The sequence below is a fragment of the Paenibacillus sp. CR_12 genome (genome assembly GCF_041953985.1).
In the GTDB taxonomy this organism is placed as follows: Bacteria; Bacillota; Bacilli; order Paenibacillales; family Paenibacillaceae; genus Paenibacillus_AQ; species Paenibacillus_AQ lautus_A.
Genome location: NZ_JAVFHO010000001.1, coordinates 57248 through 114918, shown reverse-complemented (window position 1 = coordinate 114918; position 57671 = coordinate 57248). Strand labels below are relative to the sequence as shown.

The window sequence follows — 57671 nt, the reverse complement described above, 5'->3', positions numbered from 1 at the left end:
GGCGATGGACGCAAAGAAATCGAGGTTCCTCATGCAAACGCATACAGCGAACAAGGTGACCGGATAGCGGAAGCCGTTTTGTACGACAAGCCTCTCCGCTACACGACGGAGGATGCGGTTCGCAACATGAAAGTCATCGATGCCTGCCTGCAATCTGCCCACGAACGTACGAGAATCGTGCTGTAAATTCACTCAAGGAGGAGATGAACATGAAATATATATCAATCAAGGGATTAAACAAACCCGTCTCTGCGCTCATGAAAGGAACGGACTATTTCTATCATGATTCGTACGAGAAAGCTGCCGCCAATATGGATGCTTACCTTGCGATCGGCGGCAATTCCGTTGATACCGCACATATATACTGCGGCGGTCAGAGCGAAGAAGTCATCGGCAGATACATGCAGGAAAGGGGGAACCGGGATCAGCTCGTCATTCTGACAAAGGGTGCCCACCATGACCAAAACGGCCCTCGCGTCAGCAAAAAAGACATCAAAAACGACATCACGACAAGCTTCGAAAGACTACAGACGGATTTCATCGATCTGTACGCATTGCACCGTGACGACCCTGAGGTTCCGGCGGGGGAAGTCATCGAGGCTCTGAACGAATATATTGCGGACGGCAGTGTAGGCGCCATCGGGGTATCCAATTGGACCTGGGAACGCATTCGGGATGCCAATGCCTATGCTGACGCAAACGGCTTGGTCGGCTTTTCCTTCAGCAGCCCGAACCTCAGCCTGGCCAAGCCGAACGAACCCTTCTGGAAAGGCTGCGTCTCAGCCGATGCGGAGACGATGGCCTGGCATGAAGCTGAACAGTTTCCGCTGCTCTCCTGGTCTTCCCAAGCGCGAGGATTCTTCACTGGGCGATTCACTCCGGAGATTCGGGACAACGCGGATCTTGTACGGGTATTTTACAGCGATGCGAACTGGGAGCGGTTAGAGCGCGCCAAACAGCTTGCTGCTTCGAAGAATGTGACTGCCATACAGATCGCGCTCGCTTACGTACTGAACCAGCCCTTCCCTACTTGCGCGCTAATCGGCGCACAATCGGCCGAGGAATTGAAATCCTGCGACGAGGGTTCGAACATCCGCCTGACGAAGGAAGAATTAGACTGGTTAGACCTGACGATTGATCAACGATCTTAATTCCTTTTACGAGAAATACGCCTTGAGCCAGGATAACATCATCCGGCTCAAGGCGTCTTCTATTTTTAAATGACGTGTGTCTTCAAGTAACTCAGCTCAGGCATGGAGGCTTACTCTGAAATCAGTTGGTGATGAATGCGCGGTGCCGGGCCCCCCTACTCCTGCAAACTCCGCAGATATTCTTCATATTCTGCCGTAAATTCGAGCGCCTCGCTAAAGTCCGCCGACTTCAGTGAAAGGGCCGCAACGACGTCTTCCTTGCCTGTCTCATGCAAGGCTAGAATACGCGGCTGCCTTGGGACCCGAAACTGGGTATGGTCGTGGTATACGATCGTGACGATGGTACCTAGCGGCTCTTCCTCCGGCGACAAAACGGTGCTCCACATCCAGCGCTGCTGGTCGGTTCCTTCCTCGCTTCCCCATTCCCTTGAAATGTCGAAGTCGCCCGGGAATTTCGGTGCGGGACGTATTCCCATTTCCTTGAGCTGCCTGTGTACCGGCAAGAATAACAGGTTTAAATACGTCCCGTACGCCATATCCCCACCCTCGTTGTATGCCCTTCGCAGTTTTTCCCGGTTATCGGTAAGCACCTTTTCCCAGTTCTGTTCAATATGTTCGGAAATATAGCTTCCGATGGCTTCGATCGGTTTGTCCTGCTGTGCTTCCAAAAATGCTTGCAGCGGTTTCAATGGATTCATATTAACCCCTTTCCATTTCATGGATTTTTGGATGTACCTCTCCAGCTTACAACATTCATGCAAATTGTAAGATTTGCTGGATATATGGCCCATATTAGGGGTGAACCTTATCATATGCTTTAAACCTTTAAAGCCTGAATCCCTGCAGCATGCCGGCAATCACATGCATGGTTTCCTCGATGCCCTTATCCGTTTCCGGCATTTGTGCCACCAACAACGAGCATTCGTTTAAGGCTCCGGACAGGGCATGCGTCAAGGCATCAACCGGAGCGGCCTTCATCATTCCCTGATGCTGCATCAAGGCCAACTGTTCCCTCAGGTGGCTCATCGAATTCTGCTCGTCCATCTCGCGCCATGACTCCCAGCCTGCAACACTCGGGCCGTCAATAAGCATAATGCGCTTATTCCGCGGTTCGACCACGGTCGCAATAAAGGCCCGACATCCAAACAGCAGCTGATCCCAAGGATCCACGTAACGGTCGGCTTCCGCCTCCACGCGCTGCCCAATTTCCGTCTGCACTAATTCGAGTACGGCGAGAAACAGCCCTTGTTTATTCTTAAAATGATGATACAGCGCGCCGCGGGTAACATGAGCTTCGTCGGCAATCTCTTCTAAAGCCGCATGGGCATAGCCTTTTTCCGCAAACTGTGCCCTGGCCACCTTTAGCAGCAGCTGTATGGTTTCGTTCGCTTCGCTTTTGGTTCTTCTCATGATTGCGTTATTCTCTCCTATGCATCATTCGGATGCTGTTCTCAAGGACGACGGAAGCCCCAGCATTTCCTGGTCTTACACCCTTCGCCATGGAGCTTAGCGAATGCTGACGGATCCATGGACGGTATTATCAGATGATTCCGGATGTAAAAGTCAGCGGCTTGCGGCTTTTAATAAATGCCCCCGAGGAAGCTCCGGTACATGCGGCTTACCTCAATCTGACAGAAAATCCGCAAGCTCTCTTACCGAAGTAATCCTTCTGCGCGAAAGGCTGTACTCATTCGCCGGTGCCGTCATCCTTCGTGGACCACACCTCTTCATTATACTGCTCCATAAAGGCTTGGGAAGGTGGAATGATCTTAATCATATCGATCAGCACCCCATTCGGGTCACTGATAATAAAATGCCGCTGGCCGAACTCCTCATCACGAATGTCCAGATGAAGCGGCAGCTTTTCATGGATGACCAGCCTTTCGTACTCGGCATCCACATCCTCCACCTCAAAATTGAGTATCAGCCCCTGTACACGCTGCTGATAAGCAGAGGGAACCGTCGGGTGATCTTTGGACAGGATCGCCAGCTCGTAAGCGATGGGTCCCTCGATTCCCTTCTTCAAGCTTACATACCAATCCGCTTCAAAAACAACCTCAAAACCAAACAACCGTGTGTAAAAGTCTGCGCTTTCGGCAATCTGTTCTGTCATGATGACGGGATAAAATCCTTGAAGTTTCATATGGAAAACATCTCCTTGTATATGGAATGATCCCAATTTAACATACATACAGCATGTATGTAAATAATATTTTTTGAAATTTTTCATAAAAAAAGAACCTGCGGACCGCAGGTTCTTCGTTGGCTACCACAACAAGCTGACTGCCAATAGATTGAACAATGCTAAAGGCAATACGACATTAGGATTGGGGCCGTACGGCACAAATGGAGGGTATCCCGGGTAGAAACCTCTGTTGCCTTGTTCTACAAGAATGTACACATTCTTTGCATCGACATTTATGACGATACCTTCAACGGCTTCATCATCCATCGTATGCACCCTTACCTTGCGATTCACCACGTTTTTCATGGCCGAATGGGCGCTTTCTCTATGTTTCTTCATGGAATGTACCAACTGGTGATCGCATTGAAACAGCATTTGCGGTTGAGTTGAATATTGGTTCATGTTGCTCCTCCTTCATTCTCTTCTACCCGCATTGTATGCAATTCCCCTCTCAAGGGTGTTCGCCTATCCGCAATCCGTTTAATGCACCGCCGATACGGGTATAGTACAACCAGATGAAGGAGGTTAGACATCAATGGACAAACGAAATATACAAACGGGGCCAAGCAGCTTTTACATTGAGGACAACGGCAAAAAAGTAGCCGAAATTTCCTACTCCCCACAAGGAAACGGAGTGATCAGCATCGATCATACCTATATTTCTCCAGGGCTACGGGGTCAAGGCATTGCCGATGAGCTCGTACGAAAAGTGATCGGATTCGCCAGGGAAGAAAACTTGAAAATCATCCCCGCTTGCTCCTATGCCGGGCATTATTTTGATAAAAACCTCGACGATCGCGTACTTCTGCACAAATAAATATGCTATTAAAAAAACCTTGGCAAACATGCAATCAAAAATGAAGCATCTGTTAGTTTGAACTTGGCCAGCCATAAGAATGCTCCCCTTATCGGTTGGCTTTCGCGCGCCCGGATTTTCAGTCAGTATTTAACTTTGGTATTTTCTATTGCGATAGAGCGATCCTATCCTCTATGATCAAATGGTATAGCTTAGCTTAGGGAGGCAATTATTAACATGATGCAAACAGCGGAGAATTGGGTCTGGGAACAGATGTTTGACAAATTGCCTTTTGGGGCGATCCTGATTTCTGCGGTTGACGAGCCTGTTGCGATGGTGAACGACCGATTCTGCGAAATAACGGAATCCAAGCGTTCTGACCTGCTACAGCTCAAACCTTCCGAAATCCAAGTTCTATCCAACCTATCTTTTCAACAAATATTGCAATCATTGATATATGGCCCAACGTCCACTCTCTCAAGAGAATCTTATTTTATTCGCCAGGACGGGCGCCAAGTGCATGTCGCCGTGAGTATCTCCCTGCTGGAGCCCCCCTCACAAGACAGGACACCGTGGATCATGTGCTGCCTGGAACCCGGGACCGTGCAGGAGGGGACTGCTTTGCCGCCGATCATCAAGAATGACGAGCTGCTGGCACTGATTTCAAAAAGCGGACAAGACCTCATATCCATCAGCAGCGCCGACGGCATCATCGAATACATCTCACCTTCTGCCACTGACATACTGGGATACACCCAAGAGGAAATGTTGGGCCAACACCGCGGTAAATACTACCATCAAGTCGATTCCGAGCAAATGAAGGAACCAGGCAAACTATTTTCGGAGAAAGATAGTTTTGTTCGACGCATTCGCCATAAGGAAGGACATTATTTATGGTTTGAAACGTCGTTTCAGCTCATTCGGGGTGCTCAAGGTGAAATTGACAAGGTACTGGCCATAGGACGAAACATAACCAAACGTAAAACGGATGAGGATACGCTGGCCCATGCGCAGCGGATTGCCAAGATCGGTTCCTGGCGCTGGGACTTGATCACGCATACGCTTACCTACAGCGATGAAATGAGGCGAATTTACGGGTATCAGATCAATGCCATCGAGCCGAATCATGACGCGCTGATGTCCCTGGTCATTCCGGAGGATCGCGAACGGCTGGAACAGGTTGTGCGCACGGCCGTACAGGGTAAAGCAGACGAAATCATATACCGGATCCAGCTTAAAGACGGACAAATCCGAACCATCAGAGCCCAGTGGGATGTCACCGTTACGAACGAAGGAAGACCTATGGAGATGGTCGGCATGGCACAGGATATTACCGAACAGGTGATGATCGAGCAGCAGTCGCTGGAGAATGAGAATAAGTACAAGCTCATCACCGAAAATTCGCTCGATTTCATATCGCGAAGCACCATTGACTGCTTTACGTTTCTTTACTGCTCCCCTTCCTGCTACTCCCTGCTCGGGTATCGCCCCGAAGAGATGGTCGGCACCAGTACTTTTGACTACGTATACGCTGAGGATATTGCGCCGCTACAGGACTATTTAGAGAATTGCCTGGAAGGCAAAATGCTTACACCGATCACCTTCCGCTATATACATAAGGATGGCAGGCACATCTGGTTTGAGGTCAATTGCAAATATATCAGCACGCAGGGTGATCAGAAGAATGAAATTATTTCGATTGCCCGCGACATTTCCGAACGAAAATTAATGGAATTTAAGCTGAAGGAAAGCGAGCAGCGCTACCGCTCTCTGTTCGAGTACAATCCATCCGCCGTATACTCCATGAATTTGGACGGTGATTATATAACGGCCAACCAGAATCTGCAGGAGCTGACGGGATATACGTTAGACGAGCTCATCGGAATGTATTTCGGGCCGATTGTAGCGGAAAAAGACATGGCTCGCACGCTGTTTCATTTTAATCAAGCGAAGGAAGGCATACCCCAAAGCTATGATCTGACCATCATTCATAAGGATGGACGCCCCATCGAAATCAATACCATCAACATTCCGATTTTCGTGGATGACGAAGTCGTCGGCGTTTATGGCATTACCCGGGACATCACCGAACGCATTCGGACGATGGAAGAGATCAAGAAGCTCAGCCGGGAGCTCACCCTGTTGCTGAATACGGTATCGGAGGGCATCATCGGTCTGGACATTCACGGACAAGTCGCTTTCATCAATCCGGCCGGGGCAGCCATGCTTGATTACGAGCCTGCAACGACCATTGGAAGACCGTGCGACCAGATCATCAAGGAAATTCGCCATGACGGTACTTTCTATCGCGGGGAAGATTCTCCTCTCGTTCAGGCAGTCAAACAAGGCGTACCGCTGTCCAGAGCCGAAATCGTACTCTGGCGAGGAGACGGTACCAGCTTTTTAGCCGATTATCAGGTTAATCCGATTTGGGATCAAGGAGAGCGCAAAGGCGCCGTCATGGTATTCCGCGATATTACGGACGAGAAAGAGATCATCCGCGCAAAGGAGAACGCCGAACGGGCGGATCAAGCAAAGACGGAATTTCTCACCATGATGAGCCACGAGCTCCGGACGCCGATGAACGGCATTATCGGGATGATCGAGCTGTTAAGCACGACAGAGCTAGACGAAGACCAACAGAATTACATCCATATTCTCATGGAGAGCAGCGGCTCGCTGCTGCACATCCTGAACGAGATCCTCGATTTCAGTAAAATCGAGACCGGCAATATGACCCTTAATCATGAACCGATTGATTTGCGCTCCTTGCTCGAAGTCGTCGTTGATTTATTCTCGGCGAAAGCCAAGGAAAAAGGGTTGTCCTTATCGTTCAACATCAACAGCGCCAATGTCCCCGACGTGATTATCGGCGATGCCCTGCGGCTGCGGCAGGTGCTTGTGAATCTCATCAGCAATGCCATCAAGTTCACGCATGAAGGCAGCATAACGTTGAACGTGGAAGGACTTCGCAGGACGGGCACCCAAGAGTTCACGCTTGCTTTTCAAGTAAAGGATACGGGAATCGGCATAGCGCCCGAGCTCCAGCATCAGCTGTTCACTTCCTTCTCGCAGCTGCATCCATCCTTGAACCGTAAATACGGCGGTACCGGATTAGGGCTTGCGATCAGTAAAAAGCTGGTTGAGCTGATGGGCGGCGTCATTGGCGTCGAGAGCCGTGAAAATGTCGGTTCTTCCTTCTATTTTACGATTCCGACCCATACGCTGCAGGATGTTCACACGAACCCGTAACATTCGGTCACTTTTCGTTCTCAATTGATCTGCGTCAAAAAAAGGTGATCCACGGCTTCTTATGCTGTGGACCACCTTTTTTCTCGTTTTCGCACCGAGTGATCGGTTTCGTTCTATTGGTACAGGGATTCCAGTTCGTCTACCAGTTTGCCTACATAAGCCACCGCTTTGGAAATCGGCTCCGACGTGGACATATCGACGCCCGCCATAGCCATCAATTCCAGCGGGCTCTTGCTGCCGCCGGCCTTGAGCACTTGAAGCCATCGGTCCACGGCCGGTTGGCCCTCCTCGCGGATCAGCTGCGCCGCAGCTGTTGAAGCGGTCAAGCCTGCCGCATAGGTGTAAGGGTATAGTCCCATATAGTAATGCGGTTGCCGCATCCAGGTAAGCTTCGCGCCTTCGTCCAGTTCCACGGCGTCTCCCCAAAAATCGGAAAGCACTGCGCCCTTAAGCTCGGACAGCTTGTCTGCCGTAATCGGTTCATCGGCCATCGCATGGCGGTATACCCTTCTCTGCATTTCCGCTTCCAGAAGGTGCGTCACGTAATTGTGATAATAGGTGCTCAGCAGTTGGAGAATGATCCAGCGCCGCATCCGCTTATCCTCGGATTGACTCAGCAAGTGATCCGCCAAGAGAAGCTCGTTCATCGTTGACGGCGCTTCGATAAAATACATGGACGGACGGGTATTGGTGATGCGCTGATAGCGTGCAGCGAGCATCAAATGGCCCGCATGCCCTACCTCGTGTGCTAACGTGAAGGCATTGCGCATATTGTCCGCCCATGCCATCAGGATATAGGAATGCACTCCGTAAACCGATGAACAGAACGCTCCTGTAGATTTGCCGATATTATCGGCATAGTCCACCCAGCGCTTGGAGAACGCGGATTCAACGATCTCGCCGTATTCGGGACCAAGAATCGACAAGGCGCTGGAGATGGTGGCACAAGCTTCTTCATAGGTTACGCTTGGATTGAAATCCGGATCCATCGGCGCTTTCAAATCGCAGAACAGCATCTGATCCAGACCAAGCTCGCGTTTCTTCAGCTTCATCAGCCTGCGCATATGCGGAGCAAGCTCTTTCAGAATCGTATCGTGGATATGAGTGTACATATCCATTGTCACTTGCTGGGGCTTGAGCAGCATATCCGTAACGGAGTCATACCCGCGAAGCCGGGACAGCACCACCTGCTTCTTCACTTCCGTGGCGTACGCCTCGGCAAAAGTGTGACACGCCCCCTGCAGCGACTTCGTAAAAGACGCATAGGCTTCGCGCCGAAGCTCCGTATTCTCGGACATTTCGTAGGAATTCTCGTACAGACGGAACGAGACCGGCTTGGTTTCATCATTCACTTGAATGTCATCAAAGGTCATATCCGACAGCTTGCTGCGCAAATAGATGCGGTAAGGAGAACCGAGCACCTCGCCCAGCGATGCAAGCACGCTCTCCGTCTCAGGACTCAAGCGGTGAGGCTTGGACTCCAGCAGCAGCGTCAAGCTTCGGGCATAAGGCACCAGCCCTTCTTCCTTCGTTATGTAATGCTCGATGGTTCCGTCCTGGAGGTCCAGCAGCTCCGATTCAATAAAAGTTAAGGAGGACTGGATGCGGGACAACACATCGCCCGTTTTGGCCGAATTCGCCAGGTTGGAAGGGTTGGTTCCGTCTTCCGACTGACGCAGTCTGGCATATGCCCCGACACGCCGATGCTCTCCATCAACGCTTCCTGTTCATTTAGGCATTCGAGAAGTACAGATGCACCATCGCCTAGCCTGCCCTTAAACCGCGTCAATTGAGCAGCTTGCGATTCAAGCGCTTTGAGACCCGCTTCAAATTCTTCTTGCGAGACAAACAAATCATCCAGATTCCAGGTAGCCTCGATTGGAACCTCACTTCGTGTCAGCAATTTCCCCATGGATACAGCTCCTCTCCTGTCTTAAGCGATCACTGGCTGCTGCACGGCTTAAGGATTAGCAGCAGCGTCACCCTTCCATCTTATCACAGTTTTTTACGGGAAACGCCTCCTCATTTAAGCCTTGACTTCCGACCGTGTTTATGGATATAGTTAATCCATACTCTTATCTAAAGGAGAGATTTTGATGTCGGTGGTCGTTCTTAACTAACCCAATTTCATATGGATCGAAATGTAAAATTATGGGCATTTCCTTTTTTGGGATATGTTTATTTTTTGATGGATTCTCATTTCGTCCGTTGAATTAGTTAAGAACTGCGGATATCAATTGAAGCCCCTTTAGGGTTTATTTCGATATGATATGGTCATCCGTGCTGAGTTCAGCACGGATTTTTTGGGTCTCCCCTCTTTACTCAGCGGGGTTATTTGGAGCTGTCCCACGCCATATCCATCGGAATAACGGTCTTTGGGCGGAAAGCGAACCTGAGTAGTTCGCTTTCTGCCTTTTTTGCGTTGTATTACCTTCCACCATTTTAGTCTAAAGGAGAATGTAACCCATGAAGCCATTGGCATTAAACAAATTGGAGTATGAGAAAATACGCACCGAACTCGAACGCTTTGCCGTATCCTATCTGGGCATTGCGCACATTCAGAAGATGGCCCCCCTCACCCAGATGAAGGCCATCCGTAATAAGCTCAATGAAACGGAGGAAGCCAAAACCCTGCTGCAAAGCGGGGCTAGCGTGCCTATTCCCTCACTGGAGGGCGTTGAGTTGATCCTGGATTTGCTCGGCACCGGATATGTCCTGTCCGAGCGCGATTTCGGCCATTTGGTCCAGTATCTCAGAAGCTGCCGTCAGCTCATTCAATATATGGCCGCCAAGAGCAGCATTGCTCCGACGATCAGTTCCTACGCCTCTTCCATGCATGAACTGCGCCCGCTCCTGTCCGAAATCGAACGCAGCATTCATGCCGGCCGCGTTGTGGATGGCGCCAGCAAAGACCTGGCGAAAATCCGCAAGAAAATCATCGTAACCGAGGAACGGATCAAGCGTAAGCTCGACAGCCTGATGAGCCGTTACAAAGGGATCATGCAAGAGCATGTCGTCAGCAAACGCGGAGGACGTTACGTGCTGCCCATCAAGAAGGAACACCGAAAAGCCGTGAGTGGCTCGATTCTGGATGAATCGGCCAGCGGGCAGACGGTATTCATCGAACCAGCCGATATGCAGGGGCTTCAGATGGAACTGAACCACCTGCAAGCCGATGAGGTCCGGGAAGAAACCAAAGTGCTGAGCGATTTGACGGCACTCGTCGAGCAGTATCAATACGAACTGAGAACCAACGCCGATACCGTCGGAATCTACGACTACATCATAGCCAGGGGCAAATACGCGATTTCCATCGGAGGGCGCAATGTGGATCTGAACCAGGAGGGATTCATCCATCTCAAATCCGCGGTTCACCCTTTAATCGGCTCCTCCATGGTACCGCTGGACTTCACCATCGGGAAACGATATAAAACCTTAATCATAACGGGTCCAAATACCGGCGGCAAAACTTCAGCGCTGAAGACGGTTGGGCTGATCACCATTATGGTTCAGTCCGGTTTGCTGGTTCCCGTAGCGGAGGGCAGCCATTGCGCCGTCTTTGACGAGGTGTCCGTCGACATCGGGGACGGGCAGAGTTTGGAGCATGCCCTGAGCACATTCTCGGCCCATATCCGCAACATCCGCGACATTTTGCAGACGGCCGGCAGGTCCACGCTGGTATTGCTCGATGAAATGGCTTCCGGAACGGACCCGGGTGAAGGCGTAGGGTTGTCCATCGCCATTCTGGAAGAGCTGTTTCAACGTCAAGCAACGGTCGTGGTCACTACCCATTTCACCGAAATCAAAAATTTTGCCGATCGCACGGCAGGCTTTGAGAATGCCCGCATGGAATTTGATGCCGACACCCTCGAGCCGCTCTACCGCCTGCGGATTGGTGAAGCCGGTCACAGTTATGCTTTTGTCATCGCTGCTAAGCTGGGGATTCCGGAAGCGATCATAGCCAGATCGCGGGAAATCACGGAGGCGGGGACGACAAGAGATATTGCGGCCTACAGTCACGAGGATAGCTCGGACACCGAAGAACGGGCCGGAGAACCAACCCCGGGTGAATACGATTCCTTCCCTATCGAGGGTCCGGATCAACCCGTAGACGACAAGAATAAAGAAGACGAAGCCCCCGCCTCTTCCCTTTATCAGCTAGGAGATCGGGTCTATGTGCCATATTTGAAACGAAGCGGCACCGTTTATGAAACCATGGACGCTAGAGGTCATATCGGTGTCATGATTCAACAGGAGCGTTTGAAAATCAACCATAAACGGTTGAAGCCCTATATTGCGGCTAAGGATCTCTACCCGGAGGATTATGATCTGGATATCGTCTTTGAAAGCAAAGAGAACCGGAAGAAGCGCAATTTGATGAAGCGCAAGCATGTTGAAGGATTGCAAATTGAAACGAAGCCGGAGTAACGATGCCTGGATCGATAAGTCGGCCGAATGCACGAACACGAATAACGAAATAAAGAAACATGAACCATATATTGAAGGAGAGATAACGATGAACATACGAACCGAAACCAAGAAGGATTATGAGCAGGTCAACGAGCTGCTCATCCAGGCTTTTTCCGGTCAGGAAGAAGCGATCCTGGTACAACGATTGCGGGAAGACGGAGCTTTTGAAAGGGAATTGTCCATGGTTGCCGAAGAGGACGGGATCATCAAGGGGCATATTATGTTTAGCCGGGGGAGCCTTCTTGACGGCGATCATACCCATCGGGTAGCTGCGCTAGGGCCGCTGTGTGTGCTTCCGAAGTATCAACGGCAGGGGATCGGCGGGCAACTGATTGAAGAGGGGAAACGGAGGTGTCTCTCGCATGGCTATCCGCTTGTGTTCCTGTTCGGCCATCCTTCGTATTATCCGCGTTACGGTTTTGTCCAGGCCCGAAACCATGGAATCGATGTATCCCAATTCGCCGTTTCCGATGAGGCGTTCATGGTCGCCGAGCTTCAGCAAGGCGCACTTCATGACCTTCATGGCGAATTCCGTTTTCATTCCGCATTCGAAAATTTGGGGTAAGCCGAACTTCATAGACCATGTCATCCGAGTGGTAGGGTTGAGGCAAGCAATCCTTGGTGGCATTCAGCTTTCAATATGTTGTACAATAAAGTCTAAATGACTATTTGAAGGATGGTTTTCAACATGTATGTAGCTCAAGGTTGGCAAGATTACGAGGTCATCGACACCGGTGGCGGTGAGAAGCTGGAGCGCTGGGGCGATGTCATTCTAAGGCGTCCGGATCCGCAGATCATTTGGCCGATTGAACGTGAAGACGGACAATGGCGCAATGTACACGGACATTATCACCGCAGCTCGTCCGGCGGCGGGCAATGGGACATGAAAAAGCAGCTGCCGGATCGATGGACCATCTCGTACGACCAATTGAAATTTCATATCCGACCGACCAATTTTAAACATACCGGCTTGTTCCCGGAGCAGGCTGCGAACTGGCGCTGGATGATGGACAAAATCGCTTCCGCCGGTCGTCCGATCAGCGTGCTGAACCTGTTCGCCTATACGGGCGGAGCTACCGTCGCTGCGGCCTCTGCCGGTGCTCAGGTCGTCCACGTGGATGCTGCGAAGGGGATGGTTCAATGGGCCAAGGAAAACGCGGCATTGTCCGGCCTGGCTGACCGCCCTATACGTTATATTACGGATGACGTGTTTAAATTCGTGCAGCGGGAACAGCGTCGGGGAAACAAATACGATGCGATCATTATGGATCCTCCCTCTTATGGGCGCGGACCAAGCGGAGAAACGTGGAAGCTGGAACAGAGCCTGTATCCATTCCTCGAAAGCTGCATGAGCATCGTATCGGATAACCCGCTGTTCATGCTGATTAACTCCTACACGACCGGCATCTCCCCGACCGTTCTGAACAACATGCTCACCATGACCATGAAACCGAAGTACGGCGGATTGATCAGCGCAGGCGAAATCGGATTGCCGATTACCCGCTCCGGCATGAACCTGCCATGCGGCATCCTGGGCCGATGGGAGTCCTGATTCGATGAGCAGACGGGGACCAGCAACGTATCCGGCCGTGCCGATTCTTTTCGAGGATAATCATGTGTTGGGCGTAACCAAGCCGGTCAACATCCCCTCGCAGGAGGACGCTACCGGTGATCCCGACATGCTGACCATACTGAAACAGGACATCAAGGAGCGTTATGACAAGCCGGGGAACGTTTTTTTGGGATTGGTGCACCGCCTTGACCGTCCCGTGGGCGGAGCGATGGTATTCGCTAAGACGTCCAAAGCCGCCTCCCGATTATCGGAGGCCGTCCGGAGCCGCAGCTTCCGTAAGCAGTATGTAGCGGTCGTTCACGGTGTTCCAGCGAAAACTTCAGGCCGGCTCGTGAACATGCTGTACAAGGATGCGAAAACCAACACCGTCCACGTTACCTCCAAAGGGACGGACGGAGCCAAGGAAGCCATTCTGGATTATACTGTGCTACAAGCAGCGGAAGGCGTAAGTCTTGTCCTGATCGAGCTGCACACGGGCAGACCGCACCAAATACGTGTTCAGCTCAGCCATGCGGGTCATCCGCTGTTCGGCGATCAGAAGTATGGAAGCAAGGTGAACAAGGCCGGCCAACAGATTGCCTTATGGTCCGTGTTGGTCGGGTTCCCTCACCCTGTTACCAAAGAGGACATCTCCATTCGTTCCTTGCCGCCTTCCGTTTATCCTTGGAGTATCTTCAATATGGACCAGCTGGGATCGACATGACGAACCTATCAATGAGTGTAAAAAAACGAAATCCATCATTGGATTTCGTTTTTTTGTATGTCTACGCCTAATGCTATGACTATGTAATTAATTACATATAATGTAATATTTTATCCCTCTATCATAATATATTATCCCTTTACTTTTAACAAAGAATGGAAAAGAATAGTAACCAGAATAGTTTAACATTTTTTAGTTGATTTGTACAATCATGGTATGAACCTCATCTTGGGGTTTATATAGATCACGGTTGCCGAGGAGGAGGATGATCAAGGATAATCCATGAAGGGAGTCGCTAGCCGGTTCGGTCCTGTTTAGTGCAGAGCAAGTAAACCCGCAGCATAAGGAGGTTTGATCAGCAGCAGGAGTCCGCTGAATTTCAAATTCAATATTCAAGGAGGTATTTGTTATGGATCAGGCTCAGTGTCAAACAAATCACCGCTTGCATTTGAAACCGCTGTGGATTTTTTTAGGAAGCACGCTGTTGTTTTTCACCATTATGATCATTACGGCAAGCAGCGTTTCCGCTCATGGTTATATCGAATCACCGGCCAGTCGTGGTTATAAGTGCAAGCTCGGCGAGAACGTCAACTGCGGCAGAATCATCTATGAACCGCATTCCCTGGAAGGGAAAGGGAACTTTCCGATCGGCGGACCGGCGGACGGCCAAATCACCGGTGCCGGAATCTTTACCGAACTGTATGAACAGACGCCAACCCGCTGGAGCAAGGTAAACATGAACGGCGGGCCGAACACGTTTAAGTGGGTGCTGACCGCAGCCCATGCTACATCCGATTGGAAATATTATATTACGAAAAAAGGCTGGGATTCCAGCAAACCCCTCGCACGCGCAGATCTCGAATTGTTCTGCTCCTTCAATGACGGCGGCAAACAACCGCTGAACACCGTAACCCATACTTGTAACGTACCTACCGACCGCACCGGCTACTATCTCATCCTCGCCGTATGGGAAATCGCCGATACGGGAAATGCCTTCTATAACGTGATCGACGTGAACCTGAATAACGGCAGCGGCAATCAGGACACGCAGGCACCGACCGTGCCGGCGAATCTGAGAACCACAGGGGTTACAAGCAGCAGCATTTCGCTCGCCTGGAACGCCTCTACGGATAACGTAGGAGTCACAGGCTATGAAATCTATCGAGGCTCCAATCTAGTGGCAACGGTATCCGGATCCACCCTGAGCCACACCGTTACCGGCCTGCAAGCAGGCACCTCCTATACCTTTACGGTAAAAGCCCGTGACGGAGCAGGCAACGTATCACAGGCGAGCAGCCCGCTAACCGCCAGCACATCAAATCCCGTTCCGGACACCCAAGCTCCGACGGCTCCTGCCAATTTACGATCTGCGGGATCGACGTCCACAAGCGTATCATTAGCCTGGAACGCTTCCACGGATAACGTCGGAGTAAGCGGCTACGCGGTATATCGGGGCACCACGCTGGTTACGACGGTGTCCGGCAGCACGCTATCCTATACAGTTGGCGGATTATCGCCAAACACGACCTATAGCTTTACCGTAAAAGCACGCGATGCGGCAGGCAACGTATCCCCAGCCAGCAATGAGCTGCAAGTCACCACGGCGGACGGCTCTGTACCGGAAACTCCGGCCTGGGCTCCGAACACTTCATACCAGCAGGGAGCTTTGGTCACGTATGGAGGCAAAACCTATGAGTGCCGCCAAGCCCATACGTCCCTGCCTGGATGGGAACCCGCTAACGTGCCGGCTTTATGGCTGCTTAAGTCTTAACTTCATCAAAATCTGCCAAGGTTCATATTTGATCACGTGACTAGAAAGCAATATTAGCAAAACAATGAAACCGCCCCCAAAGTCGGAGCTGCCGCAGGCAGCCAGACACGGGGGCTTCTGTGCATTCCATGTAGGGTGCTGGGTCAAAAATGCCTACGCCTCGATCAGAACCTCCTGCGGAGCCGTGCTGATCTTTCCCAATAGATAGACAAGCAGCTGTTGATTATGCGAGGATATGCGGTTCAAGATCCGGGAAAGGTACTCCTCCCTAACCTGTAATCCGCGCGTATATTCCTCGCGTCCTTTATAGGATATCGTCACCCAGACGATCCGTCTGTCATTTGCGTCCCGTTCCCGTTTGATCAATTCGTTCTTCTCCATCCGGTCCAATAGCATCGTTACGGCAGCCGGACTTGTAGCCAGGTAAGGAATGAAATCGGAAGGTTTCATCCGCTTCTGCTCAGCGAGCACTTCCAGCACCATGAGTTGCGACTCCGTCAATGTCGGGGCCAATCCGGCTTCCATATGGAGTTTATAATCCTTGGCCAGCTTGGACCACACCTTGGCGAATTCGGCAGTATGCATGTTTATCCCGTCCCTTCCGTTATGTCTGTCATGATCAAACATCGAAATACCATCTGAGTTTGCGGAACTGTACTCCGATGAATGAACTTCCGTTTGAGCCAGCGTCATGATTTTCATAATAGTTTATAGGATTAACTTTTCGCTGGACGCCAGCCAATATCCTTCTTTTTTCGTTAAAAAATATAATTTCCAATCAAGCGACAAAACCCGTCATGCCTTGTGTGACGGCGTTTCTCAACATTCAGCTTACTTCGACAGCGCCAGACATATGTCAAATAGTATAAATTTAAATATGCGTCATCCAACGCTAAATACAACAAAAGCACCCCGACAACCGTTCATCGAAGGTGCTTTCGTCCATTCATCTCTATTCAAACCATATCCGAATTAAAGGAAAGGCTCGCTCTTGCCTAACCTTCTTTGCCTAACTCTGCATGCGGGAGACTGACCAAATCGACAATCTGCCCGTTCTTGCCGACATCGGCCAGTAGTTTACCAATCGATTTACGCTCCATAATCGGAACCTTCTCCGTGTGAATCGGGAAAGCTTGCCCGTCTTCGCTATAAGCGTTAATCTGCAGCGGCTCGCGACAATAGAACGCGCCGACGATGGCGCTGCCGTTAGGCTTCACCCGCTTGCCTTCCTTGAACTCAAACGTGGCCATGCCTTTTCCGCCGCGGCTTTGGGCCGGATAATCCAACAGCAAGCTTCGTTTGCCGTATCCAAGATCCGTGATGGTCAAAATCTCGCCTTCATCGTTCTCCACCCATAATGCCGCAACGACCTCGTCCCCGTCTCGAAGCTGGATTCCCCGAACCCCGCCGGAAACGCGTCCCATGGCATTGACTTCCTGTTCATTGAAGCGGATGCTCATCCCTTCTTTCGAGATCAGCACGATATCTTTATTGCTGTCACTCATAACGACCTGGATGATGCTGTCTTCCGCAGCTACCTTCGCTGCCGCAACCGCGCCAGACCGTTTGGTTACGTACTCCTTGAGATCTGTCCGCTTCACTTGCCCTTTGCGGCTCACGAAGACAAGCGATTTGCCCGCTTCGTCAAAGTTCGAAACCGGGATGACCGATACGATATGGTCCTCTTTCGGTACCTGGATCACGTTAACGATGGCCGTACCGGCATCTTTCCACTTGTACTCCGGAACCTGATGCACCGGCAATAAGAAATATTGCCCGCGGCTCGTGAAGATCAGCAGATTCTCCAGGGTATTGACTTCAAACAACCGCGTGATGTAATCCCCTTCCTTGACGCCTGAGCTTTCCAGCTCACCGCCGCTGCGGGTGAAGGATAACATGCTGGTACGCTTAATATAGCCTTCATTCGACAAGGTTACGAGCACATCCTCGGCGTTGACAAGCACTTCAAGATTCACCTTGATCTCTTCCACTTCTTCCTGGATAACCGAACGCCGGTCGATGCCGTACTTCTCCCGAATTTCGATCAACTCTTTGCGAATGACGCCAATCAGCTTCTTATCGCTGTCGAGAATCGCACGCAAGCCCTCGATTTTCTTCGTCAGCTCGTCCAGCTCTTTTTGCAGGGAATGAATTTCAAGGTTGGTAAGACGGTATAATTGCAGCGTCAGAATCGAGTCGGCTTGTCTCTCCGTGAAACCGAACATCCATTGCAGATTGTTCTGGGCATCCTGGCGATTCTTGGAAGCCTTAATAGCCGCAATCACTTCGTCCAGTATGTTGAGCGCCTTGACGAGGCCTTCCAATACATGTGCCCGATCCTCGGCTTTCTCCAGCTCGAACTGCGTCCGGTGGGTGACGACTTCACGCTGATGGTCGATATAGGCCGACAGCATCGCTTTAAGCCCCAGCTGCTGAGGGGTTTTGTTCACGATGGCAACCATATTGAAATTGTACGTAATCTGCAGGTCGGTTTTCTTGAACAAATAAGCCAGAATCCCGTTCGCGTCGGCATCCTTCTTCAGCTCCACGACGATGCGAAGCCCTTCCCGTCCGCTCTCGTCCCGTACCTCGGCGATGCCTTCGACTTTTTTCTCGAGACGAATGTTTTCCATCGCCGTAACCAGTCTGGACTTAACAACCTGATAAGGAATTTCCGTGATGACGATCTGCTGTTTACCACCACGGAGCGATTCGATGTCCGTCTTGGATCGCAGATAGACCCGGCCTTTGCCTGTCCGATAGGCATCCAAAATGCCTTCGCCGCCCATGATGATACCGCCGGTCGGGAAGTCCGGGCCTTTTATGAACGTCATGATCTCGTCCAGCTCGATCTCCGGCTTTTGCATGACGGCGATGCACGCATCGATCACTTCACGCAGATTGTGAGGCGGGATTTCGGTGGCGAAGCCCGCGGAAATGCCGCTAGCTCCGTTCACAAGCAGATTCGGGTACCGCGAAGGCAGCACAACCGGCTCCTTCGCCGTGTTATCAAAATTGTCCTTGAAGAGCACGGTACGCTTCTCGATATCGCGCAGCAGCTCCATGGCAATCGGCGACAGCCTAGCCTCGGTATAACGCATTGCTGCTGCCGGATCATCGTCCTGGGAACCCCAGTTTCCGTGACCGTCCACAAGCACATGTCCCATTTTCCATGGCTGGGCCATCCGAACCATGCCTTCATAAATCGATGAGTCCCCGTGCGGATGGTAGTTACCCATGACATCCCCGACGGTTTTCGCCGATTTGCGGTATGGTTTATCCGGTGTGTTACCCGAATCGTACATGGCGTACAGAATCCGACGCTGAACGGGCTTCAGGCCGTCACGAACGTCCGGGATCGCCCGGTCCTGAATTATATACTTGGAATACCGGCCAAATCGGTCACCTACAACCTCTTCCAGAAATGCCGGCAAAAATTGCTCCGATAAACTCATTCATTCACCTTCTATTCCTCAAACTCCGCGAAGTTGACATTTTCAACGATCCACCGCTTGCGGGGATCTACCTTATCTCCCATCAGCGTAGACACGCGCCGCTCCGCTTTGGCGGCATCTTCGATTTGAACCTGCAGCAAGGTGCGTGTTTCCGGGTTCATCGTCGTTTCCCATAACTGCTCCGGGTTCATCTCGCCCAGTCCCTTGTAGCGCTGCAGTTCAAAATTTTTGAATTCCTTCAAATAATTAGCCAGCTGCTCATCCGTCCAGGCATACCGCACGGTTTCCAGCTTGCCGGATTTGCTGGCGATTTTATACAACGGAGGCTGCGCGAGATAGACGCGGCCTTCATCAATCAACGGCTTCATGTATCTGTAGAAGAACGTGAGCAGCAGCACCTGAATGTGGGCTCCATCCGTATCCGCATCGGTCATGATGATGATTTTCGAATAATTGCTGTCCCCGGCGGTAAACTCCGTGCCGATCCCCGCGCCGATCGCGGATACGATCGCACGGTATTCGTCATTCTTCAGGATGTCGGCTAGCTTGGATTTTTCCGGGTTCATCGGCTTCCCTTTAAGCGGCAGGATCGCCTGGATCTTCGAATCCCGCCCCTGTTTCGCCGAGCCGCCAGCGGAGTCCCCTTCGACAATGAACAATTCGGTTCGCGAAAAATCCTTGGACTGGGCCGGTGTCAGCTTGCCCCCAAGATTGGAACTCTCGCTGCGCTTCTTGCCGCTGCGCATCTCATCCCTTGCCTTCCGGGCCGCTTCGCGCGCTTTGGAGGCCTGAATGGCCTTCTTCAGCAGCGTTTGGGCGACCTGCGGATTTTCCTCTAGGAAAATTTGCATCTTCTCGGTAACAATGCTGTCCACCGCGCTCCGCGCAGAGGCGCTTCCCAGCTGGTCCTTCGTCTGACCCACGAATTCGACCTCAGCCATCTTGACGCTGATTACGGTCATCATGCCTTCCCGGAGGTCATTCCCCTCCAGATTCTTGTCCTTTTCCTTCAGAAGATTGTTCTTTCGTGCATAATCGTTCATGACGCGGGTATACGCCGTCTTGAAGCCCGTCTCATGCGTACCGCCTCCGCGCGTCGGGATCGAGTTAACGAACGAGGCCAGCGTTTCGGTGTATCCTGCATTATATTGAAGGGCGATTTCGACTTCGATGTCATCCTTCTCGGCATAAAAATGGATCACATCGTGCAGCACGTCCTTGCCTTCATTCAAGAACTGCACGAACTGGCTTGCGCCGCCTTCATAAAAAAATTCTTCCCCATTCCCGCTCCGCTCGTCTTTCAAGACGATCCGGAGTCCTGAATTCAGGAAGGCGATCTCCTGTAAGCGCTCTGCAAGCGTGTCGTAGTTCAGATGCGTTCCCGCGGTAAACACGCGCGCGTCCGGTTTAAACGTGATTTTCGTCCCTGTTTTGTTCGTATTGCCCAGCACCTCAAGACCGGTTACCGGTTCTCCGACATGCTCTTTTCCTTTTTTGTCCTGCCAGTACTCGAAGCGTTGGCGGTGAATTTTACCTTCGCGGTATATCTCCACTTCCAGCCACTCGGACAGCGCATTGGTTACGGATGCGCCAACGCCGTGAAGGCCGCCGGACTTCTTGTATCCGGAACCGCCGAATTTGCCGCCGGCATGCAAAATCGTGAAGACCACCTGCGGCGTGGGAATGCCTGTCTTGTGCATCCCGGTCGGAATGCCGCGCCCGTTATCGTATACCGTCGCGGATCCGTCTTTATGCAAAGTAATTTCAATTCTCGAGCAGTACTTGGCCAAATGCTCGTCTACGGCGTTGTCCACAATTTCCCACACCAGATGATGCAGACCCGACGAGCTTGTGCTCCCTATGTACATGCCTGGCCGTTTGCGTACCGCAACAAGGCCTTCGAGCACTTGAATGTCGTCAGCATCGTATCCTGAACGGTTAGTACCGCCGTTCTTTGATGACTCTGCAAACATATCGATCTGTTCGACCATTCATGCTCCTCCTTCAATTTCACGTATCTCGTGTTTTCTATTTCTACATTCCAATATTTTAGAAGAACGCGGTTCTCTAAAAAATGCAAACAAATGTTTCATGCTTTGTCCATTTTAATTCAAGATATCCCTTCTCGTAAAGACACTGAATGCAACAATAACCGCACAAATCGCCCAGATGGCTAATACGGCAAGGGAAAAATTCAAGGTCATGCCCTCGATCGGCGGCAAATTGCCCGCTAAATAACTGGTCAAATTCAGGTTTACCATGAACAAATATTTCGCGCTGCTCCATGCCGACGCCATATTCGTCAGAATATTTCCGGCGATCAATGCCGCCATCATAATGACGATGCTGGCCGCCGTGCTTCGAACCAGGACGGATACCATAAAAGCCAGCATGCCGACGCATACGCCGACAAACCAGACCAAACCGCCCTGCATCAGCAAATACTTCCATTGGGGCACCGCATGAACGCCGGACATATCCACGTCTGACCCGACAATTTGGAAACCCGTGAATACCGGGATGTCAAACCCTTTGTAGCCGAAAGCGAGACCCGAGATCAGGTAAGCGATGACAAAGGTGGAAACGACAATGAGCGACGTGAACATAATCAAGGCTGCCAGTTTGCTCAGCAGCACTTTCCAGCGCTTTACCGGCCTTGTCAGGAGCATCTTAATGGTGCCGGTCGTCCGCTCTCCGGAAACGATATCCGAAGCAATGGCCATGATGAGCAGCGGGATAAACAAGGATATCGCATTGTTCAGAAATTCCCGCGTGAACGTTACCCCGTTTGGTTGATTAGGATTCACATCATGCTGCAAATAATACTGCATCTGCTGAATAAAGATTTGCCGATATCGTTTCCATTCATCCGGCACCCGGTCACTGCTAAGCGAATTCTCATTATCCGTGATCCGCTGCTGAAGCTCAAGCCGCCAGTCGCTGTTAAACTTCTCCCGGCTCCGTTCCGCGGACTTCATCTGGGCGTATGTAAACATGGGCACTAGGACGAGGAGAACCAGAAGAACCACATAAAACCGCTTACGCTTGATAATTTTGATGCATTCGTTCTTGATCAGGGGCAACAGGTTACTCAATGCTCTCACCCTCCGTCATCTGCAGGAACAGCTGCTCCAGCGTAGGATTGATCCGATGAACCTCCCGGACCTGCACGCCGGCGCCAACCAGCCTTTCCACAGCCCTTGATGCATGTGCAGCATGCATTCGGGTCACAACGGCATCCGGTGACATGCCTGCCAGTACATTATCGTCAAGCACATCCTCCGGGCGGTCCACGATCTCGCAATAATCCAGCTTCTGCAGAATTCGTTTGCCCTGCACGGCGGGATTCAGATCCCAGATGACATGATCGCTGCTGCCGGCAATCAATTCATCGACCTCGCCTACCGCAAGCACCCTTCCGCTGCTGATGATGGCTACCCGATCGCATAACAGCTGAATTTCGCTCAGCAGATGGCTGGAAACAAATACAGCCAAGCCATCCTCGGCCAACTGATGGATGAACTGCCGCATTTCTTTGATTCCCTTCGGGTCAAGACCGTTCGTCGGCTCGTCCAGAATGAGCAGCTTCGGCCTGCCGAGCAAGGCCTGGGCGATCCCCAAACGCTGCCGCATGCCAAGTGAATAAGTGCTGACCTTGTCATGGATTCTTCGATCAAGCCTGACCGTATCCACAACTTCCTGTATCCGCTGATCGTCAATACCGGGCTGCATTCTCGCAAAATGCTCGAGATTTTCCCAGCCGGTCAAATACGAATACATCTCCGGATTCTCCACGATGGAACCAATATAGCGCAGCGCCTGCTCCTGCTGGCGGTTCACATCGTAACCGCAGACCTCGATCCTGCCGGATGACGGCTTGATCAAATCCACAAGCATTCGGATCGTGGTTGTTTTTCCTGCTCCGTTCGGCCCCAGGAACCCGAATATTTCGCCCGCGCGCACATCGAACGACACATCATGTATAATCCATTTTCGACCGATTTTCTTTTTTACATGCTGGACGGATAGTACGATTTCCTGCGCTTGTTCATTCATCGATTTCCATCTCCCCACCTGACATCCTCTTCATGCTACAGCATACCTTCTACAATTCGATCCGCGATGGCCTGATATCCTGCCCCGTTCGGATGGAAATGGTCCGTGGACAGATACTCGCCGAGCTTATGCTGAAACAGATCGAATGTAGGGACAAGCGTCATATTGGGATCCCGGTTTACGAGCTCCATGACCGCATGATTCCATGCTGAGACCACGACATTGCCGGGTATCAGCAATTCTTCCAAATCGGAAAAGGGATGATACAAGCCGATATAAACAATGCGGGCATTCGGATTAATATCCCGAATCTTCTCAAGAATTGTCTGCAAGCGTTCGGAGGCCTGCGGCAATGCGCCCATCAGCATGGCTGGATCGAGCTCCAGCTCGCCGACATCCGCCGCCCCCTCCATCAGCCCGCTTCCTTGAAAGATATCATTGCCCCCGATAGACAGCATAATGACGTTGGCTTCCTTCAAGGCATACTGTATTCCCTTGTCGTCCAGCTTAGGGAGAAGTCCCTCGGTGGTCATTCCGTTTATCGCCAGATTGGCCAGCAGGCTGGCCGTTCGTCCATCGCCGTTCAATTGTTCGACGCTTCGGCGGACAAAACCGCCCCCGGTACTGTCCCCCGTTCCCTTGGCAAGCGAGTCTCCGATCGCCGTCACTTTCAGATCATTTGGCAGCACCGCTTCCGACGGAGCCCGTTCCGGCTTCGGCGGCGCAGTCTCTTGGCCTGGCTCGGCAGATTCGCCGCCGGTGAGCAAGGGCTGCCCTTGAGGATCATTAATATCCTTAAACGCATACACGAAACCGAATATAAGCACAATCGTTACGATAATCGACACGGAGGCCGTGATACGCCATATCCATGCAGATGACTTCATGACATTCCCCCTACAAAAATCCTCATGTACATTACCTTAAGACTTCTATAAAAAATTTGCAAATCAAAACACGCAAAGAAGACTGCCCCGGACGCAGTTTTCTGCGCGCCCGGGGCAGCCTATCATGTAAAACAACATCCGTGCTTATTGGCTGATGAATTCCTGAACCCAGTATCCGTTGTAATATCCCACACCGATCATGGTGAAATTAGGAGACAGGATATTTTCACGGTGACCTTGGCTGTTCATCCAAGAGTTCATGACTTCCTGCGGCGTGCGCTGCCCTTTAGCGATATTCTCGCCGGCATAGCCGTAAGAAATGCCGTAAGCCTTCATCATATCGAATGGAGAGCCGTGCGTCGGCGAAGTGTGGCTGAAATAATTGTTATTGCTCATGTCCTTCGCTTTGTCCAGTGCTACCGTTGTCAGCTTGGCATGTACCGTGAGCGGCTTCAGGCCAGCTTTCGAACGCTCTTGGTTCACCAAGTTGACAACTTCGGAAGCAAAATTCGATTGCTCCGTCGTGCCCGCAGATTCGGAAGGCTGGGACGGAGTCGTAGATGGCTTGCTCACAGGCTTGCTTGCTTCCGGTTTGCTTGCTTCTGGTTTGCTTGCTTCTGGTTTGCTTGCTTCCGGTTTGCTTGCTTCCGGTTTGCTGGTCTCAGGCTTGCTTGTTTGAGGCGTCTCTGCAGGCTTGTCCGCCTGAGGCTTTTCCGTTTGCGGTTGTTGGACGACCACCCATTTAAACTGCGACTCCAAGCCTTGGCTCTCCAGGAATTTCTGGATCTTCTGTTGCCAGTTTACATAATTATTGCTATCAGCAGGTGCAGCCGAAGCCGTTGTCGGCAGCATGATGCCAACAGCCAATACAGCCGCGATACTGCCGCCTGCGATTTTCTTTATCCAATGGTTGTTCATGAATACTCATCTCCTATGCTCATAGTTGTAGAGTTTGCTTGACCGCCGTTCTAAGATGTTGAACTAGTTGGGTGTGGGGCGGTCAGGCATTGGTTACATTTTTGTAATCAGGTACGAACACATTGTAACACATTTGATACCTTCGGCAATCCTACAATTGTTGGAAAGGAGTCCTTGAATTCCTACTTTATGCTCAGGGCCCCAGAAACCAATACCGGTCCTGATCGAATGACTTCCTTGTATCTGTGATAAGCAGTAAAAACTTCTAAACTTCCATAGAATCTAGGTCATAACAAGAAAAAACCCACCCCGAAAACGGGGTGGGTTAATGAAAAGGCCCAGGCTACAGCTTTTTGCTGAACTGGTAACCAGCCTTTTCAAATCCAATATGTTCATAAAATGCATGTGCGGGAGCAAGTTCTTCCCGGTTGCCGCTTGTGAGAAACAAGAGGTGGCTACCATGCTGTCTTCCCCATGTCTCTGCACCGCGAATCAGTCGTTTGCCAATTCCTTGGCCGCGGTAGCTTGAGGTTACAATAACCGAAGTAATTTGAGTGACCGGTTCGGTCATAGTGAAGGATTTGACTTGACGAAGCATGATCATGCCGACGACGTCTCCATCAACCTCGGCAACCAGGTTGCCGTATAACGGGTTGTCGTTCATGGACTCCATCCGTTCACGCATGACGTTGAGCGTGGTCGGATAATTCAGTTCTCGCATCAAGGATGTGACAGCTTCCAAATCATTCTTCTCAAAGTTTCGAATCAGCAGTGCAGGCGCAGAAATTACGCTTTCGATGCTCATTATACCCTCATGCTTCCCTTCTTCTATGAATTCTGAGTAAACTCTACTTCTATTTTGTAAGTTTATGAAGAAGATTGCAAGTATCAAGCGACATTTTTTTTTACATTTGTGTCCGTTTTGTTAAACCTTTGTTAAGCCGTTTTTACAAAAATCGGTATTGTGCTTCAATCAGCCCATGATATGTCCCCTGCTTCTGCATAAGCTGGTCGTGATTTCCTTCTTCGATGATCTTCCCGTGATCCAGCACAACGATATGATCGGCATGGCGGATCGTTGATAAACGGTGCGCCACGATGAAGGAGGTACGTCCCTGAAGCAGCACTTTAAGGGCACTCTGGATTTTTAATTCCGTCTCGGTATCGATACTTGCCGTTGCTTCATCCAGAATCAAAATCCGCGGGTCGGCAAGGAGCGCCCTCGCAAAGGATAGCAGCTGCCGCTGCCCCATGGACAGCATGTTACCGCGTTCCTCGACCTCGGTATCGTAGCCGCCCGGCATCTGGACTATAAACTCATGGGCGCCCACAGCCTTGGCCACGTCTTCAATCTCCTCATTGGTCGCATCCAGACGGCCAAAGCGGATATTATCCCGAATCGTACCCGAGAATATAAAGGTATCCTGCAGCACGATGCCGATCTGATTCCTGAGGCTTTCTACCGTCACCGATTGAATATCGTACCCGTCGATGGTTAACTTACCGTCCGTAATATCATAAAAGCGGCTGAGCAAATTAATGATGGTACTTTTGCCTGATCCGGTATGACCGACCAACGCAATCGACTGGCCTGCCTTCACGTCCAGATTGATGCCTTTTAGAGCCTGGCGTCCTTTTTCGTATTCAAACACCACATTCTCCAGCTTGATGTCCCCTTTAATGGTCGGCAATTTCTTCGCGCCAGGCTGATCATCGATGCTCGGCTTCTCGTCTATGAATTCAAAGATACGTTCGGACGATGCCATCGCGACAAGCAGCTGGTTATACATTTGGCCAAGCCGATTGATTGGCTCCCAGAAGTTCCCGACATATTGGGTAAAGGCAATCAACAGACCGATCGTGAGCTCGCCTTGCTGAATCAATACGGCACCAAGCCAGAACAAGATCAGGGAACCGAACCCCCCGGTAATCTCGATAAGAGGCCCAAACCCTTGGTTCATGGCCGACGCCCTATCCCAGGACTTTTTGCTGTCCAGGTTCATGTTATCAAAAAATTTCATATTTTCTTCTTCTTGCGTATAAGCTTGGGTAACGCGGATTCCCTGAATGGATTCGTTCAAGTGGGAGTTAATCCGCGAGTTCCGGATCCGTACTTCCTGCCATGCACGCCGGATGCGCACACGGAGTTTCGTAGAGATAAAGAACATGATCGGAACGGTAACGATAACAGCTAGACCAAGCTTCCAGTTAATTAATAGCAGGATGACTACGATACCGACAAGCTGCACGCAGTCGATGATCAGATTGACAACCCCGTTCGTAAACAAATCCTGCAGGGAGTTGACATCGTTCGTAACGCGAACCAGCACGGATCCCGCCGGACGCTTGTCAAAGAAATTAAAGGATAGGCGCTGTATATGCTGGAACAAATCTGCTCGAAGGTCATAGATAACCCGCTGACCAATGATATTCGTAAACTTGATCCGGAATATCCCGGCAACCCATTGAATGATATACATCGCCAGAACGGCGATCGTAATCTGATACAGCAGGGTCAGGCTCGGATTTCCTTCCTTCGGGTCAATGGCCTGGTCGATAGCCAAACTCGTCAGGAATGGAATGGCAAGCTTCGTAATCGTGCCGATAATCATCATGAGGCCGATCAACGGGAGAATCTGTTTGGCATATGGTTTCATATACGAGATCAGACGCGTCAGCTGCGTCCAGTTAAACGGCTTCTCGATCGCATCGTCGTCCTTGTATACAAAACGTTCATTGGTTTCTTCCGAAGGCTTCCGCGGCCTCGGAATCTTTTGCTTCTGATGCGGTTCAGTATTTACGTTGGCGTTCATGCTTGCACCTGCCCTGGCGTACCTCCTGCTTGAGCTTGCTTTGCAATCAGGTCCGCATATTGTATTTTGTACACATCCTGGTAAGGTCCCGGCACCGCAATCAAATCGTTATGCTTGCCGCGCTGCACGACTCTACCTTCATCCAGAACGAGAATTTCATCCGCATGACGCAAGGAAGAAATACGGTGAGCGATAATAAAGGTCGTTCTGCCGTTCATGACTTCCTGGAAACCGGATTGGATTTCATGCTCTGTTTCCATGTCCACTGCGCTGGTGGCATCATCTAGGATCAGGATTTTCGGGTCCTTCAGAAGGGCACGGGCAATCGCGATCCGCTGCTTCTGTCCGCCGGAAAGACCCATCCCCCGTTCACCGACAATGGTATCGTAGCCATCCTTCATTTCCATAATGAAGTCATGTGCCTTGGCCAGCTTGGCTACCCGAATGATTTCATCCATGCTAACGTCCTTCATCCCGTAAGAAATATTGTTGCGGATGCTGGACGAGAACAGGAAAGTCTCTTGGAAGACCGTTGCAATCTGGCTGCGCAGACTCCGGACCTTAATATCGTTGATGTTCACGCCGTCTAATTTGATGCTGCCCTGATTCACGTTATAGGCATGCATCAAGAGCTGGATAATGGTTGACTTCCCTGAACCTGTTCCCCCCAGCAAACCGATCACGGAGCCGGGACGAGCATCCAGATTGATATCTTTGACAGCAGCCATCTTGTTGCCGTAAGCAAAGGTGACATTGTCGAACACGACATGACCCTTCACCTGGCTTGGCACCAAATCTACCGCACGCTCACGGTCTTCGACATCAATGGGCTGATTCAACAGCTCCAGCACCCGTTCACCCGAAGCCTTCGACTGCGTATAGTTGTTAATGTGGAACCCGATCCCCCAAAGAGGTCCGATTATGTACCAAATTAAGGTGAAGAATGCTGCCAGCTCCCCTACCGTCATGGAACCTTGGATAACCATGGCGCCCCCGACGGCAAGCAAAATGACGACGCTGACATTCGCAAAGAGCTCCATCATCGGGAAATAACGGGCCCACAGGGAAGAGGCGAATATCTGATTGGTTTTGTAACGCTCATTCCGTTCGGAGAATTTCTCGACTTCGTGAGGCTCGCGAGCAAAGGATTTAACGGTACGAACACCCGTAATATTCTCCTGCACCGCGGTAGTCAGCGAGCTGAGCGCCAGGCGCATCTCCTGGAACGCCGGATGGATCTTGGACTCGAATTTCAGAGCTGCGAACACCAGAAATGGCATCGCTACCAAAGTAACCAGCGTCAATTTCCAGCTGATGGTGAACATCATGATGGAACCGAAAGTCACCATCAGTACGAGGTTGAGGAGTTGGGCAAAACCGAAGCCGATAAACATCCGGATTGCTTCCAAATCCCCCGTCAGCCGCGACATCAAATCCCCTGTCCGAGCCGTGTCGTAATAGCGGAACGATAGAAATTGCAACTTTTCATAGCAGGCGTTTCGCAACGAATAAGCCAGGTAATTCCCCAGCCTCCCTCCAAAGAATCCATGCAAAAACTGCATGAAAGCTTTAAGGATGACCACGCCCAGCACGGTGAGTGCCAGCTGCGGTACGATGCCGTAATTCTCCAGCTTGATTGCATCGTCAATCAGCACTTTTAACAGCTGCGGATAGACAAGACCTAAAGCGGTTGCAATCGCCAGACACAGAATGGAAAGAAAAAGATAACTTCGTTTCTCCCAAAAGAAGCCCTGCAGTTGCCTGAGAACATTCATGTTTATCCTCCTTTGGATTTTTTACGTTCAGGTTATGTAGCATTTATGAAGTTTATCATCGACCCGAACCCGCGGCAAAGAGAGAAAACCGTCATAAATGAGCCTAAAGGACCTAAAGGGGGCAAATAGTATAACTTATCATTGTTTCATGATGAAATCATCGGGAATTCTCATCATTACTAGGGGATATAATCACATTGTCAGTCCCTTCAACCGTTAGGCTTTATCCGCTATTTTCGACTTTTTTGAACATGCTTGAAAAAGGGTAATATCCTAAGCTGGTTTCATCCTATTCACGTTCGCTGCAGCGGATAAAAATATGCCATATCGTCCTAAGCCGCTTTCATCAGGAGAGCGGTCCATCGATAATAATAGGACGAAAGACGCCCCGCCACGGATGGCATATGGGACGTCTTTCGAGGGTTCAACATGTGATTAGCGTTCATTCATCCGGTAAAAGGGAACGAACCTTACCAGAAGTTCGCACCATGCTGCTATTCTATTGCAACTCTTGCTTCATGCTAGACGGGAATGTTCCGTCTTTACTGCGCTGACTTTATCATGGCTTCCAAATCATCCGCCAGCTGACGCCACATCAACGGAGACTGGCCGTCCTGCAGCGAACCCAGTATGGCAGCCATGGATTCCTTCAGCTGTTCCTCCAAAGCGGATACATGATGCTGCAGTGAACGTTCGCTCATTCGAACATAGTGGTCCGTCAGCTGCTCTTCCCGCAGGCCGACCACACCCGCCACGGCTTCCTTCACTTTCGGCTCAGCCGCTTCGCGCAGCTTGGAACTTCCGCCGCCCTCAAAGAAATGCTTGGGATTCTTAAAGGTCGACCAGAAGGTTAACCAATCCCCTTGGATTTGCAGCTCCGTTTCGTCCAGCTCCGGCGGTGCCCAGTCCGGATCCCGGCGTATGGCCAGTGACAGGCCCTCGGCCATGCCGTTGATATCGGCTGCGGCCTTAAATGCCGCGGCTTCGGTTAATTTGCGGCCGGCCGTCTCCAAACGAAGCGTGGTGGCCCATAGTTCCTGATCCAGCTCTACGGACATCGTTCGCATCAAATCACGTCCGCAAGCCGCAAATGCCGATTTCAAATGCCCTGCATCCTCCCGAAGCACGGAAGGATTAAACGACTCCTGGAAGAAACGGTTCATGGCATAATCCAGCCGCTGCCGCACGTGAAACAGCAGCTCGCTGCTTTCTTGACCGATGTCGCGTGCCATTTCCTGCTCCGCCAAAGCGTTAAGGCGGGCCATGGCTTGGTTTTGCACCTCTTCCAGCTCCCCGATTTTCCGCTTGCGCGTGGTCTCATCCTGAGCGGCCATTTCAGCCCACCCCCGGATACGGTCCCTCACAGAAGCGATCTCATCATAACCGGCACGCTGGGACAGCCTTGGCAGCTCTTCCACCGCAAATCGGCCCAGCGCTTCTTCGAAAACAGGGAATCCCGATGCCTGCAATTTCTCCTCGTCCCCTTGCCGCTTATTGTCCAGCGCAGCCAGACTGGAGACGGGGAAGATATGCGGGCTGCCTACGCCGCTGGCTGTAAGATTGGTGCGCACATGCTTCACCACCTCATTCAGCTCGTCTTCGGACTGAGCTAGATCAGCCGCATTGACGATAAAGAACATTTTATCCAAGGCAAAGCTGTCTTTGACCCGGCCCAGCTGGGACAAGAATTGCCGGTCCGCTTTGGAGAACGCATGGTTGTAATACGTTACGTAAACAATCGCATCCGCATTCTTAATATAGTTGAAGGTGACGCCGGTGTGCCGGGCATGCAGGGAATCCGCTCCCGGCGTATCCACCAGCACGATCCCTTGCTCCGTCATCGGACAGCTGTAATACAGATCGATCCCGTCGACAAAGCAGGATTTGGTTTCGTCCGCCACGTATCCCCGATATTCGGCCAATTCTACCGTTTCCGTGGTGCCGAGCCTGGACTCCATCTCATCCCAGCCGGAGGCGGCGGCCTTTAGGAACCCGTAATGCGGCAGGCCTGCCGGGTGAATTCCGGCCGGATTCAAACCTTCGGCCACGCTCCGCCAATTGGCCGGATTCGGTTCTTGGAGACCCAGCACGCCGAAGGAATACTTCAAATCGTCCCACCACATATCGCGGCTCTTCATACGCACGTCTGCGGTACCATGTGATCTTCCTTCGGCCGGTGCCAATATGCGGTTCACCGCCGCCGTTGTCGGATGCGGCGATACCGGCAGGACCGACTCGCCAAGCAGTGCATTGGCGAAGGAGGACTTTCCGGCGCTGAACGCTCCGAACAGCGCCAGGGTGAACGAGCCGCCCGCAAGCGCATCCGCGCGGGCGGTCAGATCCCGCGCGGCCGACGCCAGCGCGGGGTGCGGCGCCAGCAGCGCCGCCGCTGCGCGCAGCTCGGCTGCCGCGGCCTCAAGCCGCTGGCGCCGCTGCGGTGCCGCCTGCGAAGCGGCGGCCCGGGGCGCCGTGCGCCCTTGCCCCGGCTGCGCCGCCGGGGCGCCGCCCTGGGCAGCCGCATGCGCGGGCGGCCCCTCCGGCTCCCTCACCTCCGGCAGGAGGCCGGGGGTGAGGGAGGTGCGCGGCGGGAGCAGCTCGGCCAGCTCGGCCGCGCGGGCGGCTTCCGCCTGCTGCAGGGCTGCGTAGCTGGCGGAAGCCGCTGATTGCGCCAGGAGCTTGGCGCCCTGGCGCTTCAGCTCCTGCAGACGGACGGCCGCAGCGTCCGTCAATGCCGCCTTCAGCCGGTCGGCAAGCACCAACACGGCCATGCGGTAGCTGCCCTTGATTTCCTCGGCCAGCTCCCGGTTATAGTTCAATACATATTCGCCTGACACCGTGGCTTCCGGATTCACGGTTCGCGTAATCATATCCTCCCGCACGCCCGGAAGTTCGGCGTCCATTAAACGTTCCCATTCGGCATTCCATTCCACATGCTGCTCGACGCTATTGCGGAACAGCGAACGCAGATGCCAGTCGACCTGCGAAGAGGTCTGCTCCTCCAAACGATGATGGAAGGCCTTCAGACGGCGGCGGCGCTCTTCCTCCGTCTTGCCGCCCGAGAAGAGGAACCCGACCTTAAAGCCAGATTTCCGGCTCTCCAGGAAAGACAGGCTTAAATCCCGAACATCCGCCGGCGTCAGATTGGCATTGGCCAGCAGCTTATCGGCTTCCTTGCGGAGTTCTGCGCGAACCGTTTCCGGCAGCCCCGCTACGGTTCTTTTTTGTTCTTCCAGCTCCTGCAAGCGCGCTTGCAGCGCCGCTGCGGCCTCCTCGCCGCCCATTTCCTCCAGCAGCCGTTCCTTCTCCTCCTGATGACTGCGGGTATAGGCTTCTACATGCTGATCCGCAGCATGACGAATGGAGCAGGAAACGCTATGGCGCAGCAGCGGCTCCTTCCGGGATATCAGTTCGCCGATCAAAGACTTCAGCGTCTCCCATTGGTTATAAGGATGGTCCTGCACTTTTAGCGAGGTGCATAACAACCCTTTGTACGTGATCTTCCACTGGGCGAATGCCTTCTTGACGTCGTTCAGGTAAGAGGACAGCGTCAGCTCGTCATCACGATGCTTGTCGATCTGATTCACGATCAAATATAGCGGCTTCCCCCAATCCGACAGGCTCTTGGCAAACATCAGATTACTCTCCGACTGCACATGATTGTAATCCATGACGTAAAACACGATATCCGCCATATGCAGAGCGGAATGGGTCGCTAGCCGATGCCCGTCGTCGGTCGAGTCGACACCGGGGGTATCCATCAATACTCCGTCCGCGCCAAGCAGCGGCACGTCATCCCACACTTCAATCGCGGAATACTCCCGGCCCTCCTTGCAGTATTCCGCAAGTTCGTCGATCGTTACCTTGATAGGCTCCCCATGGTCCGCGACAGTCCGGTGAATCAATGCCCGGGGCTCGCCGCTTCGAATCGTGACCACATTGGCACTCGTCGGCACCGGACCCGAGGGCAGCACCTTTTTGCCGCAAAGCGCATTGATCATGCTTGACTTCCCAGCTGAAAAATGACCGCAGAAGGCAAGCGTGAGCTCGCCGCCAGTACCCTTGCGTATCAAATCCTCGGTCAATGCGGAGGAAGACTCGTCATTCCAGTCCAAAAAACGGTCCCGGACTCTATTTAGTTCCGTCATGCTGTATCCGATTTCATCAGTCATCAACTTCAATGTCATTTCTCGCTCCTGTCCATTGATCTCTCCATCTCTGACACCATCTGTTCACATCATTTTATTTTATCACCGCTTGCGCCGTAAAGGAATCATTTCATGATCCGCCGTTTGTCCCGCTCTATGCAAAATGGCAGGCCAAGGAAGAAACGCTTCCTTGCCTGCCATGGGTTCAACATCTCATTTTTTAAAACATCAAATTTGAAGAACTTAAGATACGACGGTGTTCTCTTCTGCCGGAATCAAAATTTCGAACACGTTTCCGTGCTGCAAAATGGTTAAACCGCGAGACTTATCGCGCATCACGACCACTTCCGGCTTCTGAGACATACGCTCCAAATAATGCTCGGGAGCATCCCCGGAGTGGCTGAACGTCACGCCTTCCACTTCCTGCTCTTCATTCTCGCTCAGTTGGTTCTGGCTCTCCACCACATGTTCAAAAATATCCGAGAACAATTCAAAATTGTCGGTGTAAACAGAGATGCATTTCATGTGTAATCCCATCCTCTTTTAAATTTAGCTCCTGCTGATCCGGGGTGCATTCCTTATTCACCTTGCGAATATCCGGCATTTCTATTCGGTCACAGTTGTTTCCAGATTTCCATTCGCCCATGCGGCCGAAATAGAAATCCGGAGACAAAGGCAAGCGCGCTGGCTTGCTTGCAATGATGCCCATTCGCCGGCTGTCAAAGTTCGGTGTTCTCCCGAATCAGATGAACTGTTTCTTTTTTTGTCTGTTTCTTGCTGGTGTTACGGTTGTTCCTTATTCTTCCTGACTGCTAAGGTTTTCATACGTTTCTTTCCTTCGCGGCAAACATCCAGCAGCGGGCATACCGGGCATTGCGGATTTTGAGCTTTACAGTGGTACCTTCCGAAAAAAATGATCCGATGATGCGTCATCGTCCATTCTTCACGCGGCACCCGCTTCATCAGCTTTTTCTCCACTTCCAGCACGGAATCTTTCCAAGCAGCCAGTCCAAGCCGTTTGGATACCCGCTCCACATGCGTATCCACCGCAATGGCAGGCACGCCAAAGGCGTTGGAAACGACGACATTGGCCGTCTTGCGTCCAACCCCGGGCAATTTGACCAGCTCGTCATGAGCCTCCGGTACTTCCCCGCCATACTGTTCGATCAGAATCCTGCACAAGTTCTGAATATGTTTGGCCTTGTTCCGGTATAACCCGATCCGTCTGATATCCTGCTCAAGCTCCTCGATCGGTACCGATACGTAATCCAAAGGCGTTTTGTATTTCTGAAACAGATCCTTTGTTACTTTATTTACCGTTTCATCCGTGCACTGGGCGGACAGCAGCACGGCGATGGTCAGCTCAAACGCATTGCTGTGATTCAGTTCGCAATGTGCATCCGGAAACATGCTCTCCATCGTGTCCAAAATATGCCGCACCGTTGCCGCATTCATATGATTTCCCTCCCGCAAAAAAAAATCTTGATGCGGAAATCCCCGCATCAAGACGGTGTTTCTCGAGCAATCCCAGGTCGATAATTTACTGTTTTACGATCTCAACAACGACACCGTTGTTTAAGTACAGTACAATATTATCATTTTCCTTAAGGGATTGCACGGACAAAGTCGTGTCACCTTGATGAACAAATACTTTATCGGATAACGTAAATCGGTAATTATCGTTAATCGATTTGCGTTTCACTTGAATTTCGGTGTTGTTCGCCTGCCAGAACGCACGCTCGATTTTCTCCAGGACTTGGATGATCGTTACGCCTTGAATGTCTTTTCGAATCTCTACGCGATCTCCCTGCGTCAACGCGCTTAAGTTCGAAGCCGTCGAACCATTCTTGACGACCTTGACGCCGCCGCTTACGCCTAGGGTCTGGCTGTTGCCCGAATGATCCTTCACGGTCAATACATTGCCCGAAGCATCCAAGCTGGTGACTTCGCCAAGCGTCAATTTGACTTCGGCAACCGAAACAGCAGTTAAGCCTTGAAGCGTAATATTAACGAGAGTTCCGGGACGCAGGTCTGCAAGCAGGATCGCTTGTCCGCTATCGCCGGTCAATGTTGCTTTGTCCGTGTAAATATCGCTTGTAGCGCCATTCGCTTTCACTCGAATGCGGTTTTTCGCCGGTTCGGTGAATACGACCTCGAACTGCGCGGATGTCTTGAGTTTCAGGCTCTGCAAGTAATCCTGGTTGGTCGACAGCTGCGCCGAAACCTCGTCGCCGACACGCACATCCGCCAGGGAAGCGTTCGATTTTCCGAAGATTTCTACAAGCAGCGTGCTGTTGTATGGAATTTCCTCCACTTTTCCGTTGGCGGCCACAATCGATATCACTTTCTTGGCTGTGTTAATACTGCTGATTTTACCTTCAACTTTATAAACCACTTCCAGTGAAAGCGCACGGGTGCCAATGAGCGATACGCTGACCTTGCGTCCTGCTCCGAGCAGCGGCTCCACTTTGTCCAGCGTTGTTCCGTTGCTCGATTCCAGCTTCGTCTTATCGTCCAGGATGATGACGCGAGGCTGATTGTTAGCATCCTTGACGGTCAGCCAGTGCGTCTTCGCATCGTAATTGACGATGGTGACGGCATCCAGCTGTTCCATTTGACGGCCCGTTACTTCGATCTTCGTGATTTTTTCCTCGCCATTGATGGTCAGCGTCACTTGATCGCCGGATACGGCGTCAGCGAGCAAATCGGACAAAACGGGCTTCGCCACGCCACTCATAATAATTTCCGGCTTCTCTGCCAGAAACTTCGTTTCGAGCTGCGTGCTTCCGCTGCGCTTATACGTGATGGTTTTTCCGTTCTCTTCAACAGAATACAGCATCGCCTGTATCGTGCGGTCGACGCTTTGCGTGACCTCCACCGATTGAAGAATGCTGTTTTTTACCGTGAAATTCACGGCATAACCATTCTTCAGCTCCGCCGGTGACAGAATTTGATTCTGATAGCGAATGACGGTAGCATCGTCCCACGTGTACGTGTCCTCATAACCGGTGCTGTCCTTAAGGGTTACTCTTTTGTTCGCCGTGTCCACGTTTTGGACGACGCCCGCTCCCGTCTTGTTCACCAAGCCGCTCTTCACGCGGATCGACACGATTTTTTTCTGCGGGCTGTAGGTTTCGCGCTCAATGGTAAGCAAGCTGCCTGCAGCAAGCGTCTTCGGATCGATTTGGTTACCGTTCTGGTCCAGGAAAACCGTGCTTGGCTCGTAACTCAGCTCTTCAAATGTACTGCCTGTATCAAGCCAAATCACGTTGTTCGGAGACAAACGGGCATAGGTGCGGTCAAACCGCTCCACCTGCTGGGTTGGATCCGTAATTTCCACGTAAGCAGCGGTTCCGTTATTCGCGACGACCACCGCTTGCGTGTATGGATTGATGTCCGAAAACTGCAATCTTTTCTCCGAATCGGACGCAAAATAAGCCGTGGAAGAATCCAGCTTGAATGAGTTCAGCTTGCCGTCGGCATACAGCTCCAGCTTGCCGTTCTCAATCGAAGCGATGGAGCCTTTGTACTGATTCTCGTAATTCGTGGTAATGTACGCTTGAGCCCGGCTGAAGAACGTTGCAAGCTGGGCACGGGTAACCGCCCCTTGCGGATCGAATTTGTTTCCGTTCACGCCTTTGGCAAGGCCCAGCTCAACCGCCACATTAACGTATCCCAAACGATCCGGGGATATCTTGGCGTTGTCCGCAAAGCCTGTCGCTTTATTTTTGGCGGCATTGGCCTCCGCGGTACGTCCAATGGAACGGACAAGCACTTCGGTTATCCATTCCCGGGATGCTTTCTGCGCGCCCCAGATGACTTTCTCGTCCGTGTATCCGGATTCTTTTTGCTTGTCGAGCAGGTTTTGCTGAAAAGCCAGTTCAACATACTTCGTAAAATAATCGTTCACTTTAACATTTGTCGGTAATGTCGCAGCGCCGCTGCTTAATTGATCCTGCATGCTTAAGAACCGGATCGCCATCGTCACAGCTTCCTGCTGCGTTACAGGATCGTTCGGACGAAACTTTCCGTTATTCCCGGTCACGATCCCCTGTGCTGCTAATTGATAAATGTACTTTTCTCCCCAATAACCGGCATTCACGTCGCTGAATACGTTAATGGCCGTTTGGGGTGCATTTGCCGTTGTCGCATTTGCTGCTTCCTCATCTGCCGAGACGATCGAAGCTCCGCCTCCGAATGCTATAAGTCCGGCCATGACGGCGGAGACCACTTTTTTGGAATGAACATGTTTGCTGTGTCTAAGTACCATTTTCTTTCCCCTCTCAATTACTACTGCTTCATCATATACTAATATTCGACAGCAGATCGTGATCTCCTTCAACCATCATTACCGAGTCATTGGATTTTCTAAATCGACATGCCCCATCAACGATTCGGTCTGCTGACCATCGACCAGAATTTGAAGTGATTTTACTTCGTCAAACTGGAAGAACGTTTTCTTGATGGCTTCGACGGCAAACGACTCGCCGCCAGCACCCAAGTTGGCTTCGTCAGGGACCGTCACGTCGAGCGTCAGAGCGCCGTTCTCGAATTTCAACGAATTCAGCTCGATTTTCTCCCATAGGGGAACCATGTCGGCCTTATCGCTCTTTTGCAATGCTTGATATGCGGCTTCGTATTTTTCCTGATCTTCCTTATACGAGATCTCTGCCGAGCCTTCAACCAGCTCCATCAAATCCGGGTCCGTATAGTAAGCTTTAATGCTCTCCGTTTTGGATTCCGGCGCTGTCGCTTCATTGCCGCCGTTCCCTGTTGACGTGCCCCCCGAACCGTTCGATGTTCCCCCATTGCTCTGTCCTGTCTGATCATCAGGTGCAGGTGTCACTTGCTCCGGCGTATCGTCCGGTGCTGCTCCGGGTTTCTGTCCGCAACCGGCACTAATCAGCATAACGGCTGCCAAAAGTCCGACTGCCCAAATTTTTCTATTCAAAATAGCCACCTCCTGCAATCACGATCACTGTCGTATCGTTAATCAACCTTCAAATAATTTTTGATGCCTCTGACAATTGCCTCGGCTACCCGATCCTGCGTTGCAGGATCAAACAGCTTGCTCTCATCGGTCTTGTTGCTCAGGAACCCGACTTCCAGCAGGGCGCCAGGCATCTTGGTCTCGCGAATAACATGGAAGTTGCCGTATCTCACTCCGCGGTCTTTTAAACCCATGGCCTTCACGATTTCTTTATGAAGGGCATTCGCCAGCGCTTTGTCAGATTCATTGTAATAATACGTTTCGGTTCCGCTTGCAGTGGATGGGCCGCTATTAGCATGTATCGATATGAAAACATCAGCCTTCAGATCATTCGCAATCTTCGCGCGATCCTTCAGCTCGAGGAAAGTATCGTTACTGCGAGTCAAAACGACTTCGATATTTTTTTCTTTGGCCAACAACTTCTCAACTTTCAGCGCCATCGCGAGGTTGAAATCCTTCTCCCTCTTCTTCGTTACCCCGATCGCTCCCGGATCATGATCTCCATGACCCGCATCAATGACCACGAGTTTCTTTCCGCCCGTACCGGGTTCCGGCGCAGGGTTAGAGGTCGTGTTCAGATCCACAATGAACAGGCCCGATCCGTTCTCAAGGCCTGATACGGTGTAGTTCTTGGCATAGTTCAGATCAATGACGATCCGCACGGTCATCGGGTTGCTGTTATACAAGGAGTAACGGACGGCTTTGACGTCCGGGTAACCCGACACCGTCATCTGGCCGCTCTTCGTCACGTCATCGAAATCGGCGTTGCTGCTGAACGTCTCGGAGAAATTCGTGTTCGCCATATCAATGACGATACGGTCCGGACTGCTGAGCTTCGATACCTTTGGCTTCGCATTGCCCGTAACGGCGACCATCAGCCTGTTTTCGCTGAAGCTGAGGCCGTCCACGGTCGACGTAGCGACGCCGGGTTCTTCGCCAGGGTTACTGCCATCGTAAGACGAGGTAAGATAGACTGCTTTCTGCGTGTTATCCCATCTTACTTGAAGGCCCATTTGCTCACTTACAAAGCGAATCGGAACGAGGGTCGTTCCGCCTCGAAGAACAGGCGCCTTCGTCATTAGAACACGCTGGCCGTTTATGTCGGCATACTGACTTCCAATCACCATCGTCACTTTTTGCCAGGCGTCTTCAACCGTTACCGTCCTCGCTGCCTTGTTCCAATTCACGTTAAAACCGAGATTTTCGGAAATGACGCGGATCGGGACCATGACGGTACCGTTGTTGTTCTCCACCTTCACGCCAGATGACAGATTGATTTGTTGACCATCCAGGTAAATCCTTGCGCTGTACGAACTCGCATCCGCCATTTTAGGAAACGCAATCATGATGACAACGAGAAACATTAAAAAACCGAACTTCTTCATCCTTCACCCCTACCATCCTATTATTTTGCCATAGATTGGCGTTTCTGCACTCGGCCTGTCCGACATTACCTGACAACCTATAGACGCTTAGACTCACTGAAAGTTGCGAAATTGTTCCCTATTTACCAAAAAAACACCTATTTCGACAAGCGAAATAGGTGTTTAGTCCTTCGTATGAAATTCAGAATTAGTTCCTTTGTTCTATTTTCGAGTCATAGGATGCTCCAGCTCAACATGCCCCATTAAACTCTCAATCTGATTACCGTCTACAAGCAATTCCAAGGACTTCACTTCATCGAACTGGAAGAACGTTTTTTGCAAGGCATCAATCGCAAACATTTCCCCTCCAGCTCCAAGATTCGCCTCTGCCGGCTTGGTGATATCCAGCGTCAATGCTCCGTTGTCGAACTTAAGTGATTTCAGCGTGATTTTATCCGACCATAATGGATTCAATTCGGCATCTCCGCTCTTTTGAAGACCTTCAAAAGCTTTCTTATATTTATCCTCTTCGCCCGAGTACGTGATCTCTTTGCTGGCTTCTTTCAAATCCATGATCTCCGGGTCCGTATAATAGAGTTTAATATTCGCTTTCTTCGCTTGATCCTCCGCAGCGTTCACGTCCTTCGTATCGACTGGCGTACCCGTACTTCCAGCGGATGTTTTCTCCGGCGGCGTGCTTGTTCCTTCGCTCGCGTTCACGGTAGTTGCTTCGGCTTCGCCCTGCTTCTGATCATCCGCCGCCTTGTCATCGCCCGGTTCGTCCTGCGGCGTCTGTACTTGTCCAGCTTCAGTATCCGGGCCCGTCTCGGCGGGGGCCGCAGTCGGCTTCTGTCCGCAGCCGGCACTAAATGCAAGCAGAAGCGCCAGCAATCCGGTCATCCAATATTTTTTGTTCATGGCTTGTGTCCCCCTCTAAGTTACATCAAATCTTGTACACATTATTGTACTTTAAGATATTCTTTAATACCCTCTACAATACCTTGTGCAACACGATTTTGGAAATCGTCTTTAAACAACTGGGCTTCGTCACCCTTGTTGCTCAAAAAGCCAATCTCGAGCAGGACAGCCGGCATCGTCGTTTCCCTCGTAACATGAAGGCTACCGTATTTAACTCCACGATCTTTGAGACCTGTCGCTTTTGCAAGATGTTTATGGATCACATCCGCCAATGACTTGCTGGAATCTCTCGTATAATACGTTTCCGTACCGCTGGGACTGCTGGACGCGTTGCTGTTTCCATGAATAGACACGAAAATATCTGCTTTTAAATTATTTGCGATTTTCACGCGATCGCTGAGCTCAAGATGTGAATCGTCGCTGCGAGTCATCACTACATTGATATTCTTTTCTTTTTTGAGCAGTGCTTCAACCTTAAGGGAAATATCCAAATTAAATGATTTCTCCGTTTTTCCCGTAAGGCTGATCGACCCCGGCTTGATACCACCGTGACCGGGATCAATGACAACCGTTTTCTTGCCATTCCCGGTAAGCGGCGGCACCGGCGGTACGAGAATTTCGCCCTCTGCGTTCAGATCAACGATGATGATGCCCGATTCCTGGGTCACCGCATAATTCTTAGGTCCAGTCAAATCCAATACGATACGCACGGTTGGCGGGTTGTCGCTGAACACGGCATATCGAATATTCGTAACGTCGGAATAATCCGCAGCTTCCATACTGCCGCCGTTCTGCGCGTTCACGGCATGTCCGCTTAGGAATGAAGCAGAGTAGACGGTGTCCGGAAGATCGATAACAATCCGGTCAGGCCCCGTCATGCTGAACACTTTCGGCGTCACGGCGCCTTCCGTTGCAATCATGAGACGGTTGTCGCTAAAGCTGAGCCCCGTCAATGAACCCTTATTTCCAGATTCCGCAGGCGGAGGCGTCTGACTGCCCGGATTGCTTCCTTCACCTGGATCAATCTCGGCTCCGGTGGTAGGCAGTGCGGCGCTTGAAAGGTACACGGCCTTCGATTGGTTGTCCCATTTCACGTCAAGCCCCATCTGCTCGCTTACAAAACGGAGGGGCACTAGCGTGGTCGGCCCATTCAAGACAGGCGCCAAATTCAGATCTACCTGGGCCCCGTTCAGCTCTGCCTGCTGGCTGCCGACCACCATGCGGACCGTCTTCTCGCTATTTTCAACCGTTACGGTTTGGCTGGCCTTCTCCCAGCCTACCTTGAAACCGAGATTCTCGGATACCACGCGTATCGGAATCATCACATTGCCCTTCATGTTGGCTACCTGGACGCCCGAAGACAAATTCAATGGTTCCCCGTCAAGAAATATGGTCGCACTTGAAGAACTGGCCTCGCCGCTCTTCGGAAACGCCAGCAAGAAGACTATCAACATCATAACAAACCCTAACTTCTTCATGAATCCACCTCGATCATCCCATGATTGAATTTGAAAAGCAAATCTAGCAAAAAAACATAACCTATGTAAATCAGTATTCCCGTATGCATGCTTCCGGACAAATACTGACATCAAACGTTGATCCATCGTGGCTGCCGCTGCATATTAATTCCATAATACCAAAAAAAACTTCCATTTCCTACACAGGAAATGGAAGTTTAATAATCTTGTAACCTTTTGAAGCCTGACTGCGAAATTAGGCGAACAAGCGATCCCCATGTTTTTTCTCGTAAGCATCGATTGCACTTTCATGCTGCAGCGTCAAACCGATATCGTCCAATCCTTGAAGCAGGAATTGACGACGGTGCTCGTCGAGGTCAAAGTCGATGTGCAATCCCTGATCATCGGTAATCGTTTTGTTCTCCAGATCCACGTTCAGTTTATAGCCTTCGTTCGATTCCGTCCGCTGGAACAGCTCTTCGACCTGCTCCTCCGACAATTTGATCGGCAGAATTCCGTTCTTGAAGCAGTTGTTGTAGAAAATATCAGCAAACGATGGAGCGATGACCACGCGGAACCCGTAGTCGAGAATCGCCCAAGGCGCATGCTCGCGGGAAGATCCGCAGCCAAAGTTGGCACGCGAGATCAGGATGGTCGAACCCTGGTAGCGGGGCTGGTTCAGCGAGAAGCTGTCGATGTTGCCTCCCTCTTCATCAAACCGCCACTCGTAAAACAGAAACTGTCCAAATCCCGTGCGTTCAATCCGTTTCAAAAACTGTTTAGGAATAATTGCGTCCGTATCTACATTCACCCGGTCGACAGGTGCGACAATACCGTTTAATTTCGTAAATGCTTGCATAAACTTCTCCTCCGTCCTTCTTAGCTCACAACTTCTTCGGCTGCAAAGTTCCAATCACGTACATCCACGAAGCGTCCTTTAACCGCAGCTGCCGCTGCCATTGCCGGCGATACGAGATGCGTTCTGCCCCCGCGGCCCTGGCGACCTTCGAAGTTCCGGTTGGATGTGGAAGCGCAGCGCTGTCCAGGCTTCAGTACATCCGGATTCATCGCAAGGCACATACTGCAGCCTGCTTCGCGCCATTCGAAACCTGCCTCGACGAAAATTTTGTCGAGCCCTTCTTTTTCGGCCTGAATCTTCACTCGGCCCGATCCCGGAACGACGATGGCGGTCACATTGCTGGACACTTTATGTCCCTTCGCTACAGCTGCTGCTGCCCGCAAATCCTCGATGCGTCCATTCGTGCAAGAACCGATGAAGACATAGTCGATCGGAATCTCGGACATCGGAGTCCCTGGCACAAGCGCCATGTATTCCAGCGCCTTCTCCGCTGCCTTGCGCTCGTTCTCGGTCTTGAAGTCTGCAGGGTTAGGAACCGTCGAGGAAATGTCGGTACCCATTCCCGGGCTCGTTCCCCAGGTTACTTGAGGGATCAGCGTTTCCACGTCGAATTCAACCACCACGTCGAACTCGGCGCCTTCGTCTGTCACAAGCTCTTTCCAAGCTGCTACAGCGGCATCAAAAGCTTCGCCCTGCGGAACATATTGACGTCCGCGCAAATATTCAAACGTCGTTTCATCCGGAGCGATCATGCCCGCTCTGGCTCCGCCTTCAATGGACATGTTGCACACCGTCATACGCTCTTCCATCGACAACTCGCGGATGGCTTCGCCCGTATATTCGATGACATAGCCTGTTGCAAAATCGGTTCCGTACTTCGCAATGACGCCAAGGATCATGTCCTTCGCCGTTACGCCCGGATTGCGGCGACCAACAAAACGAACTTCCATGGTTTTCGCTTTGGCCTGCTGCAAACATTGGGTTGCCAGGACGTGCTCAACCTCGCTCGTACCGATACCGAACGCCAGCGCACCGAATGCGCCGTGAGTGGATGTGTGGCTGTCGCCGCACACAATCGTTTTGCCGGGATGCGTCAAGCCAAGCTCAGGGCCCATAACGTGCACTACGCCTTGGTCAATCGTGTCCAGATCATACAGGGTAACGCCAAAATCCTGACAGTTCTTGGTCAGGGTGTCGATTTGCTGCTTCGAAATCGGATCCGTGATGTTAAAACGGTCTTTCGTTGGTACGTTGTGATCCATCGTGGCGAAGGTAAGTTCCGGGCGGCGCACTTTGCGGCCGCTGAGACGCAGACCTTCGAATGCCTGAGGGGAAGTCACCTCGTGGACCAAATGCAGGTCGATATACAAAATACCCGGCTTGCCTTCTTCCTGATAAATCACGTGGTTATCCCAAATTTTTTCGAACATTGTCTTCTTACTCATCATAATCACCCCATTGTTCTTTACGTCCATGAGAAGATAATTGCTTGAGTCCCTTATCCCTATTGGGAAGGCCTACAACGCATCATCTTTACGTTGATAGTAATATATCATTTCCTTCTTCATTGTTCCAAGATATAATATCTATAGATGTAATAGGATTCAGCTATAACGGAGTGATGCTTACATGGAATTGAGACAACTGCAATATACGCTGCAAATCGCGGCGGACAAAAACTTTTCGCGCGCCGCGGAGAAGCTTCATATCGCCCAGCCTTCCCTGAGCCAGCAGCTCTCCAAGCTGGAGAAAGAGCTCGGGGTGCTGCTGTTCCAGCGCAATACGAGCAACGTCGAGCTTACCCATGCCGGTGCCAGCTTTGTCGAGCATGCGCAGAAGATCATGGACGCCGTCGAGCAGCTGAAACAGGAGATGTCGGACATCTCCCAGCTACGAAAGGGAAAAGTCGTCGTGGGCAGCATGCCGATAACCGGCTCTCATCTGCTGCCCCGAGTTTTGCCTGCTTTCAAAAAAGGATATCCGGATATCGAAATCACCCTTTTGGAGGACTCCTCCGTGAATCTGGAGAAGCTGACGGCCAGCGGCAAGGCGGATCTCAGCCTGCTTGCGCTGCCCCTGGCGGAGCCGTCCTTGTCCTGGATTCCGATCGGCGAGGAAATGATCGATTTGGCGGTTCCTCCCCAGCACCCGCTTGCGCTGCGGGCGGCCTCCGATCCCGTACGGCCCATTACGATCGACGAAATCCGGAACGAAGCGTTTGTCGTGCTCAAGAAGGGTCAGGGCTTCCGGAAGCTAACCTTCGATATATGCCGGGAGGCCGGCTTCGAGCCGAACGTTGTATTCGAGAGCAGCAACATCGAAACCCTCCAGTCTCTGGTCGCTACCGGGATGGGGATCACGCTGGTTCCCCGGTTCATTGCCCGAGCGAAACGCAGCGAGTTTATTCCGGTATATCTGCCGCTCGCGGATCCGGTGCCGAGCCGCACGCTGGTCGTCGCTTACCGAAACGGCCGGTATTTGTCCAAAGCGGCGGATGCGTTCATCGACACGTTCAAGCAGGTCATGGACAAGCTTGTGGTAGAAGGCGTTCAAGATAAATAATCGCAAATGAATGCAGTTTAAAACGAATAATAAGCAAAGAGGCACAGCCATCGTCGAACGACAAACGGCTGTGCCTCTTTTTCTTTTTTACCTGAAAGCCAAAAGATTACCCATGATCATCATAAACCGAACCCTATTTGCGCAAATTATGCTGGTCGATCATTCGGTTCTGTTCGTCCGCGGTACGGGACTGATCCTGAATCGATTCGTTTTTCCCGTTCCCGCCTCCGGCTACGCTCTCAACAAAATTGCGGAACTGCTCTTTCTGTTCTTGTTCCTGTTCATTGTTTCGGCTGTCGAATTGGTTGTTCTCTGCCATGATTCAAAGCCTCCTCTCAGACGGATTACCCATAGTATACCCGCCGCTGCCCAGATGAAACTTCATATTTGGAGGTTTGGATCTTACATGTTCTATTGGACATACAAATGAGGCCGACGGTCCTCAAAAACCGGTATGCGTCCTCTCACTTCATCCGTGAGCTTGCAATCCAGCGTGCCTGTCACGATCGTTTCCCGCTCATCCCCTTCGGCGATGATCTCGCCCCATGGGTCAATGATCAAGGAATGACCGAAAAAGTCCGTTTCGCCGCTGGTTCCTACGCGATTGCAGGCAACGACATACATTTGGTTCTCGATCGCCCTGGCGATGAGCAGCGTTCTCCAATGATGCAGCCTCGGATGGGGCCATTCCGCAGGCACGAACAGCACTTGAGCGCCGCCGAGCGCGAGGGTGCGGGACAATTCTGGGAACCGGATATCGTAACAGATCGACGCGCCCGCCTTCATTTCTTCCAGTTCAAAGGTTACGGTATGCTGTCCGGCTTGCAGGAACTTCTCTTCGTCCATCAGGCGGAACAAATGGATTTTGGAATATTTGGCGATCTGCTCCCCGTTCCGGTTAAAGACGTACATGCTGTTATAAATCCGGTCATCGATCCGTTCGGCTACAGAACCGCCGACGACTTGGATGCGGTGCTTTCGAGCAAACTCGCTCAGCATCGAAGAGGTTTCTTGCCCCATAGGGTCGGCGAGCTCTTGGATCCGGTCCAGCGCATATCCGGTATTCCACATCTCCGGCAGCACGATCACGTCCGGCTTATGGTTCGCCGCTGCCGCCTTCTCCATCATGCCGAGCATGTTATCCATGTTGGCCTGGACGTTGCCTATTTCAATGTCAGCTTGAATAAGTGCGATATGAAGCTGAGCCTTTGTTTCTCCAGTCATCTTGCAGCCTCCCGTTGTTTGAGTTGAATCCAAGGGCGGCCTCCATGCGATCATGAAACGCATGAGCCGATTCTTCTATCCAGGGTTCAACCTTCTCTTATATGTCATCATCATAGCCTCTCCAGCGCCGCTGCTGCAACACCCTAGCCCCATTTCCCTCTATACACCCCTGATAAATCGTGTTAAATTAATCCTAATTGTTTTCCATTATAGACGTATTTAGAGTGTAATCAGATAACGGAGTGATGAACCAGCAATGAACAAAAAGCCAGACGTTTTCCACATAGAGCCGGCCGAGATCATGGCCCAGCTGCCTACGCAATTTTTCGCGACCCTGGTCTCCAAGGTAAACCGCCAAGTGTCTCAAGGGCATGATGTAATCAATCTCGGGCAGGGAAATCCCGATCAGCCCACGCCGCCTCATATCGTATCGAGCCTGAAGGAGGCGGCCGACAATCCGCAGTTTCACAAATATTCGCCTTTTACCGGCTTTTCCTTTCTGAAGGAAGCCATCGCGCATCGATACAAGGAGGACTATAACGTCGATCTGGATCCGGAAACGGAAGTCGCCATTCTGTTCGGGGGAAAAACCGGGCTGGTGCAGCTGCCGCAAATCCTCCTGAATCCCGGGGATGTCTGTCTTGTCCCAGACCCGGGTTACCCGGATTACTGGTCAGGCGTTGCTCTCGCCCGCGCGCAAATGAAGTTCATGCCGTTAACCGCAGATAACCGCTTCCTTCCCGACTATGGCGCTATATCGCCTGCAGACCGGGAAAAAGCGAAGCTGATGTTCCTGAATTACCCGAACAACCCGACATCCGCCGTCGCTCCTTTATCCTTCTACGAGGATACGGTGGCATTCGCCGCCGAACACGGGATCGTGGTAGCCAGTGACTTTGCATATGGGGCGATCGGTTTTGACGGAGACCGTCCGGTCAGCTTCCTGCAAGCGGAAGGCGCCAAGGAGGTGGGCGTGGAATTCTACACCCTCTCCAAAACCTACAATATGGCAGGATGGCGCGTCGGCTTCGCCCTGGGGAACCGAAACATCATCTCGCTGATCAATATGCTGCAGGACCATATCTATGTCAGCCTGTTCGGCGGCATCCAAGCGGCTGCTGCTGCGGCTCTCACCTCGTCGCAGGACTGCGTCGACCAACTGGTGTCGCGCTACCAGTCGAGAAGGGATGCCTTCTTCGGCGCCCTGTCCGAAATCGGGTGGCAAGCCCCGAAACCGGCCGGCTCCTTCTTTAGCTGGCTGCCCGTGCCGAAGGGATACACCTCGGTATCCTTTGCCGACTTGCTGCTGGAGGAGGCCAAGGTGGCCGTCGCGCCTGGCGTAGGCTTTGGGGATCACGGCGAGGGGTATGTCCGCGTCGGCCTGTTAAGCAGCGAGGAACGAATGCGGGAAGCCGCCTACCGGATTGGCAAGCTGAACCTGTTCGGCTAACCTAATTCCTTTTGAAAAATCAAAAACGATGTGCTATTCTTGCAATAACAATCGAATGCAGTTTCCCAAACGCAAAGACGGGACCAGTACGAAAGCATGCGGCACGATGATCAGAGAGCAAATTCCATGGGCTGAAAGAATTTGCCGTGACCCCTTTCCGAATCCTACCCCCGAGCGGCCTGGCTTGCCAGGACAGCGCCTTCTGTTACAGGGCCAAAGCCGGATGAGCTGCGCTCATCAATAAAGGTGGTACCGCGGAAGTCCAACTTTCGTCCTTTCTCATACAGGACGAAAGTTTTTTTATTTTCAGGGAAATGGATTCGTAACAGCCGTTCCTACCATCATAAATACAAGGAAGTGATCACGATGCTCTCGCGCATCGTCGTAAAGATTGGAAGCAGCTCCCTAACGACAGACGAAGGCGGACTTAATCTGGATTCGGTCGCGTTTTTTGCCGGGGAACTTGCCGGGCTCCGCGAGGCCGGCCATGAAGTTCTCCTCGTGACCTCCGGAGCCGTCGCAGCAGGGTTTAGGGAGATCGGGTACGAGACGAGGCCCAAGCTGCTCCATGAGAAGCAAGCATCCGCTGCATTGGGCCAAGCGCTGCTCATGCGGGCTTACCAGAATGCGCTGGCCTCCCATCAACTGAAAGCGGCCCAGATTCTGTTGACGAGAATGGACTTTGCGAACCGCAAACGCATGAACAACGCCAGCATGACGATTACGGAGCTTTTGAAGCAAGGCGTCATCCCCATCATTAACGAGAACGACACGGTTTCGATTGACGAGCTGAAATTCGGCGATAACGATACGTTATCCGCACTGGTCGCCAACCTGGTCCGCGCTCAGCAATTAATCATCCTGACCGATACGGACGGCTTATACACGGCCGATCCGCGCAAGTCGCCGGATGCCATAAAATACGAGGAAATTCATGACATTACCGATGAAATTTACAGCATGGCGGGAGGGGCCGGCTCCAGCGTCGGAACCGGCGGCATGCGCTCGAAGATCGATGCCGCCAAAATCGCCACCCGCGGCGGCGTTCCCGTATTCATCGGCAAAGCCAACGAGCCCGGCGATCTGGTGAAAGCATTGGGGCACAGCGGCAAAGGTACGTATTTTGCCACTCACCTGTCGGCCCTGCCTGTGAAAAAGCAATGGCTCGGCTTTATGTCCTCGCCGCTGGGTCGGATCGTAGTCGATCCCGGTGCCGAGAAGGCGCTGATCCACGGGGGGCACAGCCTCCTTCCCGTTGGCGTTAAACGGATCGAAGGCAGTTTCCATGCAGGCGATGTGGTTGAAGTCGTCAATATGGACAACGTAAGGCTCGGCAGAGGCATCGTCAATTACGACGAGGACCAGCTGCAGGCCGTGCTCGGATTGCCGAGCAGCCAAGTCATCGGTATTATCGGCGAAATCCATCGGCTCGAGGTTATTCACCGCGATGAATGGATTACGTTAAAATAGTCCGTATCGCATTCCGAAGTTATTTCTTTTAATCACCTATACGAAGGAGGAATCATTATGAGTGAGGTACGCAATAAAGCTCAGCTCGCCAAGCAGGCTGCATTTCGTCTTGGCAGACTGAGCACGGAGGAGAAAAACCAGGCGCTGCTGATCATGGCCGACGCCCTGATCCAGCGGACGGCAGATATCATGGAAGCCAACGCAGAGGATCTTCGGCGCGGGAAGGAACTTGGCACCTCTGCTTCCCTGCTGGATCGGCTGGCACTGAACGAAGCCAGAATCGAGGGCATTGCCGAAGGGTTGCGCCAAATCGTGGAGCTGCCGGACCCGATCGGCGACACCTTGGAAACGATCGATCGTCCGAACGGACTGAACATCGTGAAGAAACGCGTTCCCCTTGGCGTGATCGGCATCATATATGAAGCACGTCCCAATGTGACGGTCGATGCCGCCGGGCTGTGCTTGAAGACGGGCAATGCGGTCGTCCTGCGGGGCGGATCATCCGCCCTCTCCTCCAACCGCAAAATCATCGAAGTGCTTCACGAAGCTATGGAACGCACTGCGCTGCCTAAAGAAGCGCTTCAGCTTATCGAGGACCCGAACCGCTCCTCCGTGGATGAAATGCTGAAACTGAACGGACTGCTGGATGTCATCATCCCGCGCGGCGGCAGCTCCCTGATCCAGAACGTCGTGATGAACGCCACCGTGCCGGTCATCGAAACCGGGGCGGGCATATGCCATACGTACCTGGACGCATCGGCACGGCCGGACATGGCCGCCGCCATCAGCATCAATGCCAAGGTGCAGCGTCCTTCGGTCTGCAATTCCATGGAAACCCTGCTCGTCCATGCGGAGTATGCCAAATCGCACCTGACTTCGCTGGCCGAAGTTTTCCGTGAGCGTAACGTCGAGCTGCGCGGATGCGAGCGAACCCTGGAATATATTCCTTGGGCTGCCGTCGCAACATCCGAGGATTACGCGACAGAGTATAACGACTATATTTTGAACATTAAAATCGTGGACCGCTTGGATGAAGCCATCGAGCACATTTCGGTATATGGCACGAAGCATTCCGAATGCATCGTAACGGAGAACGAGGATCATGCGGAGCGTTTCCTGCAGGAAGTAGACGCAGCGGCTGTCTATCATAACGCTTCGACCCGCTTCACCGACGGCTTTGAATTCGGCTTCGGCGCCGAAATCGGGATCAGCACCCAGAAGCTGCATGCCCGGGGACCTATGGGGTTACCCGCGCTTACTTCCTCCAAATATGTTATTATCGGTAGTGGTCAAATACGCGAATAAATCATTCATCCCAAGCCATGAAGGAGGAACAAAACGATGTGCCAATCCCCGCAGAACCGACCTTTAATAGATAAAGCAATCACCTTCTACGGCGCAGGCTCGATGGCCGAAGCGATCGTACGAGGATTAGTGAGCCGTTCTGTCGTGCTTCCCGAGAATATTACGATGCTGAACCGTAGCAACGCCCAGCGCCTTCTGGAACTGAGCGAACGGTACGGCGTCCAGATCAACAACGACGAGGCCGCCAAAATCGAAATTTTGAAAACCTCGCCGGTGATCGTGCTGGCCATGAAACCGAAGGATGCCGCCAAAGCGCTGAAAGAACTGGGACCCAAGCTCTCCAGCGACCAATTGATCATCTCCGTGATCGCCGGACTTTCGATTTATACGACGCAGACGCTGCTGGGAAACCAGCAGCCCATTGCTAGAACGATGCCGAATACATCCGCTTCGATCGGGCTTGGTTCAACGGGCATTGCGTTCTCGAAGGAAATCAGCGAAGAACAGCGTCAGCTCGTGCTGACTTTGTTCGAGGCAGTCGGCCACGTGACGGTCATCGAAGAAGAGAAGATGGACATCCTGACCGGGATATCCGGCAGCGGCCCGGCTTACTTCTATTACATGATGGAAGCCATGACCGCAGCGGGAATCCGCGGCGGCCTGACGCCGGAGCAAAGCCGCGAGCTGACGCTTCAAACCATTTTGGGCGCCGCCCGCATGGTCCAGCAGACCGGGGAACAGCCGTCGTCGCTGCGCGCGAAGATTACATCGCCGAACGGATCGACGCAAGCTGCCCTGGAAACGCTCGACAAAGGCGATTTCTTCGAAACGGTCATTGCCGCCGTAAACCGCTGCGCTGAGCGCTCCAAAGAAATGGGCGCCATGCTGAAGGAGCAGATCTCATGAGCCGCTGTATTGCAACGTACCGAATTTATGACGACCAGGCGGATTTCCGTAAGAAAGCGACCTCCATTGCCGTTGGCATGACGGTTGGCAGCTGGACCGAGCTGCCGCAGGCCAAACGCGAAGCCATGCAGAAACATCTTGGCGAGGTCGTTGACATTCAGGTTCACGAGGGCTGGGAGCCGGGCAGCCGTTATGCGGATGTCAGCATCGCTTACCCGGACATCAATTTTAGCCGGGATATTCCTGCCCTGCTGGTGACCGTGTTCGGCAAAATCTCCATGGACGGGCGCATCAAGCTGACGTCCCTGGATCTGTCTCCCGACTTCCTGAGTGCATTTCCCGGACCGAAGCATGGCATCGACGGCATCCGAAGCCATCTCGGCGTCCATGACCGTCCGCTGCTCATGAGCATCTTCAAATCGGTGATCGGACTGAATGCGGACGAGCTCAGAGCCCAATTTATCCGCCAGGCGCTCGGCGGCGTGGATCTGATCAAGGATGACGAAATCCTGTTCGAGAACGACCTCACCCCGATTGAAAAACGGGTCAGTATGTGCATTCAAGCCGCTGCGGACGTCGAACAGCAGACGGGCAAAAAACTGCTGTACGCAGCCAATTTGACCGGCCGTACATCGCAGCTGCGCGAGCAAGCATTGCGCGCGATCGATGCAGGCGCCAATGCCCTGCTCTTCAATGTCCTGTCCTACGGGTATGACGTCCTGCACGAGCTGAGCAGCGATCCGGAGATTACGGTACCCATCGCGGCTCACCCAGCGCTTGCCGGCGCCATCTATCCTTCTCCGCACTATGGGATTGCGGCACCTGTGCTGCTCGGCCAGCTGATGCGGATCGCCGGAGCCGATCTGGTGCTCTTCCCTTCTCCTTACGGCTCCGTCACGATGCCGAGGGAAGAGAATCTCGCCATTCGCGACGAGCTGCATAGCGCTAAGCTTGGCGTGAAGCGAAGCATGCCGGTACCGTCCGCGGGAATTCATCCGGGACTCGTTCCGCGCATCATCCGGGATTTCGGCACCGATGTGGTCGTTAACGCGGGCGGCGGAATCCACGGTCATCCGATGGGAACCGAAGCGGGCGGCAAAGCCTTTGTACAGGCGATTGAGGCAACGATGAAATCCGTGCCGCTTGCCCACTATGCCGAAGAGCACGAAGAACTGAAAGCCGCACTGGACATCTGGGGAGGAGAAGCATGACATCAGGAGCAAAACAGCCGATTATTTTTTGCGATTTCGACGGAACTATCACGAACAACGATAACATCGTTGCCATCATGAAACACTTCAAACCGGAAGGCTTCGAGCCGATCATGCAGGATACGGTTGACCGCACCATTTCAATTCGGGAAGGCGTTGGCCGCATGTTCGCCCTCTTCCCTTCCTCCATGAGAGAAGAAATTACCGAGTATGTGCTGAGCCATGCCGGGTTACGGGAAGGCTTCGCAGCGTTCCTTGACTATTTGAAATCCGAGCAGATCGAGTTCTATGTCACAAGCGGCGGCATCGATTTCTTTGTCGATCCTCTGCTGAAGCCTTTTGGCATTCCGGCGGACCATATCTTCTGCAACGGTGCCGATTTCGAAGGGGATCGCATTGAGATTACCTGGCCGCATCCTTGCAAGGAATCCTGCCATAACGACTGCGGCATGTGCAAGGTTACGGTGATGGACCGTTTTCCAGCCGACCGATATTACCGGATTCTCATCGGTGACAGCCTTACCGATTTTGAAGGCGCCAAGCAGGCCGACCTGGTCTATTCCCGCTCCACGCTCACCGAGCAGTGCAAGAAGCTTGGCGTGTTTCATGTACCATTCGAGACATTTACCGATATTCAGAACGACATGAAAGACAAGTTTACGCAGGAGGTGCTGTAAGTGGCATTTTCAGATATCCAGCTCGAACAGAAGCAGGCTGCGCTGCAGGAACTTAGAGGAATCAAGGAACTGTTTGCATCCAGAAACTGGTTCCCGGGTACCAGCGGCAATCTTTCTGTCCGTGTTGGCGAATTCCACCCGGAGCAGTTTTATTTTGCCGTCACGGCCAGCGGAAAAGACAAATCCGTACATACGCCGGAGGATTATCTCTTTGTGGACCAGAACGGTGTCCCTTGCGAAGCAACCGGCTTAAAGCCCAGCGCGGAAACTTTAATCCACTGTGAAATCTACCGGAAAACCGGCTGCGGCGCCATTTTCCATGTGCACACCATCGACAACAACCTGATAAGCGATTGGTATGGTGAACAAGGTTACGTGCCTGCCCAAGGAATCGAGCTGATCAAAGCCTTTAACATTTGGGAAGAGGACGCGGCGATCCGCATTCCGATCCTGCCGAACTATGCGGACATTCCGCGGATTGCAGAGCTCGTTCCCGGCGCGCTCGATCCGGCGGTACCCGGCATTTTGCTGCGTAACCACGGCATCTATGCCTGGGGCAAAAATGCATTCGAAGCCAAAAAACATCTGGAGGCTTTTGAGTTTATATTCGAATACTCCTACCGCCGTTTGCTTCTGAATGCAGCCGGTTCCAAGTAATTTTAGCCTTGCGGGGATTGAGCTTAATCAGCCGGATATCCCGCGCGACAGGTCCTGGCACCCTGAAATCCGAACGCTTCGGTTCGGGGTGCATCCGGCTTATCCTTCCAGAGGAGTGTGTAGGGTGCTTGAAAGCTTAGCCATCGGCGTCGTGTTTATTTTGTACGGGTTGGTCCTCTTTTTGATTCCGCCTAAAAGCTCCACAAGTTTTTATGCTTACAAAACGACGTCTTCACTCAAAAATGAACGGAATTTTAAAGTTGCCAACGCCTACGTCAGCTTGCTGCTGATGATTTTCGGTGTCATTCTGCTGCTGATCGCCAGGCTTACCGGCCATTTCATGACGACCGTGATTTCGACCGTCATCGTTTTTATCCTGATTTATATTCTCGTTGAACGAAAGCTAAAAAACCTGTAAAACGATCACAATCGTTTTACAGGTTTTTTCTTTGGAACGCTAAACGCTAGGTGAATCATAGCCGATTCTGATCCTGCTCCGATAAAGAGATCGAAGGCGACGGTACTGGATCCGGCGAGGAGTAGGCATTGACGACAAACAAACAGGTCCCAACAAACAGAGCAATATACAACAAATAATACAGATTCTTGGCCACAATTTCTCCCCCCATGTCTCGTTCAACATTACTGGTTGATTTGCGCACGCTTGATCATCGGTTGGAATCTTTCAGGTGATGATCAGACATTTCAATCGTTGTCGGAATCATAAAATGGACGATTTCCACTCCGTGAATCCTTCTTCGAGCCTGTCATCAGCTTGATTCCTCCTCCGATGAGAAGCACCGCTACGATCACGGTTTTCATGTAGGTTCGGATCCGGTAATCCAGGTGCAAATCCGGAAACAGCGTTTCAACATAAGGCATCACTACGCTCGTAAATACGAAATAGATGCCAAGGATGAGCAGGCCAAGCCCGAGCCAGCGCTGCTGATTTCCAAGGCCTGAGATGATCGGCCGATCCCGGAGCGGCTCCCGGCCATAGCGGCTGACTTGCTGCAAACCATCGAAAAAGGCATAAAACCAGATCAACGGGATCAAAAACAGGAATACCGAGAGCTTAAGCACATCCAGTACATAGATGCTGCCAAGAAATAGAACCATGAGTTGCAGTCCGCGTTTTTGCAAACCCAAATACATTTGACCCGCTCCGGGAAACGCCGATAGCAAGGTGGCAAACACTTTGCTGCGGCGCCCGCTCTCCCGGCCGCTCTCCAGCTCATCAAACAGCGTGCGGTCTATGAGCAGGTCCCCGGCTTGCTTGCGGTGAACCAGCTGTACCACGTCAAACATGCAATAAAGCCATATGATCGGCAGCATGCCCAAAAACAGCAGGAACACCGATTCATGAGTCAACCCCGTCAGGAACACCAGAATCGTTCCAAGTCCGAAAAAGGCGATCAGGAATGACAGCCCGCGCTGCATCAAGCCCAGTTGAAAATGGCCAAGGCCGGGAATGAAGGACAGCAGGATGGTATAAAAGCGCTCGGATTCATCGCTCTTGTCCTGGCGAATCTCCATCGGCCGCCCGAATTCATCATGAATAATCGTGACGGGGGTATAACGGATCAACGCAATGAGTAGATCGAGCATGCTGATCCCCCAGATCATTAAAGCACCGAGAAGTCCCAGCGCAAATACTGCGTCGGAAGCCGACATGATTCCAAGCAAAATCCCGCCGAACAGGCTTCCGAAGAACAGCAGCGGATATAACAGCGCCCGTCCCTTCCTCCCCCAGTAATAATGGCCGAGACCCGGAAGGATATTGAGTATAAAGGCAAAACCTTTACTTCGTTGCGGTTGCACTAAGCATCTTCCTTTCATTTTTCTTATCTGGATAATAGCCGGTCCAGCCAGCCCGTTGTTTTTTCCACCCATTGCTCACTATAGGAAGGCGTCTCGGATAAAGGAACCTGACCGCTAATCTCGCTGGGAAGCAGCCGGTCGAATGCCCCGGTGAAGAGGAACAGCATCGTAATGGACGCCGCTATGGCATAATGGACGATGGCGCGTTCGTACCAGCGCTTGGGCCGTTCCTGAATCCGCAGCGGTGCTTTCGGGGTGTAAGGCTTAATCTGTTCATGTTCCACCACCTGCTCGGCAAATGCTTTCGGATCTGCCATACCGGGAAGTTCGGCATCAAGCTCCGACAGAACCTGCATATAGATCTCCAGCACGCCGTCATCCGTTAACATGAGCTCTTCATAAGAAGTTCGTTCTTCGGGCGAGCCTTCCCCTCTAACATAACGTTCGGTCAGCAGCTTGAGCTCGTGATCCTTGGCGTTCATTTCCACTCCTCCTCCTTCCACGATTTCCGAATCCATTGTCTGGCCCGGTATAATTTCGATTCAACCGTCTTGACCGTGACATTCAGCTCGGCAGCGATTTGTTCGTAGTTTTTCTCTTCCAAATAAAAAGCCGTAATAATGGCGCGGTGATTGTCCGGCAAAGCTTCAATTTTCTCTCGAAGTTCCTCTCTTCTCTCCTTATGTATGAGCAGAGAAACCACATCCTCGTCCCGGGAAGGGAGTTTATCCAGCACTTCTTCATGTTCGCCGGGCAGCTGCTCCGGCGGTTTACGGGAAAGCTTCCTCTTCATGTCAATCGCTTTGTTCAAGGCGATGCGGGTAATCCAGGTCTTAAAACCTTCAGATCT

The 57671-nt window shown here is 51.9% G+C and carries 48 protein-coding genes and 1 pseudogene (2 of these 49 running past the window's edge); 18 read left to right on the top strand and 31 right to left on the bottom strand.

Translation table 11 applies throughout. The features are described 5' to 3' along the window. Both RB297_RS00555 and RB297_RS00550 read left to right on the top strand, forming a co-directional pair. Positions 1–186 carry the 3' end of a Gfo/Idh/MocA family protein gene (locus RB297_RS00555; RefSeq protein ID WP_277748594.1) on the top strand. Its footprint begins 810 nt before the window's first position, so 186 of the gene's 996 nt are visible here — the last part of the coding sequence; its start codon lies beyond the left edge, outside the window; its stop codon occupies positions 184–186. A gap of 23 nt (positions 187–209) precedes the next feature. Beyond that, on the top strand, positions 210–1151 hold the full coding sequence (locus RB297_RS00550) for an aldo/keto reductase (protein ID WP_015734618.1): 942 nt from the start codon (positions 210–212) through the stop codon (positions 1149–1151). 155 nt (positions 1152–1306) lie between these two features. On the opposite strand, the gene RB297_RS00545 is transcribed toward RB297_RS00550, so the two are convergent. The 4 genes from RB297_RS00545 to RB297_RS00530 all read right to left on the bottom strand — a co-directional run bounded on the left by RB297_RS00545 (position 1307) and on the right by RB297_RS00530 (position 3738). Continuing rightward, positions 1307–1849 (bottom strand): DUF6022 family protein, encoded by a 543-nt coding sequence (locus RB297_RS00545; protein WP_375119441.1) that lies wholly within the window; start codon positions 1847–1849, stop codon positions 1307–1309. A gap of 127 nt (positions 1850–1976) precedes the next feature. Continuing rightward, positions 1977–2561 (bottom strand): TetR family transcriptional regulator, encoded by a 585-nt coding sequence (locus RB297_RS00540; RefSeq protein ID WP_375119440.1) that lies wholly within the window; start codon positions 2559–2561, stop codon positions 1977–1979. Positions 2562–2838: 277 nt separating this feature from the next. Next, positions 2839–3294, bottom strand: a complete 456-nt coding sequence (locus RB297_RS00535; protein ID WP_340965783.1) for a VOC family protein — start codon at positions 3292–3294, stop codon at positions 2839–2841. A 123-nt stretch (positions 3295–3417) separates the two neighbouring features. Further along, positions 3418–3738, bottom strand: coding sequence for a hypothetical protein (locus RB297_RS00530; RefSeq protein ID WP_015734614.1), 321 nt, complete (start codon positions 3736–3738; stop codon positions 3418–3420). 133 nt (positions 3739–3871) lie between these two features. On the opposite strand from RB297_RS00530, the gene RB297_RS00525 reads away from it, so the two are divergent. Together RB297_RS00525 and RB297_RS00520 are read left to right on the top strand one after the other, a co-directional pair. Continuing rightward, positions 3872–4153, top strand: a complete 282-nt coding sequence (locus RB297_RS00525) for a GNAT family N-acetyltransferase (RefSeq protein WP_096773330.1) — start codon at positions 3872–3874, stop codon at positions 4151–4153. A 216-nt stretch (positions 4154–4369) separates the two neighbouring features. Then, complete coding sequence (locus RB297_RS00520) at positions 4370–7384, top strand: PAS domain S-box protein (RefSeq protein WP_375119439.1); 3015 nt, start codon at positions 4370–4372, stop codon at positions 7382–7384. 113 nt (positions 7385–7497) lie between these two features. Here the strand turns inward: RB297_RS00520 and pepF are convergent. Beyond that, positions 7498–9296 (bottom strand): annotated as a pseudogene (gene pepF / locus RB297_RS00515) (oligoendopeptidase F). Between the two features lie 554 nt (positions 9297–9850). Between pepF and RB297_RS00510 the strand changes: the two are divergent. The 5 genes from RB297_RS00510 (at position 9851) to RB297_RS00490 (ending at position 15901) form a co-directional block, all read left to right on the top strand. After that, positions 9851–11812 carry an endonuclease MutS2 gene (locus RB297_RS00510; RefSeq protein WP_375119438.1) on the top strand — a complete coding sequence of 654 codons (1962 nt, stop codon included), beginning with the start codon at positions 9851–9853 and terminating at the stop codon, positions 11810–11812. Positions 11813–11900: 88 nt separating this feature from the next. Next, entirely contained in the window at positions 11901–12419 is a 519-nt protein-coding gene (locus RB297_RS00505) for a GNAT family N-acetyltransferase (protein ID WP_096773514.1), read from the top strand. Between the two features lie 123 nt (positions 12420–12542). After that, complete coding sequence (locus RB297_RS00500) at positions 12543–13406, top strand: class I SAM-dependent methyltransferase (protein WP_015734608.1); 864 nt, start codon at positions 12543–12545, stop codon at positions 13404–13406. Positions 13407–13410: 4 nt separating this feature from the next. After that, positions 13411–14130 (top strand): RluA family pseudouridine synthase, encoded by a 720-nt coding sequence (locus tag RB297_RS00495; RefSeq protein ID WP_213577838.1) that lies wholly within the window; start codon positions 13411–13413, stop codon positions 14128–14130. Between the two features lie 409 nt (positions 14131–14539). Next, entirely contained in the window at positions 14540–15901 is a 1362-nt protein-coding gene (locus RB297_RS00490) for a lytic polysaccharide monooxygenase (protein ID WP_375119437.1), read from the top strand. 153 nt (positions 15902–16054) lie between these two features. On the opposite strand, the gene RB297_RS00485 is transcribed toward RB297_RS00490, so the two are convergent. The 20 genes from RB297_RS00485 to leuC form a co-directional block, all read right to left on the bottom strand. Further along, complete coding sequence (locus tag RB297_RS00485) at positions 16055–16486, bottom strand: MarR family transcriptional regulator (protein ID WP_096773513.1); 432 nt, start codon at positions 16484–16486, stop codon at positions 16055–16057. A 410-nt stretch (positions 16487–16896) separates the two neighbouring features. After that, positions 16897–19356 (bottom strand): DNA gyrase subunit A, encoded by a 2460-nt coding sequence (gene gyrA, locus RB297_RS00480; RefSeq protein ID WP_036665571.1) that lies wholly within the window; start codon positions 19354–19356, stop codon positions 16897–16899. Positions 19357–19367: 11 nt separating this feature from the next. After that, the gene (gene parE, locus RB297_RS00475; protein WP_096773323.1) at positions 19368–21347 is read right to left on the bottom strand and encodes a DNA topoisomerase IV subunit B; all 1980 of its coding nucleotides are present in this window, start codon (positions 21345–21347) and stop codon (positions 19368–19370) included. Positions 21348–21461: 114 nt separating this feature from the next. Continuing rightward, positions 21462–22451, bottom strand: a complete 990-nt coding sequence (locus tag RB297_RS00470; protein ID WP_375119436.1) for an ABC transporter permease — start codon at positions 22449–22451, stop codon at positions 21462–21464. Continuing rightward, positions 22444–23412, bottom strand: coding sequence for an ABC transporter ATP-binding protein (locus RB297_RS00465; RefSeq protein ID WP_375119435.1), 969 nt, complete (start codon positions 23410–23412; stop codon positions 22444–22446). Before RB297_RS00465 ends, RB297_RS00470 begins: the two co-directional genes overlap by 8 nt. A 35-nt stretch (positions 23413–23447) precedes the next feature. Beyond that, complete coding sequence (locus RB297_RS00460; protein ID WP_375119434.1) at positions 23448–24299, bottom strand: GDSL-type esterase/lipase family protein; 852 nt, start codon at positions 24297–24299, stop codon at positions 23448–23450. A gap of 144 nt (positions 24300–24443) precedes the next feature. Continuing rightward, positions 24444–25217, bottom strand: a complete 774-nt coding sequence (locus tag RB297_RS00455) for a CAP domain-containing protein (protein WP_375119433.1) — start codon at positions 25215–25217, stop codon at positions 24444–24446. 343 nt (positions 25218–25560) lie between these two features. Continuing rightward, a complete protein-coding gene (locus RB297_RS00450) occupies positions 25561–26022 on the bottom strand; it encodes a GNAT family N-acetyltransferase (RefSeq protein ID WP_009591358.1) in 462 nt (153 codons plus the stop codon). Between the two features lie 142 nt (positions 26023–26164). Further along, positions 26165–28030 (bottom strand): ABC transporter ATP-binding protein, encoded by a 1866-nt coding sequence (locus RB297_RS00445; protein ID WP_009591381.1) that lies wholly within the window; start codon positions 28028–28030, stop codon positions 26165–26167. Next, positions 28027–29805 (bottom strand): ABC transporter ATP-binding protein, encoded by a 1779-nt coding sequence (locus RB297_RS00440; RefSeq protein ID WP_015734598.1) that lies wholly within the window; start codon positions 29803–29805, stop codon positions 28027–28029. The genes RB297_RS00445 and RB297_RS00440 overlap by 4 nt, the downstream gene beginning before the upstream one ends. Before the next feature lie 542 nt (positions 29806–30347). Beyond that, positions 30348–33989, bottom strand: a complete 3642-nt coding sequence (locus tag RB297_RS00435) for a dynamin family protein (RefSeq protein ID WP_375119432.1) — start codon at positions 33987–33989, stop codon at positions 30348–30350. Between the two features lie 204 nt (positions 33990–34193). Then, entirely contained in the window at positions 34194–34475 is a 282-nt protein-coding gene (locus tag RB297_RS00430; RefSeq protein WP_015734596.1) for a hypothetical protein, read from the bottom strand. Between the two features lie 258 nt (positions 34476–34733). Then, complete coding sequence (gene nth, locus RB297_RS00425) at positions 34734–35405, bottom strand: endonuclease III (RefSeq protein ID WP_009595169.1); 672 nt, start codon at positions 35403–35405, stop codon at positions 34734–34736. Between the two features lie 85 nt (positions 35406–35490). Continuing rightward, positions 35491–38220, bottom strand: a complete 2730-nt coding sequence (locus tag RB297_RS00420) for an S-layer homology domain-containing protein (RefSeq protein WP_375119431.1) — start codon at positions 38218–38220, stop codon at positions 35491–35493. 78 nt (positions 38221–38298) lie between these two features. Continuing rightward, positions 38299–38901 (bottom strand): GerMN domain-containing protein, encoded by a 603-nt coding sequence (locus tag RB297_RS00415; protein WP_375119430.1) that lies wholly within the window; start codon positions 38899–38901, stop codon positions 38299–38301. Between the two features lie 38 nt (positions 38902–38939). Beyond that, positions 38940–40325 carry an N-acetylmuramoyl-L-alanine amidase family protein gene (locus tag RB297_RS00410; RefSeq protein ID WP_375119429.1) on the bottom strand — a complete coding sequence of 462 codons (1386 nt, stop codon included), beginning with the start codon at positions 40323–40325 and terminating at the stop codon, positions 38940–38942. 201 nt (positions 40326–40526) lie between these two features. Next, positions 40527–41222, bottom strand: coding sequence for a GerMN domain-containing protein (locus RB297_RS00405; protein ID WP_096773316.1), 696 nt, complete (start codon positions 41220–41222; stop codon positions 40527–40529). Between the two features lie 41 nt (positions 41223–41263). After that, a complete protein-coding gene (locus RB297_RS00400; RefSeq protein WP_375119428.1) occupies positions 41264–42700 on the bottom strand; it encodes an N-acetylmuramoyl-L-alanine amidase family protein in 1437 nt (478 codons plus the stop codon). Positions 42701–42935: 235 nt separating this feature from the next. Beyond that, a complete protein-coding gene (gene leuD / locus RB297_RS00395) occupies positions 42936–43538 on the bottom strand; it encodes a 3-isopropylmalate dehydratase small subunit (RefSeq protein WP_375119427.1) in 603 nt (200 codons plus the stop codon). 20 nt (positions 43539–43558) lie between these two features. Further along, the gene (gene leuC / locus RB297_RS00390; RefSeq protein ID WP_375119426.1) at positions 43559–44983 is read right to left on the bottom strand and encodes a 3-isopropylmalate dehydratase large subunit; all 1425 of its coding nucleotides are present in this window, start codon (positions 44981–44983) and stop codon (positions 43559–43561) included. A 184-nt stretch (positions 44984–45167) separates the two neighbouring features. On the opposite strand from leuC, the gene RB297_RS00385 reads away from it, so the two are divergent. Then, positions 45168–46100, top strand: coding sequence for a LysR family transcriptional regulator (locus tag RB297_RS00385; RefSeq protein WP_375119425.1), 933 nt, complete (start codon positions 45168–45170; stop codon positions 46098–46100). 133 nt (positions 46101–46233) lie between these two features. Here the strand turns inward: RB297_RS00385 and RB297_RS00380 are convergent, their stop codons facing one another. Then, positions 46234–46419, bottom strand: a complete 186-nt coding sequence (locus RB297_RS00380) for a hypothetical protein (protein WP_009595149.1) — start codon at positions 46417–46419, stop codon at positions 46234–46236. Positions 46420–46511: 92 nt separating this feature from the next. Then, on the bottom strand, positions 46512–47324 hold the full coding sequence (locus RB297_RS00375; RefSeq protein WP_096773314.1) for a carbon-nitrogen family hydrolase: 813 nt from the start codon (positions 47322–47324) through the stop codon (positions 46512–46514). A 256-nt stretch (positions 47325–47580) separates the two neighbouring features. On the opposite strand from RB297_RS00375, the gene RB297_RS00370 reads away from it, so the two are divergent. The 8 genes from RB297_RS00370 (at position 47581) to RB297_RS00335 (ending at position 55418) form a co-directional block, all read left to right on the top strand. Continuing rightward, positions 47581–48774: a pyridoxal phosphate-dependent aminotransferase gene (locus tag RB297_RS00370; RefSeq protein ID WP_096773313.1), complete on the top strand. Its 1194-nt coding sequence runs from the start codon at positions 47581–47583 to the stop codon at positions 48772–48774. A 366-nt stretch (positions 48775–49140) separates the two neighbouring features. Further along, complete coding sequence (gene proB / locus RB297_RS00365; protein WP_217993017.1) at positions 49141–50244, top strand: glutamate 5-kinase; 1104 nt, start codon at positions 49141–49143, stop codon at positions 50242–50244. Between the two features lie 57 nt (positions 50245–50301). Beyond that, complete coding sequence (locus tag RB297_RS00360; RefSeq protein ID WP_096773311.1) at positions 50302–51549, top strand: glutamate-5-semialdehyde dehydrogenase; 1248 nt, start codon at positions 50302–50304, stop codon at positions 51547–51549. Positions 51550–51585: 36 nt separating this feature from the next. Then, positions 51586–52455 carry a pyrroline-5-carboxylate reductase gene (gene proC / locus RB297_RS00355; protein WP_015734583.1) on the top strand — a complete coding sequence of 290 codons (870 nt, stop codon included), beginning with the start codon at positions 51586–51588 and terminating at the stop codon, positions 52453–52455. Then, positions 52452–53666, top strand: a complete 1215-nt coding sequence (locus RB297_RS00350) for a 2,3-diketo-5-methylthiopentyl-1-phosphate enolase (RefSeq protein ID WP_375119424.1) — start codon at positions 52452–52454, stop codon at positions 53664–53666. Before proC ends, RB297_RS00350 begins: the two co-directional genes overlap by 4 nt. Then, positions 53663–54343, top strand: a complete 681-nt coding sequence (locus RB297_RS00345; protein WP_375119423.1) for a 2-hydroxy-3-keto-5-methylthiopentenyl-1-phosphate phosphatase — start codon at positions 53663–53665, stop codon at positions 54341–54343. Before RB297_RS00350 ends, RB297_RS00345 begins: the two co-directional genes overlap by 4 nt. After that, a complete protein-coding gene (locus RB297_RS00340) occupies positions 54344–55000 on the top strand; it encodes a methylthioribulose 1-phosphate dehydratase (protein ID WP_009595132.1) in 657 nt (218 codons plus the stop codon). 124 nt (positions 55001–55124) lie between these two features. Then, positions 55125–55418, top strand: coding sequence for an SdpI family protein (locus RB297_RS00335; protein ID WP_015734579.1), 294 nt, complete (start codon positions 55125–55127; stop codon positions 55416–55418). Positions 55419–55473: 55 nt separating this feature from the next. On the opposite strand, the gene RB297_RS00330 is transcribed toward RB297_RS00335, so the two are convergent. The 4 genes from RB297_RS00330 to RB297_RS00315 all read right to left on the bottom strand — a co-directional run. Next, positions 55474–55614 carry a hypothetical protein gene (locus tag RB297_RS00330; RefSeq protein ID WP_009595238.1) on the bottom strand — a complete coding sequence of 47 codons (141 nt, stop codon included), beginning with the start codon at positions 55612–55614 and terminating at the stop codon, positions 55474–55476. 91 nt (positions 55615–55705) lie between these two features. After that, positions 55706–56821 carry a hypothetical protein gene (locus RB297_RS00325; RefSeq protein WP_096773308.1) on the bottom strand — a complete coding sequence of 372 codons (1116 nt, stop codon included), beginning with the start codon at positions 56819–56821 and terminating at the stop codon, positions 55706–55708. A gap of 23 nt (positions 56822–56844) precedes the next feature. Further along, positions 56845–57303: a hypothetical protein gene (locus RB297_RS00320; RefSeq protein WP_375119422.1), complete on the bottom strand. Its 459-nt coding sequence runs from the start codon at positions 57301–57303 to the stop codon at positions 56845–56847. Beyond that, positions 57300–57671, bottom strand: partial view of an RNA polymerase sigma factor gene (locus tag RB297_RS00315; protein WP_255250451.1) — the 3' portion only. 120 nt of this gene lie beyond the right edge of the window; the window shows 372 of its 492 coding nt (coding positions 121–492); its start codon lies off the right edge, out of view; the stop codon is at positions 57300–57302. Before RB297_RS00315 ends, RB297_RS00320 begins: the two co-directional genes overlap by 4 nt.

Excerpts from the sequence above, each read along its gene's own strand:
- RB297_RS00550 (WP_015734618.1), top strand. The coding sequence starts at position 210 with ATGAAATATATATCAATCAAGGGATTAAACAAACCCGTCTCTGCGCTC.
- RB297_RS00545 (WP_375119441.1), bottom strand. The coding sequence starts at position 1,849 with ATGAATCCATTGAAACCGCTGCAAGCATTTTTGGAAGCACAGCAGGAC.
- RB297_RS00540 (WP_375119440.1), bottom strand. The coding sequence starts at position 2,561 with ATGAGAAGAACCAAAAGCGAAGCGAACGAAACCATACAGCTGCTGCTA.
- RB297_RS00535 (WP_340965783.1), bottom strand. The coding sequence starts at position 3,294 with ATGAAACTTCAAGGATTTTATCCCGTCATCATGACAGAACAGATTGCC.
- RB297_RS00530 (WP_015734614.1), bottom strand. The coding sequence starts at position 3,738 with ATGAACCAATATTCAACTCAACCGCAAATGCTGTTTCAATGCGATCAC.
- RB297_RS00525 (WP_096773330.1), top strand. The coding sequence starts at position 3,872 with ATGGACAAACGAAATATACAAACGGGGCCAAGCAGCTTTTACATTGAG.
- RB297_RS00520 (WP_375119439.1), top strand. The coding sequence starts at position 4,370 with ATGATGCAAACAGCGGAGAATTGGGTCTGGGAACAGATGTTTGACAAA.
- RB297_RS00510 (WP_375119438.1), top strand. The coding sequence starts at position 9,851 with ATGAAGCCATTGGCATTAAACAAATTGGAGTATGAGAAAATACGCACC.
- RB297_RS00505 (WP_096773514.1), top strand. The coding sequence starts at position 11,901 with ATGAACATACGAACCGAAACCAAGAAGGATTATGAGCAGGTCAACGAG.
- RB297_RS00500 (WP_015734608.1), top strand. The coding sequence starts at position 12,543 with ATGTATGTAGCTCAAGGTTGGCAAGATTACGAGGTCATCGACACCGGT.
- RB297_RS00495 (WP_213577838.1), top strand. The coding sequence starts at position 13,411 with ATGAGCAGACGGGGACCAGCAACGTATCCGGCCGTGCCGATTCTTTTC.
- RB297_RS00490 (WP_375119437.1), top strand. The coding sequence starts at position 14,540 with ATGGATCAGGCTCAGTGTCAAACAAATCACCGCTTGCATTTGAAACCG.
- RB297_RS00485 (WP_096773513.1), bottom strand. The coding sequence starts at position 16,486 with ATGCATACTGCCGAATTCGCCAAGGTGTGGTCCAAGCTGGCCAAGGAT.
- gyrA (WP_036665571.1), bottom strand. The coding sequence starts at position 19,356 with ATGAGTTTATCGGAGCAATTTTTGCCGGCATTTCTGGAAGAGGTTGTA.
- parE (WP_096773323.1), bottom strand. The coding sequence starts at position 21,347 with ATGGTCGAACAGATCGATATGTTTGCAGAGTCATCAAAGAACGGCGGT.
- RB297_RS00465 (WP_375119435.1), bottom strand. The coding sequence starts at position 23,412 with ATGAATGAACAAGCGCAGGAAATCGTACTATCCGTCCAGCATGTAAAA.
- RB297_RS00460 (WP_375119434.1), bottom strand. The coding sequence starts at position 24,299 with ATGAAGTCATCTGCATGGATATGGCGTATCACGGCCTCCGTGTCGATT.
- RB297_RS00455 (WP_375119433.1), bottom strand. The coding sequence starts at position 25,217 with ATGAACAACCATTGGATAAAGAAAATCGCAGGCGGCAGTATCGCGGCT.
- RB297_RS00450 (WP_009591358.1), bottom strand. The coding sequence starts at position 26,022 with ATGAGCATCGAAAGCGTAATTTCTGCGCCTGCACTGCTGATTCGAAAC.
- RB297_RS00445 (WP_009591381.1), bottom strand. The coding sequence starts at position 28,030 with ATGAACGCCAACGTAAATACTGAACCGCATCAGAAGCAAAAGATTCCG.
- RB297_RS00440 (WP_015734598.1), bottom strand. The coding sequence starts at position 29,805 with ATGAATGTTCTCAGGCAACTGCAGGGCTTCTTTTGGGAGAAACGAAGT.
- RB297_RS00435 (WP_375119432.1), bottom strand. The coding sequence starts at position 33,989 with ATGACATTGAAGTTGATGACTGATGAAATCGGATACAGCATGACGGAA.
- RB297_RS00430 (WP_015734596.1), bottom strand. The coding sequence starts at position 34,475 with ATGAAATGCATCTCTGTTTACACCGACAATTTTGAATTGTTCTCGGAT.
- nth (WP_009595169.1), bottom strand. The coding sequence starts at position 35,405 with ATGAATGCGGCAACGGTGCGGCATATTTTGGACACGATGGAGAGCATG.
- RB297_RS00420 (WP_375119431.1), bottom strand. The coding sequence starts at position 38,220 with ATGGTACTTAGACACAGCAAACATGTTCATTCCAAAAAAGTGGTCTCC.
- RB297_RS00410 (WP_375119429.1), bottom strand. The coding sequence starts at position 40,325 with ATGAAGAAGTTCGGTTTTTTAATGTTTCTCGTTGTCATCATGATTGCG.
- RB297_RS00405 (WP_096773316.1), bottom strand. The coding sequence starts at position 41,222 with ATGAACAAAAAATATTGGATGACCGGATTGCTGGCGCTTCTGCTTGCA.
- RB297_RS00400 (WP_375119428.1), bottom strand. The coding sequence starts at position 42,700 with ATGAAGAAGTTAGGGTTTGTTATGATGTTGATAGTCTTCTTGCTGGCG.
- leuD (WP_375119427.1), bottom strand. The coding sequence starts at position 43,538 with ATGCAAGCATTTACGAAATTAAACGGTATTGTCGCACCTGTCGACCGG.
- leuC (WP_375119426.1), bottom strand. The coding sequence starts at position 44,983 with ATGAGTAAGAAGACAATGTTCGAAAAAATTTGGGATAACCACGTGATT.
- RB297_RS00385 (WP_375119425.1), top strand. The coding sequence starts at position 45,168 with ATGGAATTGAGACAACTGCAATATACGCTGCAAATCGCGGCGGACAAA.
- RB297_RS00380 (WP_009595149.1), bottom strand. The coding sequence starts at position 46,419 with ATGGCAGAGAACAACCAATTCGACAGCCGAAACAATGAACAGGAACAA.
- RB297_RS00375 (WP_096773314.1), bottom strand. The coding sequence starts at position 47,324 with ATGACTGGAGAAACAAAGGCTCAGCTTCATATCGCACTTATTCAAGCT.
- RB297_RS00370 (WP_096773313.1), top strand. The coding sequence starts at position 47,581 with ATGAACAAAAAGCCAGACGTTTTCCACATAGAGCCGGCCGAGATCATG.
- proB (WP_217993017.1), top strand. The coding sequence starts at position 49,141 with ATGCTCTCGCGCATCGTCGTAAAGATTGGAAGCAGCTCCCTAACGACA.
- RB297_RS00360 (WP_096773311.1), top strand. The coding sequence starts at position 50,302 with ATGAGTGAGGTACGCAATAAAGCTCAGCTCGCCAAGCAGGCTGCATTT.
- proC (WP_015734583.1), top strand. The coding sequence starts at position 51,586 with ATGTGCCAATCCCCGCAGAACCGACCTTTAATAGATAAAGCAATCACC.
- RB297_RS00350 (WP_375119424.1), top strand. The coding sequence starts at position 52,452 with ATGAGCCGCTGTATTGCAACGTACCGAATTTATGACGACCAGGCGGAT.
- RB297_RS00345 (WP_375119423.1), top strand. The coding sequence starts at position 53,663 with ATGACATCAGGAGCAAAACAGCCGATTATTTTTTGCGATTTCGACGGA.
- RB297_RS00320 (WP_375119422.1), bottom strand. The coding sequence starts at position 57,303 with ATGAACGCCAAGGATCACGAGCTCAAGCTGCTGACCGAACGTTATGTT.